The organism is Prescottella sp. GW823-FHT02E09, assembly GCF_058797375.1.
In genome coordinates this window covers 115,344-173,014 of sequence record NZ_JBXAJP010000004.1, presented here as the reverse complement: position 1 = coordinate 173,014, position 57,671 = coordinate 115,344, and the positions used below count along the sequence as shown (strand labels likewise).

General features: G+C 68.0%; 52 protein-coding genes (2 of these 52 cut by a window edge). 30 read left to right on the top strand and 22 right to left on the bottom strand.

What is annotated here, in order from left to right; translation table 11 throughout:
- On the bottom strand, positions 1-549 hold the 5' portion of the coding sequence (locus tag AC1RIF_RS11480) for a TetR/AcrR family transcriptional regulator (RefSeq protein ID WP_492601497.1). 132 nt of this gene lie to the left of the window's left edge; 549 of the gene's 681 nt are visible here — the first part of the coding sequence; its start codon is at positions 547-549; its stop codon lies off the left edge, out of view.
- A 123-nt stretch (positions 550-672) separates the two neighbouring features.
- Here AC1RIF_RS11480 and AC1RIF_RS11475 point away from each other — a divergent pair, with 123 nt between their 5' ends.
- Entirely contained in the window at positions 673-2,694 is a 2,022-nt protein-coding gene (locus AC1RIF_RS11475) for a CocE/NonD family hydrolase (RefSeq protein WP_492601496.1), read from the top strand.
- A 96-nt stretch (positions 2,695-2,790) separates the two neighbouring features.
- Here the strand turns inward: AC1RIF_RS11475 and AC1RIF_RS11470 are convergent, their stop codons facing one another.
- Both AC1RIF_RS11470 and lysX read right to left on the bottom strand, forming a co-directional pair.
- Positions 2,791-3,498 (bottom strand): DUF998 domain-containing protein, encoded by a 708-nt coding sequence (locus tag AC1RIF_RS11470; RefSeq protein WP_492601495.1) that lies wholly within the window; start codon positions 3,496-3,498, stop codon positions 2,791-2,793.
- 7 nt (positions 3,499-3,505) lie between these two features.
- Positions 3,506-6,868 (bottom strand): bifunctional lysylphosphatidylglycerol synthetase/lysine--tRNA ligase LysX, encoded by a 3,363-nt coding sequence (gene lysX, locus AC1RIF_RS11465; protein WP_492601494.1) that lies wholly within the window; start codon positions 6,866-6,868, stop codon positions 3,506-3,508.
- 85 nt (positions 6,869-6,953) lie between these two features.
- Between lysX and AC1RIF_RS11460 the strand changes: the two genes are divergently transcribed.
- Entirely contained in the window at positions 6,954-7,187 is a 234-nt protein-coding gene (locus AC1RIF_RS11460; protein WP_492601493.1) for an RNA-binding S4 domain-containing protein, read from the top strand.
- Positions 7,188-7,203: 16 nt separating this feature from the next.
- On the opposite strand, the gene AC1RIF_RS11455 is transcribed toward AC1RIF_RS11460, so the two are convergent.
- Positions 7,204-8,709: an adenylate/guanylate cyclase domain-containing protein gene (locus AC1RIF_RS11455; RefSeq protein ID WP_492601492.1), complete on the bottom strand. Its 1,506-nt coding sequence runs from the start codon at positions 8,707-8,709 to the stop codon at positions 7,204-7,206.
- Positions 8,710-8,743: 34 nt separating this feature from the next.
- Complete coding sequence (locus AC1RIF_RS11450; RefSeq protein ID WP_492601491.1) at positions 8,744-9,427, bottom strand: GntR family transcriptional regulator; 684 nt, start codon at positions 9,425-9,427, stop codon at positions 8,744-8,746.
- Between the two features lie 141 nt (positions 9,428-9,568).
- Here AC1RIF_RS11450 and AC1RIF_RS11445 point away from each other — a divergent pair, with 141 nt between their 5' ends.
- Both AC1RIF_RS11445 and AC1RIF_RS11440 read left to right on the top strand, forming a co-directional pair.
- The gene (locus AC1RIF_RS11445; protein ID WP_492601490.1) at positions 9,569-10,939 is read left to right on the top strand and encodes an FAD-binding oxidoreductase; all 1,371 of its coding nucleotides are present in this window, start codon (positions 9,569-9,571) and stop codon (positions 10,937-10,939) included.
- A 67-nt stretch (positions 10,940-11,006) separates the two neighbouring features.
- A complete protein-coding gene (locus AC1RIF_RS11440; protein WP_492601489.1) occupies positions 11,007-12,308 on the top strand; it encodes an alpha/beta hydrolase family protein in 1,302 nt (433 codons plus the stop codon).
- A gap of 62 nt (positions 12,309-12,370) precedes the next feature.
- Here the strand turns inward: AC1RIF_RS11440 and rraA are convergent, their stop codons facing one another.
- From rraA to AC1RIF_RS11420, 4 genes are all read right to left on the bottom strand, one after another.
- Complete coding sequence (gene rraA / locus AC1RIF_RS11435; RefSeq protein ID WP_492601488.1) at positions 12,371-12,841, bottom strand: ribonuclease E activity regulator RraA; 471 nt, start codon at positions 12,839-12,841, stop codon at positions 12,371-12,373.
- 62 nt (positions 12,842-12,903) lie between these two features.
- Complete coding sequence (locus AC1RIF_RS11430; protein WP_492601487.1) at positions 12,904-13,284, bottom strand: DUF5313 family protein; 381 nt, start codon at positions 13,282-13,284, stop codon at positions 12,904-12,906.
- Positions 13,285-13,380: 96 nt separating this feature from the next.
- Entirely contained in the window at positions 13,381-14,880 is a 1,500-nt protein-coding gene (locus AC1RIF_RS11425; protein ID WP_492601486.1) for an MFS transporter, read from the bottom strand.
- Positions 14,881-15,200: 320 nt separating this feature from the next.
- Entirely contained in the window at positions 15,201-15,812 is a 612-nt protein-coding gene (locus tag AC1RIF_RS11420) for a TetR/AcrR family transcriptional regulator (protein WP_492601485.1), read from the bottom strand.
- Between the two features lie 150 nt (positions 15,813-15,962).
- On the opposite strand from AC1RIF_RS11420, the gene AC1RIF_RS11415 reads away from it, so the two are divergent.
- Both AC1RIF_RS11415 and AC1RIF_RS11410 read left to right on the top strand, forming a co-directional pair.
- Entirely contained in the window at positions 15,963-16,598 is a 636-nt protein-coding gene (locus tag AC1RIF_RS11415; RefSeq protein ID WP_492601484.1) for a TetR family transcriptional regulator, read from the top strand.
- 282 nt (positions 16,599-16,880) lie between these two features.
- Positions 16,881-19,223, top strand: coding sequence for an arylsulfatase (locus AC1RIF_RS11410; RefSeq protein ID WP_492601483.1), 2,343 nt, complete (start codon positions 16,881-16,883; stop codon positions 19,221-19,223).
- A gap of 60 nt (positions 19,224-19,283) precedes the next feature.
- Here the strand turns inward: AC1RIF_RS11410 and AC1RIF_RS11405 are convergent, their stop codons facing one another.
- The 4 genes from AC1RIF_RS11405 to AC1RIF_RS11390 form a co-directional block, all read right to left on the bottom strand.
- On the bottom strand, positions 19,284-21,134 hold the full coding sequence (locus AC1RIF_RS11405) for an AMP-dependent synthetase/ligase (RefSeq protein ID WP_492601482.1): 1,851 nt from the start codon (positions 21,132-21,134) through the stop codon (positions 19,284-19,286).
- Positions 21,135-21,229: 95 nt separating this feature from the next.
- Positions 21,230-22,861 carry an ABC transporter permease gene (locus tag AC1RIF_RS11400; protein WP_492601481.1) on the bottom strand — a complete coding sequence of 544 codons (1,632 nt, stop codon included), beginning with the start codon at positions 22,859-22,861 and terminating at the stop codon, positions 21,230-21,232.
- The gene (locus tag AC1RIF_RS11395) at positions 22,858-23,757 is read right to left on the bottom strand and encodes an ABC transporter ATP-binding protein (RefSeq protein WP_492601480.1); all 900 of its coding nucleotides are present in this window, start codon (positions 23,755-23,757) and stop codon (positions 22,858-22,860) included. Before AC1RIF_RS11395 ends, AC1RIF_RS11400 begins: the two co-directional genes overlap by 4 nt.
- Before the next feature lie 75 nt (positions 23,758-23,832).
- A complete protein-coding gene (locus AC1RIF_RS11390; protein ID WP_492601872.1) occupies positions 23,833-24,501 on the bottom strand; it encodes a TetR/AcrR family transcriptional regulator in 669 nt (222 codons plus the stop codon).
- Between the two features lie 184 nt (positions 24,502-24,685).
- Here AC1RIF_RS11390 and AC1RIF_RS11385 point away from each other — a divergent pair, with 184 nt between their 5' ends.
- From AC1RIF_RS11385 to AC1RIF_RS11345, 9 genes are all read left to right on the top strand, one after another.
- Positions 24,686-26,284 carry an acyl-CoA synthetase gene (locus tag AC1RIF_RS11385; RefSeq protein ID WP_492601479.1) on the top strand — a complete coding sequence of 533 codons (1,599 nt, stop codon included), beginning with the start codon at positions 24,686-24,688 and terminating at the stop codon, positions 26,282-26,284.
- A gap of 141 nt (positions 26,285-26,425) precedes the next feature.
- A complete protein-coding gene (locus AC1RIF_RS11380; protein ID WP_492601478.1) occupies positions 26,426-26,953 on the top strand; it encodes a hypothetical protein in 528 nt (175 codons plus the stop codon).
- 41 nt (positions 26,954-26,994) lie between these two features.
- The gene (locus AC1RIF_RS11375) at positions 26,995-28,014 is read left to right on the top strand and encodes a COG1361 family protein (protein WP_492601477.1); all 1,020 of its coding nucleotides are present in this window, start codon (positions 26,995-26,997) and stop codon (positions 28,012-28,014) included.
- Between the two features lie 84 nt (positions 28,015-28,098).
- On the top strand, positions 28,099-29,652 hold the full coding sequence (locus tag AC1RIF_RS11370) for a succinic semialdehyde dehydrogenase (RefSeq protein ID WP_492601476.1): 1,554 nt from the start codon (positions 28,099-28,101) through the stop codon (positions 29,650-29,652).
- Positions 29,653-29,772: 120 nt separating this feature from the next.
- Positions 29,773-30,432: a response regulator gene (locus tag AC1RIF_RS11365; RefSeq protein WP_492601475.1), complete on the top strand. Its 660-nt coding sequence runs from the start codon at positions 29,773-29,775 to the stop codon at positions 30,430-30,432.
- Positions 30,429-32,168, top strand: a complete 1,740-nt coding sequence (locus AC1RIF_RS11360) for a sensor histidine kinase (protein ID WP_492601474.1) — start codon at positions 30,429-30,431, stop codon at positions 32,166-32,168. Before AC1RIF_RS11365 ends, AC1RIF_RS11360 begins: the two co-directional genes overlap by 4 nt.
- Before the next feature lie 184 nt (positions 32,169-32,352).
- Positions 32,353-33,018, top strand: a complete 666-nt coding sequence (locus AC1RIF_RS11355; protein WP_492601473.1) for a GAP family protein — start codon at positions 32,353-32,355, stop codon at positions 33,016-33,018.
- A 29-nt stretch (positions 33,019-33,047) separates the two neighbouring features.
- The gene (locus tag AC1RIF_RS11350; RefSeq protein ID WP_492601472.1) at positions 33,048-34,610 is read left to right on the top strand and encodes a carboxylesterase/lipase family protein; all 1,563 of its coding nucleotides are present in this window, start codon (positions 33,048-33,050) and stop codon (positions 34,608-34,610) included.
- 137 nt (positions 34,611-34,747) lie between these two features.
- Complete coding sequence (locus tag AC1RIF_RS11345) at positions 34,748-36,391, top strand: DHA2 family efflux MFS transporter permease subunit (protein ID WP_492601471.1); 1,644 nt, start codon at positions 34,748-34,750, stop codon at positions 36,389-36,391.
- Positions 36,392-36,414: 23 nt separating this feature from the next.
- On the opposite strand, the gene AC1RIF_RS11340 is transcribed toward AC1RIF_RS11345, so the two are convergent.
- Positions 36,415-36,612: a hypothetical protein gene (locus AC1RIF_RS11340; RefSeq protein ID WP_492601470.1), complete on the bottom strand. Its 198-nt coding sequence runs from the start codon at positions 36,610-36,612 to the stop codon at positions 36,415-36,417.
- Positions 36,612-37,025 carry an SPW repeat protein gene (locus tag AC1RIF_RS11335; protein ID WP_492601871.1) on the bottom strand — a complete coding sequence of 138 codons (414 nt, stop codon included), beginning with the start codon at positions 37,023-37,025 and terminating at the stop codon, positions 36,612-36,614. The genes AC1RIF_RS11340 and AC1RIF_RS11335 overlap by 1 nt, the downstream gene beginning before the upstream one ends.
- A 264-nt stretch (positions 37,026-37,289) precedes the next feature.
- Between AC1RIF_RS11335 and AC1RIF_RS11330 the strand changes: the two genes are divergently transcribed.
- Entirely contained in the window at positions 37,290-38,063 is a 774-nt protein-coding gene (locus AC1RIF_RS11330) for an SDR family NAD(P)-dependent oxidoreductase (RefSeq protein ID WP_492601469.1), read from the top strand.
- 31 nt (positions 38,064-38,094) lie between these two features.
- On the opposite strand, the gene AC1RIF_RS11325 is transcribed toward AC1RIF_RS11330, so the two are convergent.
- The gene (locus AC1RIF_RS11325; protein ID WP_492601468.1) at positions 38,095-39,084 is read right to left on the bottom strand and encodes a helix-turn-helix transcriptional regulator; all 990 of its coding nucleotides are present in this window, start codon (positions 39,082-39,084) and stop codon (positions 38,095-38,097) included.
- Between the two features lie 141 nt (positions 39,085-39,225).
- On the bottom strand, positions 39,226-40,758 hold the full coding sequence (locus AC1RIF_RS11320) for an APC family permease (RefSeq protein ID WP_492601467.1): 1,533 nt from the start codon (positions 40,756-40,758) through the stop codon (positions 39,226-39,228).
- Between the two features lie 223 nt (positions 40,759-40,981).
- Here AC1RIF_RS11320 and AC1RIF_RS11315 point away from each other — a divergent pair, with 223 nt between their 5' ends.
- The 10 genes from AC1RIF_RS11315 (at position 40,982) to AC1RIF_RS11270 (ending at position 49,010) form a co-directional block, all read left to right on the top strand.
- Positions 40,982-42,268 carry a class-III pyridoxal-phosphate-dependent aminotransferase gene (locus AC1RIF_RS11315; RefSeq protein ID WP_492601466.1) on the top strand — a complete coding sequence of 429 codons (1,287 nt, stop codon included), beginning with the start codon at positions 40,982-40,984 and terminating at the stop codon, positions 42,266-42,268.
- Complete coding sequence (locus AC1RIF_RS11310) at positions 42,268-43,851, top strand: aldehyde dehydrogenase family protein (protein WP_492601465.1); 1,584 nt, start codon at positions 42,268-42,270, stop codon at positions 43,849-43,851. Before AC1RIF_RS11315 ends, AC1RIF_RS11310 begins: the two co-directional genes overlap by 1 nt.
- 3 nt (positions 43,852-43,854) lie before the next feature.
- Positions 43,855-44,460: a BMC domain-containing protein gene (locus tag AC1RIF_RS11305; RefSeq protein ID WP_492601464.1), complete on the top strand. Its 606-nt coding sequence runs from the start codon at positions 43,855-43,857 to the stop codon at positions 44,458-44,460.
- Positions 44,457-44,954 (top strand): hypothetical protein, encoded by a 498-nt coding sequence (locus AC1RIF_RS11300; protein ID WP_492601463.1) that lies wholly within the window; start codon positions 44,457-44,459, stop codon positions 44,952-44,954. The genes AC1RIF_RS11305 and AC1RIF_RS11300 overlap by 4 nt, the downstream gene beginning before the upstream one ends.
- Positions 44,951-45,229, top strand: coding sequence for a EutN/CcmL family microcompartment protein (locus AC1RIF_RS11295; protein ID WP_492601462.1), 279 nt, complete (start codon positions 44,951-44,953; stop codon positions 45,227-45,229). The genes AC1RIF_RS11300 and AC1RIF_RS11295 overlap by 4 nt, the downstream gene beginning before the upstream one ends.
- A 69-nt stretch (positions 45,230-45,298) precedes the next feature.
- Positions 45,299-45,580, top strand: a complete 282-nt coding sequence (locus AC1RIF_RS11290; protein WP_492601461.1) for a BMC domain-containing protein — start codon at positions 45,299-45,301, stop codon at positions 45,578-45,580.
- A 37-nt stretch (positions 45,581-45,617) separates the two neighbouring features.
- Positions 45,618-46,274 carry a microcompartment protein gene (locus tag AC1RIF_RS11285; RefSeq protein WP_492601460.1) on the top strand — a complete coding sequence of 219 codons (657 nt, stop codon included), beginning with the start codon at positions 45,618-45,620 and terminating at the stop codon, positions 46,272-46,274.
- A gap of 30 nt (positions 46,275-46,304) precedes the next feature.
- Complete coding sequence (locus AC1RIF_RS11280; protein WP_492601459.1) at positions 46,305-47,303, top strand: phosphotransferase enzyme family protein; 999 nt, start codon at positions 46,305-46,307, stop codon at positions 47,301-47,303.
- A 32-nt stretch (positions 47,304-47,335) separates the two neighbouring features.
- Positions 47,336-48,115: a 3-oxoacyl-ACP reductase FabG gene (fabG, locus tag AC1RIF_RS11275; RefSeq protein ID WP_492601458.1), complete on the top strand. Its 780-nt coding sequence runs from the start codon at positions 47,336-47,338 to the stop codon at positions 48,113-48,115.
- A gap of 109 nt (positions 48,116-48,224) precedes the next feature.
- Entirely contained in the window at positions 48,225-49,010 is a 786-nt protein-coding gene (locus AC1RIF_RS11270; RefSeq protein WP_492601457.1) for a GntR family transcriptional regulator, read from the top strand.
- Between the two features lie 71 nt (positions 49,011-49,081).
- Here the strand turns inward: AC1RIF_RS11270 and AC1RIF_RS11265 are convergent, their stop codons facing one another.
- The 3 genes from AC1RIF_RS11265 to mmsB are packed head-to-tail and all read right to left on the bottom strand — an operon-like array spanning position 49,082 to position 52,877.
- Positions 49,082-50,560, bottom strand: coding sequence for a CoA-acylating methylmalonate-semialdehyde dehydrogenase (locus tag AC1RIF_RS11265; RefSeq protein WP_492601456.1), 1,479 nt, complete (start codon positions 50,558-50,560; stop codon positions 49,082-49,084).
- 32 nt (positions 50,561-50,592) lie between these two features.
- Positions 50,593-51,963 (bottom strand): MFS transporter, encoded by a 1,371-nt coding sequence (locus AC1RIF_RS11260; protein ID WP_492601455.1) that lies wholly within the window; start codon positions 51,961-51,963, stop codon positions 50,593-50,595.
- The gene (gene mmsB / locus AC1RIF_RS11255; RefSeq protein ID WP_492601454.1) at positions 51,960-52,877 is read right to left on the bottom strand and encodes a 3-hydroxyisobutyrate dehydrogenase; all 918 of its coding nucleotides are present in this window, start codon (positions 52,875-52,877) and stop codon (positions 51,960-51,962) included. Before mmsB ends, AC1RIF_RS11260 begins: the two co-directional genes overlap by 4 nt.
- A gap of 142 nt (positions 52,878-53,019) precedes the next feature.
- On the opposite strand from mmsB, the gene AC1RIF_RS11250 reads away from it, so the two are divergent.
- From AC1RIF_RS11250 to AC1RIF_RS11235, 4 genes are all read left to right on the top strand, one after another.
- Positions 53,020-53,916 (top strand): LysR family transcriptional regulator, encoded by an 897-nt coding sequence (locus tag AC1RIF_RS11250; RefSeq protein ID WP_492601453.1) that lies wholly within the window; start codon positions 53,020-53,022, stop codon positions 53,914-53,916.
- A 313-nt stretch (positions 53,917-54,229) separates the two neighbouring features.
- Positions 54,230-54,745, top strand: a complete 516-nt coding sequence (locus AC1RIF_RS11245; RefSeq protein WP_492601452.1) for a hypothetical protein — start codon at positions 54,230-54,232, stop codon at positions 54,743-54,745.
- Positions 54,746-54,811: 66 nt separating this feature from the next.
- Positions 54,812-55,831 (top strand): COG1361 family protein, encoded by a 1,020-nt coding sequence (locus AC1RIF_RS11240; protein ID WP_492601451.1) that lies wholly within the window; start codon positions 54,812-54,814, stop codon positions 55,829-55,831.
- Positions 55,832-55,833: 2 nt separating this feature from the next.
- On the top strand, positions 55,834-56,601 hold the full coding sequence (locus AC1RIF_RS11235; RefSeq protein ID WP_492601450.1) for a hypothetical protein: 768 nt from the start codon (positions 55,834-55,836) through the stop codon (positions 56,599-56,601).
- 60 nt (positions 56,602-56,661) lie between these two features.
- Here the strand turns inward: AC1RIF_RS11235 and AC1RIF_RS11230 are convergent, their stop codons facing one another.
- Positions 56,662-57,525, bottom strand: coding sequence for an SDR family NAD(P)-dependent oxidoreductase (locus AC1RIF_RS11230; protein WP_492601449.1), 864 nt, complete (start codon positions 57,523-57,525; stop codon positions 56,662-56,664).
- A gap of 9 nt (positions 57,526-57,534) precedes the next feature.
- Positions 57,535-57,671: the 3' portion of a hypothetical protein gene (locus AC1RIF_RS11225; RefSeq protein ID WP_492601448.1), read on the bottom strand. Its footprint extends 46 nt past the window's final position; the window shows 137 of its 183 coding nt (coding positions 47-183); its start codon lies off the right edge, out of view; its stop codon occupies positions 57,535-57,537.

Below are 57,671 nucleotides of genomic sequence, written 5' to 3'. Positions count from 1 at the left end.
GCCGATCAGCAGGTCGAAGACGGCGTCGGGCACATCCGGCAGCGGATCCCCCTGTTCCGTGGCCAGTCGGTGTGCCCGGCGCATACGGTCGGCGAACACCGATTGCATGTGAGCGCGTTGCCCTTCCAGTGCAGCACCGGCCGCGAGGGTTTCGATGTGCAGGGCGTGTGCTGCCGTCGGCACCGCGGCCAGGATCTTCAGGTACGTCTCCAGTGAGGTGCGGACCAGGTCCTGCCATCGAGGTTTCCGGGACTCGGTGAGTTCGTCGACGCGGGCGGTCAGCTGTTCCTCGACCGCGGCGATTGCGAAGCCGAAGGCTGCGGCGAAGCAGTCGTCCTTGTTGTCGAACACCTCGTAGAACGTGCGGCGGGACACCTGGGCGCGCTTGATGATGTCGGCGACCGTGGTTGGTCGGTATCCCCGTTCTGCTACCACCTCGACTGCGGCCCAACACAATCGGTGACGCTGCGACGTCGCGACGTCCTCGCGGGTGAGTTGGTGCCGCCCGCGAGGTAGCCGCGTGTCCTCGGCGTCGGCGCGTTCAGTCACCAGCACAGGATAGGCCCTTGCGCCGCCGTTGTGACTGCGGTTACATTGCTTTCGCTCAATTGGAAACATTGATGTTTCTCGACGTGGGTGCGGCGTCGTCGGGAGCGTGGGGGAGGGGCTCGGATGCGATGGATGTCGAGGGCGATGGCGTTGGCCGCAATCGCGGCGGTCTGCACCGTCGGGGCGGTGGCGCCGGTGAACGCGACCCCGGATGCGGGTGAGCTGGGGGCGCAATGGGCGGCCACGGCGGACGGTCCGGCGCAGTACCCGGGCATGCATATCGAATGGGACGTCCCGATCCGGATGAGCGACGGAGTTGTGCTGAAAGCCAACGTGTATCGGCCCGCAGGCCCGGACGGCCGTCCCATCGACACCCCGATGCCCACGATCGTGAGCATGACGCCGTACACGAAGCTGGTGTCCGCGCTCGCCGACGCGGCGGTGTCGGTGCCGGGAATCAGCGACGCGGTGCTCGACTTCGCCGGCGACATCAACTTCTCGGGAACGCCGTTCAGCGGCATCACAGATCTGACGCGGGCGCTGTCCGGTGGCGGGCTGCGGACGTTCACCGTCGACCGCGCCCTGATCCAGAGCGGGTACACCCAGGTGGTCGTCGATGTCCGCGGTACCGGCTTCTCGCAGGGCATCTGGCAGGTGTTCCAGGAACGGGAGCAGCAGGACACCGTCGAGACCATCGACTGGGCCGCGCAGCAGTCGTGGTCGAACGGCCGCGTCGGCATGAGTGGGGTGTCGTACTCGGCGATCAACCAGATCCAGGCGGCGTCGAAGCGTCCCGCGGCGCTGCAGGCGATCATGCCGATCGAGCCGGGCGGCGACCTGGTCCGAGACGTCGTGGCGCCGGGTGGCGGTGCGGGCGTGGGCTTCCTGCCGTTCTGGTTGGCCGCGGTCAACGGGCTCAAGCTGATCCCCGACGTCCAGGCGCTGATGCAGGGCAACTTCGACCAGACGTGGCTGAGCGACCGGATTGCCGACCCGGCGACGTTCTTCCAGTACCTCATCCAGGCGATCACCATCCCGGACGTCGACTCCATCCCGCCGGAGCTGCGGACGCTGCTCGAGCCGGACAGCTCGCTGCGTCAGGCGTGGCTGCCGCACGCGGAGAACATCACGGCGCCGACCATGCTCTACGGCGGCTGGCACGACATCTTCACCAACTCCGAACCCAAGCTGTACAACGCGATCCCGCTGGCGCCCGGGAAGAAGCAGCTCATCATGGGCGACACCTACCACCTCAATCCGGGAAGCGGCTTCGGCGACCCGGGGTATCCGCCGCGGCTCGACGTCCTGCAGCGGGCGTGGTTCGACCGGTGGCTCAAGGACATCGACAACGGCATCGAGACGTTCGGTCCGGTCACGTCGTACCAGCAGGGCAACGGATGGACCACCACCGATCAGTTCCCACGTGCGGGCGTCGAGCACCGTCGGATGTACCTGGCGGCGCAGCCGTCCGGCACCACCGCGACGTCCGTGCACGACGGCTCCCTGCTCGCGTCGGCTCCGTCCGGGACGGCGACGTTGACGGTGGCGCCGGGGCTTTCAAGTATGTGCTCGCGCGACGCCGCGCAGGAACTGGCGGGCATCCTCGCCGTGATCGACGGCTGCGCCAAGGACAACCGGATCGCGGAGCGGGACGCGCTCACGTTCACCAGCGCCCCGGTGTCGGCGCCCACTCAGATCTCGGGGCCGGTGAACGTGCACCTGAACACCGTCCTCGACACGACCGACGGCTACTGGACGGCGACACTCAACGACGTAGCGCCGGACGGTACCTCGACGGTCCTGACCTCGGGTCAGCTCACGTCGTCGCTGCGCGGCATCGACGAGGCCCGCAGCGAGCGCTCCGCGAACGGCGACCTCACGGACCCGTTCTACACGCTCACCCTCGCGGCGCGGCAGCCGATCGTGCCGGGTCGGCCCACCACGCTCGACGTCGGGCTCACCGCGACTGACGCGGTCCTGCAGCCGGGGCACCGCCTACGGGTGTCGGTGGCGGCGAGCAACTTCCCGAAGGGCATGCTGCTGCGTCCGCTGCTCAACGAGAGCCGGTTGGCGCCGCAGCACCTGGTGCTCGATCCGGCGTCGCCGAGCTTCGTCAACGTGCCGGTCGACATCCCGATCCCCTGATCCCGACCCCACGCTCCACCCCCGCGTTTCGCGCACTTATCGGTCATCTCCGGGCTCGCACGGCACCGGTAAGTACGCAAAACGGGGGAGCGGGTTTCACGTGGAACCGGCAGAACCGGCAGAACCGGACACGCCGTGCACGTCCCGCCACGCGCGATCGCTGAGCAGCGTGGCGGCCACGAGCACCATCCACCCGCTCATCGAGAGCAGTTCGACGCGCTGCGCAAAGCCGAGCCAGCTGTGGCTGCCCGACGGATCGTCGACGCCGACGAGCATCCACAGGGTGCCGACGAGGAACAGCACGACGACGGTGAGCCCGGCCCACCACATCGCCCGCGGCGCGCGGTAGACGAAGATCGCGATGATGAATGCGACCGCCGACACCACCGCGGCCGTCACCGACACCGTGCTCGTGACGGCGTGCCACTGGTGGGTCAGCGGCACCTGCTCCGCCTCGCACGCGGGTTCGGAACAGCGCAGCGGCAAACGGGAATCGGCGATGGTGCCCACCGCGAAGACGCCCAACGCCACCCAGCCGACGGTGGTGAGGAAGCGCCGCGGCGTGATCGTCAGACCCAGCACGGCCGCAACGGTGAGCACGATCCCGGTCAGCAGGTCACCGCTGCGGTAGAGGATCCCGTGCGGCTGATCGGTGGCGGCCAGCTGGCTCGCGAACCCCTCGAACGGGCCTTCCCCCGAGTTGAGGAAGAACGCCAGCACCCACGACGAGTACAGCACCGCGCCCGCGATCAGCAGGCCCGCGATCGTGTACCGGCGCACCGACTCTGTCTTCGGAACGGACACTGCGACCTCAGTTGCGTGGCTTGGCGAACGGGAACGCGAGGGACTCCCTGATGCTGCCGCCGGTGATGAGCATGACGATCCGGTCGACGCCCACGCCGAGGCCGCCGGTGGGCGGCATGGCGTGCTCGAGTGCCTGCAGGAAGTCCTCGTCGAGTTCCATCGCCTCGGCGTCACCGCCGGCCGCGAGCAGCGACTGCTCGGTGAGCCGCTGACGCTGGTCGATCGGATCGGTGAGTTCGCTGTAGGCGGTGCCGAGTTCGACACCCCATGCGACGAGGTCCCACTTCGCGGCCACGCCCGGGATGGTGGGGTGCGGGCGGGTCAGCGGCGACATCGACGTCGGGAAGTTGGTGTAGAAGGTGGGGAACTCGGTCTGCCCCTCCACCAGATGCTCGTACATCTCCTGCGCGACGGCGCCGGCGTCCCAGCTCTTCTGGTACTCGATCTCGTTCTCGTCGCACAGCTTCTGCAGGACCTCGAGCGGCGTCTCCGGGGTCACGTCCACGCCCAGCTTCTCGGCGACCGCGCCGTGCATCGTCTTCACCGGCCACTCGCCGGAGATGTCGACGGCCACGAGTTCGCCGTCCGGCCCGGGCCGCATGATCGTCTGGCTGCCGTGCGCGGCGACGGCGGCGGCCTGGATCAGTTCACGGCACAGCACCATCATGCGTTCGTAGTCGCTGTGCGCCTCGTACGCCTCGAGGATCGTGAACTCGGGGTTGTGCTTGAAGTCGACGCCCTCGTTGCGGAACACCCGGCCGATCTCGAACACCTTCTCCATCCCGGCGACGCACAACCGCTTGAGGAAAAGCTCCGGCGCGATCCGCAGGTACAGGTCCAGGTCGTACGCGTTGATGTGGGTGACGAACGGGGCCGCGTTGGCGCCGCCGTGGATGCGCTGCAGGATCGGCGTCTCCACCTCGAGGTAGTCGCGACCGGACAGCGTGTCGCGCAACGACTTCACGATCGCCGTGCGGGCGGCCAGCAGGCGACGCGACTCGGGGTTGATCGCGAGGTCGACGTAGCGCTGCCGCACCCGGGTCTCGGCGTCCGTCAGGCCCTTCCACTTGTCGGGCAGCGGGTGCAGGCACTTGCCGTTCATCCGCCACTCCGTCGCCAGCAGCGACAGCTCACCCTTGCGGCTGCGGCCGATGGTGCCGCTCACCTCCATGAGGTCGCCGAGGTCGAAGTCGGAGGAGAACTCGTCGAGACGGTCGCCGACGGTGGTCCGTTCGATCAGCACCTGGATGTCGCCGGACCAGTCCCGCAGCACGGCGAATGCGACACCGCCGTACGTGCGGATCCGCAGCAGCCGTCCCGCGATCCGCACCCGCGTGCCCTCGGGCGACGCGGCCGCGGCGGCGACCGTGTGGGTCGGGGGATATGCGACGGGGTAGGGGTCGATGCCCTCGTCGGCCAGACGCTCGAGCTTGTCCATCCGGACCCGCACCTGTTCGGGCCGACGCGGTCCCACCGATTCCGGCGTGGCCGAAGCGGTCTCGCCCGGGGCGGCGTCGGGTGCCGGAGCGGCATCCGGGGCACTGCCGTCGGCGTGCAGGACGCCGGAGACCGCGAGCGCCGCCGGTACCGCGGCGTGCCGTCCGGTGTGGGTGATCGCGTTGGCGCGATGTCCGAACGTGGGCAGGGTCAGGAAGCCCTCGGCGACGGCGGAGGCGATGCCGACGCGCGGCAGCTGCCGGTTGTCGTCGAAGCACAGGTAGCGCGGCGCCCACTCGGGTTGGTACTTCACGTTGGAGCGGTACAGCGCCTCGAGCTGCCACCAGCGGGAGAAGAACAGCAGCAGCGAACGCCACACCCGCAGGATCGGACCGGCGCCGATGCGGGCGCCCTCCTCGAACGTGGACCGGAACACCGCGAAGTTCAGCGACACCCGGACGATCCCGAACTCGTCGGACCGGGTCGCCAGCTCGGTGACCATCAGTTCGACGACGCCGTTGGGAGCGTGCGGGTTGCGGCGCATCAGATCCAGCGACACCCCGTTCGTGCCCCACGGCACCAGCGAGAGCATGCCCAGCACGGCGCCGTCTTCACCGAGTGCCTCGACCAGCAGGCAATTGCCGTCGAGGGGGTCCCCGAGTCGTCCGAGCGCCATCGAGAAGCCGCGCTCGGTCTCGGTGTCGCGCCAGTTGTCGGCGCGGGCGATCACGTCGGCCATCTCCGCGGCGGGGATGTCGCGGTGGCGTCGGATCCGGACGGTGACGTCCTGTTTGCGGACGCGGTGCACGGCCTGGCGCACCTGCCGCATCTCGCGGCCGTTCAGGTTGAAGTCCCGGGTCTCGAGGATCGCCTCGTCGCCCAGTTGCAGCACCGACAGCCCGGCGCGGTTGTAGGCGGTGGCACCGGCCTCGCTCGCCCCCATCACCGCGGGCGCCCAGCCGTACTTCGAGCACAGGTCGAGCCACGCGTCGATCGCGTGCGGCCACGCCTCCGGATTGCCGATCGGATCGCCGCTCGCGAGGCACACCCCGATCTCGACGCGGTACGTCACCGCGGCCTTGCCACTGGGCGCGAACACGACGGCCTTGTCGCGGCGGGTCGCGAAGTAGCCGAGGGAGTCGCCCCCGCCGAAGTCGTCGAGCAGGCCACGCAGCGCGGATTCGTCGTCGCCGGTCAACGCGTTCGACGCCCGCTGCGAGCGGAACAGCGTGACCACCGCCGCGAGCAGCGCGAGGGCCCCGAACAGGCCGAGCATCGTGTTGACGAAGGCGTGTGGCTTGCCGTCGAACTGTTCGTTCTCGATGACGGCGAGCGCCGTGACGCGGTTGAGTGCCCACAGGAATCGCTGGCCCGACGGCAGCGTGCCGGGGAACACCTCCACCAGACCCCAGCCCACCAGCGTGCCCACCGCGAGCCCGGACACCAGCACGCCGAGGGCCTTCCAGCCGGCGCCGCGGCGTACCCGGGTGTAGAACTCCTTGCGCGACGCGATGAGCAGACCGACGACGGCAACCTGGACGACGCAGGCGACGGCGGCGTTGAGGTCCCGGTCCGCCACCGCCACCACGGCGTTGAGGACGGCGAACAACGTCAGGTAGATCGTGAGCATCCACCACGCGATCCGTTTACGGCTGGCCAACGCGGCCGCGACGAGACCGACGACCAGTGCCCACGCAAGGCTGGTGTCGGGGGCGTCGAAGTAGTAGTCGTCGACATACACGCGCGGTGTGTGGACGAGATAGCGGAGCGTGGGAGACAGGCTCCACAGGAACACGAGGACGGAGAACACCCCGAGGACCAGTCCCGCGATGTGCGGAACCTCGCTCAGCCGTCCGCGTTTCGGCGCGAGGGACGGCCGTCGGCGTCCCTTGCCCTCCGTTGCATCGGCGGGTGCGCCAGTGCTCGTCGCCATCGAAATCCTCCCCGTCGCCGTTGCCGTTCCGCCTCCAGTGTGAGGCGTCGAAGGCCCGTTCGGGGGGAAGGAGGATGATGGAGTCATGTCTGACGCTGTGGACGCTGTGCCGATCCGTGACGAGTCGATCCGCTTGGGTCAGTTCCTCAAGCTCGCCAACCTCATCGATTCGGGTGCCGAGGCGAAGGGCGTGATCGCCGACGGGCTCGTGAGCGTCAACGGTGAGGTCGAGATCCGTCGCGGTCGTCAGTTGCACGACGGCGACGTCGTCGAGATCGGTGGGATGTCGGCGCGGGTGAGCGGTCCCGAGGCGCAGTGACATGTGACCCGCGGCGCTAGCGGGCCCGCCGGTGCTGGCGTGAGACGGCGACCCGTCCGGCCGCGCGCAGGAGGTTCGGCGCCCGGCGTGCCGTGCTCAGGATCAGCCGGTCGATCATGTTCAGGTTCAACGGGTTCCGGTCCATCGCCCGGGAGTTGTCGCAGGTGTCGGTGAGTGCGTACAACCGCCAGTGCCCGGGGACGCCCTTGAGGTCGTGCGTTCCGCGGTCGGTGAAGGTGAGCCCGGAACCGACGACGAGGTCGCGTACCGTCCGGGAGACCAGCACCTCGCCGGGACCCGCAGCCGTCCCGATGCGCGCGCCGACGTGCACGGTCATCCCGGTCATCTCGATCCCGATTCCCTCGATCTCGCCGGTGTGTACACCCGCTCGCACGCCCAGGCCCAGGTCCGCGGCCTGGCGGCACACGGTGCGCGCACACCGCACCGCGGCGGCCGGACCGTCGAACACGCTCAGCGTGCCGTCGCCGGCGACGTTCACGAGGCGCCCGCCGGCCTCCTCGACCTCGTTGCGCACCTGTCGTTCGTGCGTGTCGCGCAGGTCGCGGTATCGGCTGTCGCCGATCCGCGCGAGGGTCTCGGTGGACCCGGCTACGTCGGTGAACAGCACCGTGGCGAGGTAGCGATCGGCATCCACGGGCCGACGGATCCCGGTTGCGACCTCCTGGATGTGGTCGAGGACCGGAATCCAGGCCTCGCCCATCGAGGTCCCGGGTGGCAGCGGGGGCAGCACGTGCAGTGCGCCGTGCGGAATTGCGGCCGCGATCTGCCGTGACGTCTCCAGGGGGACCGCGCTGCGCGCGGAATGCAGGATGCGGGTGGGGCACTGAATCGAGGCCAGCGCGTCGAAGTAGTCGATGCGGAACAACCATTCGAGGTGCGCGCGGGCCGTGGCGGGGGTCGCGGAGCAGCGCTCGAGCAGCGCCATGAGCCGCCTGTTGTACGACGAGTCCTGGGTCGGGTCCCACATCGCGATGACCTGCCCGGAACCCCAGTCGTCGTAGACGGCCCGCCACCCGTCGACGAAGCGATCCCGGGAGTCCTCGGTCCACCCCCGCGGCAGGTCCACGCCCTCGCGGAGGGCGCCCTCGACGAACGGTTGCTGGAGCACCAACCCGGAGACCCGGTCGGGCTCGCGGGCCGCGATCAGCGCGAGTGCCCCGCAGGTGCTGCCGATGCCGACCAGGGTGGCGTGGTGCATCCGGACCGCGTCCATGATCGCCAGCACGTCGTCGGCCTGCTGTTCGAGGGTGGGGACGTGGTCGACCGGGTCGGACAGGCCGAAGCCGCGGCGCTGGAAGTACACCATGCGGCAGAAGGTGGCGGCACGTTCGAACACGCAGTGGATGTGCGGATCGGTCCACATGAGGTCGGGATGGAGGCCGATCTCGAGGAACAGGACCACGTCGGTGCTGTCCTTGCAGTCCTTGCCGTCCTCGCCCACGACCTGATAGGCCAGAGCGTGCCTGTCACGCTCGACGTACCTCGTTCCGGGCGGGTACATGTCCCCAGCGTAGGCCGCGGGACCGGGATCCGAACTACTCGAGTTCGGACAATTCGGCCTCGGGTCCGGACACCCCACCGAGCACGGCGGCGAGGCGTTCGCGGGCGCGGCCGAGATGGTCGTTCAGGACCTGCACTGCCCGTTCGCCGTCGCCGTCGCCGATCGCGTCGAGGATCTGTTGGTGCTCGGCCGCGATGCTCGACGTGGTGAGCAGGTGTTTGCCCTGCACCTGGACCATGCACAGCCGCACCTCGGAGACGAGGGTTCGGAAGATCCGGCCGGTTCGCGGGCTCCCGACAGCGTCCACGAGCGCGGTGTGGAACCGCATGTCGGGGTCGACCACCGACAGCGGTGCGCCGTCGGTGAGCGCCGCGATCTCGGCGTTCGCGGCGACGGCCGGCCCGGGCACGGTCCGGGATGCCGCGAGTTCACGCAGCACCTGGGACTCGACCCGGGCGCGGGTGCGGTAGACGTCGCGCACGTCGTCCGGGCTCAGGTACAGCACCCGGGCGGTCTTGTGGGCACCTCGCTGGAGCAGGCCCTCGCCGACGAGTTTCTCGATCGCGGCCTTCGCGGTGGGGCGTGCCACCTCGTAGCTGCGGGCGATCTCGGCCTCGGTGAGGGCGTCCGCGTGCGTCAGGTCGCCGGCGAAGACGCGCTGTCGGAGCTCCGCTGCGAGCGCGTCGACGATCGACAACGCCGAGACTCTGCCGGCCAATCGGGGTCCTCCACTCGCTCGGTTTGCGGTCGATCCTCCCACGGGTCGTCGGTCATGCATCCCTGTCCGGTCCGATTCCTTGACTCTCATGTGTACTTGTCTGACAATCGAACGGTCTTGTTCTCGGATGGACGGTTCCTCATGACCCTCGATGTCGCCTCACCCGTCGCGGAGCTGACCGCGCTGCTCGGAAACGCGGTCGTCACCGACCTGGACGCGATGCTCGCGTACCGCCGCGACCAGTCCCTGCTCACGCCGGACGGCGAACCGCTCGCGGTCGTGCGGGCCCGCAGCGCCGACGACGTGGTCGTGACGCTCCGGGTGGCGCACCGGCACGGCATTCCGGTCGTCACCCGCGGCGCCGGCACCGGGCTGGCGGGCGGCGCGAACGCGATGGACGGCTGCATCGTCCTGAGCCTCGACCGGATGGATGCGATCATCGAGATCGATGACGAAGCACGCACTGCCACAGTGGAACCCGGGGTCATCAACGGCGACCTCGCCGCGGCCGCCGCGGAACGCGGCCTGTGGTACGTGCCCGATCCGGGCAGCCGGGCCATCTCGTCGATCGGCGGCAACCTCGCTACCAATGCGGGTGGGACGTGCTGCGCCAAGTACGGCGTCACCGCCGACCACGTCGCCCGGATCAAGGCCGTGCTGCCCGACGGCCGGGTGATCCACACCGGCGCGAACACCCGCAAGAACGTCGCCGGACTGAACCTCACGCAGCTGCTCGTCGGATCCGAGGGCACCCTCGCGGTGATCGTCGAGGCCACGATGCGGCTGCGGACCCAGCCGTCGGCGGCGTCCACCGTCGTCGCGAGCTTCCCCGAGACCGCGCAGGCGATCTCCGCCGTCCTCGCGATCCGGCAGGTCGCGGATCCGTGCCTGCTCGAGCTGATGGACCGCACCACCATCGCGGCCGTCAACGACATGACCCGGATGGGCCTCGACCACACGGCGGGCGCGCTGCTGCTGATCCAGTGCGACGGCGGCGACTCGGTCGCCGAGGCCGCCCGTTGCGCGGCCGCCTGCACCGCGGCCGACGCCACCGAGGTGTACGACACGGCCGACCCCGCCGAGGGTGAGGAGTTCATGCAGGCCCGGCGCGTCGCGCTCACCGCGCTCGAGCGTCGAGGCAGCACGCTCCTCGACGATCTCGCCGTACCCGTCCCGCAGCTGCCGGCGATGCTCGCCGCGATCGAGGAGATCGCCGCCCGCCACGACGTGCTCATCGGCACCTTCGGGCACGCCGCCGACGGAAACCTGCACCCCACCATCGTGTTCGACGCCGCGGACGCCGCCGTGACCGCGCGGGCCCGGGCCGCCTTCGACGACCTCGTCGCCGCCTGCCTGGATCTCGGCGGCTCGATCACCGGAGAGCACGGCGTAGGCGTCCTCAAGGAGCCCTACATGGAGTCCATGGTGGGTGCCACCGAGCGCGAACTGATGGCGGGCATCAAGAACGTCTTCGACCCCACCGGGATCCTCAACCCGGGCCGCGGTTTCTGAGGGAAGACCCGCGGTTCGTGCGCAGACCTGACTGTGCGCGGGATACTCGGTCCTGGGAGGTGCTGCCGTGGCCGAGTTCAGGGTGCAGGATGACCGGATCGTCCTGAGGCTGTCACGTTTCGAACGGATCGCGGGGCTGCACGGCGATGTCACCGTTCCGGTCGAGCAGATCCGCGACGCGGACGTGGTCGCCGATGCGTTCGCCAACATCCGCGGCATGCGTGCTCCGGGTCTCGGTGTTCCCCGCCGTCTGCGCATCGGGACCTGGCGGGGCGGGGGCGCAAGTATGTTCGTCGTCGCGCGCGCCGGCGTTCCTGCCGTCCGGTTGCACACCGTCGGTCGTGCGGCGGGTGCGGAGTTCGACCGACTGATCGTGACCGCGGACGACGCGACGGACGTCGTGGCGCGGATCCGCGACATCCTCGAGGCCGACCGGCCGGGGGTGGCCGAGCGGGACGTCACGTTCCGGTCGGCGGACGGCACGCGACTCGCCGGCACCCTCACGGTTCCGGCGGGCGCCGAGGCAGGGCCGGTGGCGGTGATCCTGACCGGCTCAGGTGAGATGAACCGCGACGGCGACCACGCGACGCTGCCGATCGGCGTGAGTCGCGCTCTTTCGGAAGCCTTGGCCCGCAACGGGATCGCAACGCTGCGTTACGACAAGCGCGGTGTCGCGAAATCGGGTGGCGACTACTACGCGACGGGGCTGACCGACAACATCGACGACGCCGCAGCGGCGGTCGAATGGTTGCGCAGCTCAGCGGGTTTCGGTCGCGATGCGGTCGCGGTGATCGGGCACAGCGAGGGTGCGTGCCTGGCGATGGCGCTCGGTGCGGACCGCACGGTGGATCCGTCGGCGGTGGTGCTGCTCGCGGGGCCGGCGGTCACCGGCCGGGAAGTGCTGCTGTGGCAGTCGGGGAAGGCCGTCGACGGGTTGCCGGCACCCACTCGGGCGATACTGCGACTGTTGCGGGTGGACGTGAAGGCCAAGCAGCGCAAGGCGCTCGACAAGATCCACCGGACCACCGGCGACGTCGCGCGGATGGGTGGCCGCAAGGTCAATGCGCGCTGGCTCCGGGAGTTCCTCGACTTCGATCCGAAACCGCTACTGCAGAAGAACCGTTCGCCGGTGCTCGCGATCACCGGTGCGAAGGACCTGCAGGTGGATCCCGACGATCTGGCCGCGATCGCGGCACTGGTGCCGGACGAGGTCGACACCGTCCGGGTGCCGGATCTCACGCACCTGCTACGTCGCGATCCGGCGCCGCCGTCGCTGCGGGTCTATCGGAAGCTGGTGCGGCAACCGGTGGATCCCGAGGTGCTGTCGCTGGTGGCCGACTGGACCGCCGGTCACCTGCCCAGGCGCTGACGCGCCCGTGCGCCTTTTTGGTAGTCCTGGCTACCAAAAAGGCGCATGGGCGGCGAAGCCGCCTATCGCACGACGACGCCGTCGTCGTCGCTGTAGACCGTCTCGCCCGGGTTGAAGGTGACTCCACCGAAGGAGACGGGCACGTTCTTCTCGCCGGAGCCGGTCTGGGTGCTCTTGCGCGGGTTGGTCCCGAGCGCCTTGATGCCGATGTCGAGGGTGCGCAGGATCGCGGAGTCGCGGACGGCGCCGTTGACGATGACGCCCGCCCACCCGTTGGAGACACCGCGCCCGGCGATGATGTCGCCGACGAGGGCGGTGTGCACGCTCGCGTCGCCGTCGACCACGAGGACGCCGCCGTTGCCCGGCTCGCTCAGGGTCTGCTTCACCAGCAGGTTGTCCTGGAAGCACCTGATGGTGGTGATCGGGCCGGAGAACACGGCCCGGGCACCGAACTGGATGAACTGGGTGTCGCAGCTGCGAATGTCCGGTCCGATCTCATCGGCCAGATCGGCGGTCGCTACCTGCTCACTCATGGTTTCTTCCCTTCGTCGGTTCGCGTGTCCACCCTAAATGACCGGTCGGTAACCAGTGGGGGTCAGCCGCGCCCGTGGCGGCGCTCGTAGTCGTCGCGGACCCGGTCGGCGCGGCGCTGCGCCTTCTCGGCGACCAGATCGGTGTCCAGGCCGTGGCTGTGCAGACGGTGCCGGCGGTACACCTGCATCAACGCGATCGCGAAGTAGACGAGTGGCACGAACAGCAGCGCCATCATCGCCAGCGGTACCCACACGGGTCCGGGGATGAGCAGGAACAGTGCGAGGATCGGCAGGATCGGAAGCGTGAACCGGATCAGGTAACGCACCGACGCGCCCGGCCCCACCAGGTCCTGGCGGACCCAGTCTTGCAACTCGTCCGGCAGCGTCCGGCCGAGGAGGTACCCGACGTACTGCCCGAACGTGGGGCGCTGTGGTGCAGACATGGGTCCAGGGTAGAGCCGCGGGTGCACGGACCGACACGGACGGCCTCGACATCGAGGCCGTCCGCGTCCGATCCCCCTGGCTCGGGTAGCGCCCGGTCAGTGCATTGTCACGGCCGGGGTGCCGGGTTCGTCGAGGCTCTGCCCGGAGGCGAGTCCACCGGTGGCCGGCGTCCGGCCGTGCTTCATCGCGAGCGTGACGCCGATCGCGACGACGGACGCGACCGCACAGACCAGGTATGCGTAGTGGAATCCCTCCATCGACGGAATCGGCTGGCCGGTCTTCGGATTGAGCATCAGGATGTAGTTGCCGACGATGACGCCGAGGAAGGCGCTGGAGAGTGCGCTGACGACCTGTTCGGACGTGAACTTCATCGAACCGGTGACCGCCTGGGTGTTGGCGGGCACGGCTTCGATCAGCAGGTTGGTCGACGACGAGTAGAAGAAGCCGTTCGCGACACCCATGAAGAATCCGAGCAGAATCGTCATGGCGCCGGTGCTGACCAGACCGAAGCCCACGAGCAGCGAACCGGCCAGTGCGCCGACCATGCCGAGAAGCATCGCGAGGCGTGGCGAGTGCTTGCGCGCGATCCACCCGGCGAGCAGGCCGCATCCGGCAGCGGCCAGGCCCTGGGGCAGCCCGTAGTGAAGGGCGTATCCGAGAGCGGAGAGTCCGAGTCCGGAGTCGTCGTTGCCCGGGATGGACGGTGCCCGCAGCATCTGGGGCAGCAGTGCACCGTTGGCGCCGTTGACGACCCCGTAGGCGCCGGCGATGGCCAGCGTCATCCACACCCCGGGGCGGGTGAGGAGGGACATCGAGATCAGCGGTTGTTCGATGCGGCGCTCGGCCAGGACGAAGACCACCAGGAGGACCGCACCGACGATGAACGAGACGGTGCGCAGGTCCTCGTTGTTGGCGCCCAGGATCAGGGAGCTGGCGCCGAGGCCGAGGAGCGCGGCGCCGAGATAGTCGACGCGGTGGGCGATCCGAACGGTGGTCTCCGGCACGAGAATCGCGATGGCGACGATGACGACAGCCGCGTACGCGAGCAGGAACCAGAAGGCGCTCCGGAACCCGTAGGAGTCGATGAGCCAGCCGCCGAGGAGCGGGCCGATCAGTGCCGACGCGCCGATGCCCACTCCGATGCCGCCGACGCCGAGCGGAACCCAGCGCGACGGAATCAGATCCCGGACCATTCCGTAGCAGACGACCGACGACGCGAGACCGCACGCTTGCAGCCCGCGACCGACGAGGAACAGTGGGTAGGACGTGACCGTCGCGCACACGAGGGTGCCGATCAGGAACGTTGCCCCGGCGGACAACAGGATCTTCTTCTTGCCGTACACGTCGGCGAGCTTGCCGATGATCGGGACGACCACGCCGCCCACCAGCAGCGGGATGGTCATCACCAACGTGATCTTGGTAGTGCCGAAGTCGACGGCCATGTCGGTCAGGCCGGGACTGATGAGAGTGAACTCGAAGGCGACGATCTCGGTCATCAACGCGATCAACACGATGATCAGGATCGATTGTCCCTTGGACCGGTTCTCGGTCTCAGCGGACTTCTGACTTGGTTGCGACTGCGCGAAACCGGCCATGGCAGAACGGCTCCAATCTGTGCGAAGGCGGTCGAGCTGCCTTGTCGTGGGCGATACGAGGGGAGATCCGCCGTGTCGGCGAAGTGGTCGCACGTGAGAGGCTCGTCTACCTGTCCGCCTGACACGCGAGCGGGAGAGAGCCACCGAAAAGCGTTGAAGAACACGGCTATTGAATGCGTCATTGATCTACCAAACACTTGATGCAATGGTGGATCGACCGATGCGGGGGAGAGTATCAAGCAGCCACTACGCGGGGAAGAGTTTCGGGGCATCGGCCCGCTGAGTGGGACGCATCGACGAGCGGAGCTCTGCGCCGCGCCTCAGTCGTGGACGGTGGTCGGTGCCTCGAGAAGTGCGGAAACGGCTTCGACCAGAGTGGCGACGGTCAGGTCGGCGGCAGCGGCGTCCGCCTGCCCCGTGTCCAGTCGGTACTCGAGGTCGGCGAGCGTGCGAATCGTGAGCACCTGAACCATGCGCAGCCGCTCCTCGCGGACACTCGGGTCCATGTCGATGAGGAGCAGCGACATCTGTCGCACCACTTCCTTCGAGCCACTTCCGTGCCGGTCGTCGAACGGTTCGAAGTCACGGCCACGCCCCAGGTACCGATCCAGGAACCGGGCGTAACAAGACTTTCCGTTCGAGGAGATGACCGCTCCGGCCAGCGGGAGCACGTATGCGCCGGCCAACTGCAGCGCGTCGGGGCTGTCCAACTGCTCGAGCATCCGGTGCCGCTCCGCATTGAGGGGTAGTAACCGCAGGTCGTACAGGGCCTGGATGAGCCCACTCTTGTCGCCGAAGTGGTACTGGACGGCGGAGTTGTTCCGCTGCTGGGCGCGTTCACCGATCTGACGCATCGACACGTGCTCGACGCCGCGCTCGGCGAACAGCCGTTCCGCGGCGAGCAGGATCTTCGTGCGGGCATCGTCGGTCATGTGACCCATTGTGCCCGAGGAGGTCTCAACTGTTCACGGCTCGGTGCACGGCTCCCACTGCCCGCCTCACGATGCGGGCCTGGAATCGGAAGCGAGGCACGAAATGGCAGTCTATTGACAGTTGGCAGTCCAGTGCCTAAATTCTCCTCCATGGCTTACGATGTGGCGGAAGAACCTCAGGTCTTGTCGCAGAGGGAGCGGAACAAGCAGCGCACGCGGCGTGCGTTGGAGGATGCCGCGTTGGAGCTGTTCGCCACGAACGGATTCGACCGCACGACGATCGAGGACATTTGCGAACGCGCGGATGTGTCACCACGCACGTTCTTCCGGTACTTCTCCGCCAAAGAGGCCGTGATCCTCGACCAATGGACTGATCGCCCGGACGTCTACCGAACAGCAGTCATGTCGCGACCTGCCGGTGAACCGTTGCTGGTTGCGCTGCGAGAGGCCTACGCGAGCTTCGTCTCTCGAGAGGATGACGGTGCCCGCCACCGAATGTTCCTGCGCAACCGGGCGATACATCTAACCCCGTTCTTGCGAGGGCTGGTAATACAGCGAGTCGGCGCGCAGTGGCGCACAGCGGTTGCGGACGCCATCGCTGCACGGCTCGGTGCGCCCAGTTCGAGCCCGGACCACGAGCTCATGGCCGACGTGGTGATGTCCATCATCGGCCACGCCACGGCCGCGTGGGTCATGCATGGGGAGAACGAGCCACCAGAGGGCCTGGGACGGCGGGAGTTCGATCGCTACACCGTGGCCCTTCGTCTCCTGCTTGCCGATTCCTGACCAAGCCCAGACCGAACACTCTCTGCAACAGCAACATTCCCACACTCAAATGGCATCGTGATGGAAAGGAAGCCCGCCTCAGCCTGGGTGACCTCGGATGGACGCCCCGGGGTCGATGGTGGGGACCCGGATCGATCGCCCTGTGGGACAACAGATGCACGCAGCACTACGCGGTAGGGGACTGCGCGCATCGTCGTCGTATGCACCGGTTCGTCATCGACGGTGACGCTCCGGTGTGACGGCCCGGCACCTTTCTGTCACTCGTGAAAGGATCTTCCCGCAATGAGTCTCAACCGCTACTCGATTCCCGTCGTCCGCGAGGTCGATCAACCCTCGCCGGCTGTGTTCATCGAGAACCAGGCCGCGAAGTTCCGTCAGGTGGATCCGATCCGGCCTCCCGTGGGAGCGCCGAACGTTCTCCTGGTGATGCTGGACGACGTGGGTTTCGGTGCGGCCTCCACGTTCGGTGGGCCGTGCCGGACGTCGACCGCGGACCGATTGGCGTCGAACGGCCTGAAATACAGTCGATTCCACACCACCGCCTTGTGTTCGCCGACGCGTGCCGCCACGTTGACCGGCCGCAATCATCACAGCGTCGGGATGGGGAACATCGCGGAGATCTCGACATCGTCGCCGGGATACAACGGCATGCGCCCTGCGAGTGCGGCCACCGTCGCGCGGGTTCTCCAGGGCAACGGATATGCCACAGCAGCTTTCGGGAAGATGCACCAGACACCGCCGTGGGAGAGTACGGCGGCCGGCCCGTTCGATCATTGGCCACTGCGGGAGGGATTCGACAAGTTCTACGGATTCCTCGGCGCGGAGGCGGACCAGTTCGCGCCGGTGCTCCACGACGGCTTCACGATGGTCGACCCGCCCCGGACGGCAGAGGAGGGTTACCACCTCTCCGAGGACCTCGTGGACCAGGCGATCCAGTGGATCGAGGGCGTCGATGCGATGGGCCCGGACAAACCCTGGTTCTGCTACCTGCCGTTCGGCGCGGTCCATGCGCCGCTGCAGATCCCGGATTCGTACCAGGGCAGGTACCGGGGCGAGTTCGATCAGGGTTGGGACGCGCTGCGCGAGAGCACGCTGGCTCGACAGAAGGACCTCGGTGTGGTCGGTCCCGACACCAGGTTGGCGCCGTGGACTCCCGGCGTCCCGCACTGGGACGAGCTGACGGACGTCCAGCGGGCGGTGGCGGCGCGGTTGATGGAGACCTACGCGGCGTTCCTGGAACACACCGACGATCAGGTCGGACGCGTGATCAGCTACCTCGAAGACCGTGACATGCTCGATGACACGCTGGTCATCTACATGGTCGGTGACAACGGCGCCTCGACGGAGGGCGGTCTCGACGGATCCTTCAACTACCTCGCCACGCTCAACGGCTTTCCGCAGTCCCCGGAGGAGATCTTCGAGCGTCTCGACGAGATCGGGACCGAGCGCAGCTACGCGCACTATCCGGCGGGATGGGCGGTCGCACTGGACACGCCGTACCAGTGGGCCAAGCAGGTCGCCTCGCACTACGGCGGAACACGGAACGGTCTGGTGATCCACTGGCCCAACGGGATCGAGGCTCGGGGCGAGGTGCGGAACCAGTGGCACCACTGCGTCGACATCACCCCCACCATCCTCGAGGCGGCGGGCATTCCCAGCCCGACGACGGTCGACGGGGTGCACCAGCAGCCGGTGGAGGGGGTCGCGATGAACTACTCGTTCGACGCCGCGGGTGCACCGGACCGGCACGTCACCCAGTACTTCGAGATCTTCGGCAACCGCGGCATCTACGACCACGGTTGGACCGCGGTGGCGATGCATCGGACGCCGTGGGAGCTGATGGCGCCGCCGCCGGACTACTCGGACGACGTGTGGGAGCTGTACGACACTTCGGTCGACTGGTCTCAGTCGCAGGACCTTTCGGCGCAGTACCCGGAGAAGCTCGTCGAACTGCAGGAGAAGTTCCTGCTCGAGGGCAGCCGCTTCCAGGTGTTCCCCCTGGACGACCGCACGAACACCCGCAATCTGGACCCGGAGACCCGGGCGCCCCACGTGCTCCGCGGACGCACCGGACTGACGTTGTACCCGCACATGGACGGGATCGGTGAGAAGGCCGCGCCCCGGGTGTTCAGCAGTTCGTACACGATCACCGCGAAGGTCGAGATCGGCGACGACCTCGTGAACGGTGTGTTGATGAGTATCGGTGGGCGCTTCGGCGGATTCGCACTGTACGTCGTCGACTCGGTTCCGGTGTTCTGCTACAACCTTTCCGGTCGATCCTCGACGTACGTCCGGTCGCCTCAGGCGCTCGCGAGCGGAGTGCAGGACGTCACCGTCGACTTCGCGTACGACGGGGGCCGGCCGGGCAGCGGCGGCGTCTTCACCCTGTCGGTCGACGGCGCTCCGGTGGCCGAGCAGCGGATGTCGGCGACCACACCGTTCCAGTTCAGCCTCAACGAATGTCTCGACATCGGAGTCAGCAGGGGCACGCCGGTCACCGACGAGATCCCGGTCGGGGGTTTCGCTTTCGACGGCAAGCTCCACCATGTCCGGCTGGACGTCGAGGCGGCGCGCCCGCGCGAGGAGTCGAGCGAGCTGGAGCGCATCGCCCGCGCCACGCAGTGACCGCGTCCCGGTGCGGCGGGGTGTCGTAGCCCCCGTCCCACCGGGACGTGATCGGTCGGCTCAGGCGTACAGGTCGGTGATCCGGTCGGCGAAGTTGTCGACGACCTTCTTGCGCTTGAGTTTCATGCTGGGCGTGATCTCTCCGTTCTCGACGGTCAGCTCGCGTTCGAGGATGGTGAACCGTTTGATCTGCTCCCACCGGTTGAGTCCGGCGTTGAGCTGGTCGACGTATCCACTCATCATCGTGACCGTCGTTGGGGCCGAGGCGACTTCACGCATCGGCCGATCGCCCATCCCGTTCTCCTGCGCCCATTCGGCGATTGCCTCGCCGTCCAGACTGATCAGCGCGACACAGTACGACTTGCCCTCCCCGTGCACGATGATCTCCCCGACGTACGGGCAGATGCCCTTGAACGTGGCCGCGATCGCGGACGGCGCGACGTACTTGCCGTTGGACGTCTTGAACATGTCCTTCTTGCGGTCGGTGATCCGTAGGAACCCGTCGGCGTCGATCGTGCCGATGTCGCCGGTGTGGAACCATCCGTCGGCGCCGAGGGACTCGGCGGTGGCCTCGGGGTTGTCGTGGTAGCCGCTCATCACTCCCGGTCCCTTGATCAGGATCTCGCCGTCGTCCGCGATCTTCACCTCGGTGCCCGGGATGGGCCAGCCGACGGTGCCGAAGCGGTATGCCGACGGTCGGTTCACGAGTGACGCCGCGCTGGTCTCGGACAGCCCGTACCCCTCGAGGACGACGATGCCGGCCGCGTCGAACCATTGCGCCACATCACGATCCAGCGCGGCCGACCCGGAGATGAAGAACTTCAACCGTCCGCCGAACCGGTCCCGGATCTTCTGGAACACCAGCCGGTCGGCGAGGGCGTACTGCGCCTTCTGGATCGCCGACGGCGTCCTGCCGGTCTGCCGGGTCTTCGACATCGCGAGTCCGACGCCGATGGCCCAGTCGAAGATCTTCTCCTTCATGCCGCCTTCGGATTTCACGGTACCGACGATGCGGGCGTACGCCTTCTCGAAGATGCGTGGCGCGGCGCCCATGAACGTCGGCCGGACCACGGCGAGGTTGTCGACGATCCTGTCGACCCGACCGTCGACGGCGGTCGCGAACCCGATCTGCAGCGGAAGTGTCAGCAGGATCTTGCCGAACACGTGCGACAGCGGCAGCCACAGGTACTGCAGGTCGCCGGCATCGAGGATGCCGACGGCGTCGATCGCCGCGGCCTCGTACGTCCAGGCCGAGTGCGGCAGTCGCACACCCTTCGGCCGGCCGGTGGTGCCCGACGTGTAGATCAGCGTCGCCAGGCTGTCCGGCGAGATCCCGGCGATCCGCTCGTCGAGGGCGTCGGGCCGCTCCGCCAGCAGGCGCTCGCCGAGGGCGGCGAGATCGTCGAACCCGATCACCCACTCGTCGTCCGCGGGTGCGGTGCCGTCGACGAGTACGACACGCTGGACGTCGGGGATCTCGTCGCGGTGCTCGCGCAGCTTCGCGAGTTGGGCCTCGTCCTCGGCGAGCACGACCCGGCTGCCGGAGTTCGCGATGATGTAGGCGACATCGGACGCCGTGGTGCTGGGGTACACGGTGGTGGTCGCGGCGCCCGCGCACATCACCGCCAGATCGGCGAGCACCCACTCGTACCGGGTCATCGAGGCCAGCGCGACCCGCTGCTCCGGCTCGACCCCCAGCGCGATCAGCCCGGCGGCGAGCGTGCGCACCCGTGTGCCGACGTCGGCCCACGTCACGCTGCTCCATTCGCCATCGCCCGGACCGGGGAATCGGAAGGCCTCCGATTGCGGTGATGCCGCCACCCGATCGGTGAACATCCGGGCGACCGACGGCGCCCGCTCCTCGATCTTGGACCAGTCCACGACCTCGTCTGACGCGCGCGAAGCTGTCATGACCCGAGTCTAGGAACCTGCCGCGAACCCCTGAACGGGAATTCACGGCACGGTTCGGTCTCGAAAATGCACCGTGAACTCCCGTTCAGGGTCGATCAGCGGAGGTCGCGGCGGCGGAGAGCGGCCAGACCGGTGCCCAGGAGCGCGACGGCGACCAGCAACAACCACACGATCGGCGCCGCATGGAACTCGCCGCCGGGCAGCCGGGGGAGGTGCAGGAACGGGACGAGGTCGAGCAGCGGCTGGGGGAGATCGGCGACCATGCCGAACACGTACAGCGCCATCATCGCCGCGAACACCGCCCACGCCGCGGACGCCAGGCGGGGCACCACCCCGAACAGCGCGACGGCGATGCCCGTGACCAGCCACACCCCTGGCAACTGCACCAGGGCGGCGGCGAGGATGCGCGGCACCTGTCCGCCCACGTCGTCGACCGTCACCCCGTACGCGATTCCGGCGGCGAGACCGGCGACGGTGAGTGCGACGGCGGGGCCGACGAGCGCGAACAGGATGTGGCTCATGGCCCACTGCTGCCGCCCGACCGACGCGGCCAGTACCGACTCGGCCCGCCCCGATTCCTCCTCGTCGTGCAGTTGCAGCACCGCTGAGACGGAGTACGCGGCGGCGACGAGCCCGAAGATCGTGAAGCCCAGCGCAATGAACGAGTCCTCGATCGCCTGCGCTCCGCCGAGACGGGTCAGGGCCGCGGTGACGACCTCGCTGTTCCCCAACTGGTCGCTGACACCGTGTGCGGCGCTGCCGATCACGAGCGCGAACACCGTGAGCCCCACTGTCCATGCGGCCAGCGGTCCGCGCTGCGAGTGCCACGCCAGTCCGACGGGGCCCGACAGTGACGGCGGTGACACTTCGGGACCGGGTCGTTCGGCGATGAGGCCCGCGCCGAGGTCCCGTCGGGACAGAAGGCGGTACGCGACGGCGACCAGTACGGCGGTCGTGACCGCCGGCAGCAGCAGCACCCACCAGCGTTCGTCCGCGTAGGGCCGGACCTGCTGCGCCCAGCCGATCGGTGACAGCCACGACAGTGTTCCCGATCCGGCGTCGCCGACGGCGCGGAGCAGGAACGCGACCGCGAGCACCCCGAACGAGATGCCGCGGGCGAGGCGGGCGCCGGTGCTGACCTGTGCGGCGATCGCCGCGACGCCGGCGAACACGGCGCCCGTCCCGAACACGGCCGTCCCGAAGGCGATCGCGCCGATTCCGCCGATCCCGATCGAGATCAGCCCGAGGGTTCCGACGACGGTAGCGACGGCCGCGCCCACCGCCGCGACCAGCAGTGCCGCGGTCAGGCCCGCGTACCGGCCCACGGAGGTCGAATCGAGCAGTTCGGTACGGCCCGTCTCCTCCTCGGTCCGGGTGTGCCGGACGACAGTGAGGATCACCGCGACTGCCACGAACGTGAACAGGTAGCCGGCACGCCATGCTGTCAGTGCGCCCACGCTGGAGCCGAAGATCGGTCCCACCAAGGCGATTTCGGACTTGATCGCCGCGGTCGAGGACGCGAACGCGGCCCGTTGGGCGTCGGAGCTGTACAGGCCGAGGATCGCCGTTCCGTAGACGACCGGCAGCAGACCGATGGCGATGGACCACAGCGGCAGGATCACCCGGTCGCGTCGTAGCGCCAGGCGCAGCAGCGCCGTCGTGCCCGTGAACGGTGACTGTGCGCGAGTCGCCGAGTCGACGACCACCGGTGTCGCGGTGGCGGTCATACCGGCACCTCCTCCGAGAGTTCGTAGTGCCGCAGGAACAGTTCCTCGAGCGTCGGCGGTGTGCTGATCAGGCTGCGCACCCCGGTGTCGCCGAGCGTGCGAATCAGCGCACCGAGGCTCTCGGCGTCGACTTGGCAGTGCAGTGTCCGGCCGTCGATCCGGACGTCCTCGACGCCGGGGATGCTGCCGAGATCGCCAGGGTCGCCGGTGAGTTCGGCGGTGATCGAGGTGCGGCTGAGATGACGCATCGATGCGATCGAGCCGCTCTCGACCGCCCTTCCCCCACGGATGATCGTGACCTTCTCGCACAGGGCGTCCACCTCCGACAGGATGTGGCTCGACAGCAGCACCGTCACGCCGCGCCGCCCGGCCTCCGTGACGCAGTCACGGAACACCTTCTCCATCAAGGGATCCAGACCGGATGTGGGCTCGTCGAGCAGAAGTATGCGGGCACGCGACGATAGGGCCGAGACCACCGCGACCTTCTGGCGGTTGCCCTTCGAATAGGAGCGCGCCTTCTTGCGCGGGTCGAGGTCGAATCGTTCGATCAGGTCGGCCCGCCGTGCGGTGTCCAGCCCGCCGCGCATCCGGGCCAGCAGATCGATGATCTCGCCGCCGGTCAACGACGGCCACAACGTGACATCGCCCGGTACGTAGGCGATCTCGCGGTGCAATTCCACCGCGTCCCGCCACGGGTCGCGGCCCAGCAGCCTCGCGGTTCCGCCGTCGGAGCGCAGCAGCCCCAGCAGGACCCGGATGGTGGTGGACTTCCCGGCGCCGTTGGGGCCGAGGAAACCGTGCACCTCGCCCTCGCCGACCTCGAGATCGAGCCCATCGAGGGCCCGGGTGGGACCGAACGTCTTCACGAGCTTGTCGGTTTCGATGATGGTGGTCATGCCTTCTCCTCTGGAGACGGGACATCGGATCGGCTGAAGGGTCCCTTCACGCGCTGTCGGCGCACAGGGGACCCTTCAGCTGGGGCTGGGGCTGGGGCTGGGCTGCGGATCGGTATGGGCGCCGGTGTAGGCCTCGAGCATCGACGCGTCGACGAACAGGCCCTCGGTGTAGACCTCGAGGCCCGGCAGCATGATCTCGTCGGTCATGTCGCGGATCGCGCGGGCGTAGTCGGTGGACCGGCCGCGTTCGGAGCGCATCTGCAGGTAGAGCAGTGTCGACCCGAGACTGTTCATCGTGAGGTACCGGGCGCGGGCGGCGGGGTCACGACTGGCACGTACCCGCCCCTCGGCGACCGCCGCCTCGAGGTAGGACTCGACACCGGCAACCATGTGCTCGAAGAGGGACCGCGCGAGCGGTCCGCCGGCCTGGAAGCTGCGCACGAGGTATGCGACGAGTGGGGCGTACCGGTCGATCTCGGCGAGCGAGGTGAGCATGCGGGCGGGACTGTTCGCGGTCAGCACGTCGCGCTTCTCCGACAGGATGACGGCCAGGACCTGCTCGTCGCACACCGCGCGCAGGCCCTGTTTCGAGCCGAAGTGGTGGTTGACCAGGCCGGGCGAGACCCCAGCGGCGGTCGCGACGGCGCGGACCCCGGCGTCGAACCCGTGCTCCCCGAACACGCGGATCGCGGCTTCCCGGATCCGTGCCTGGGTGTTGAGGTCCTTGTCGGTCGGAACCGCCATGGCTGAACACATGTTCAAAGCGTTGCTCGTCTGTTCAATCTCTGCAAGGGTGCGGCGGCCGTCCTGACGAAATCTTGACGGGGGAACCGGCGCAACGATTTCGGTCCCTCGAGCGTTCGATTGTGTTAGCTTCGCGAACGAATGGGCCCGTGATCCGGGTCGCTGGACGACGAGGGTGGATTACGTGACGTTGAACATCGCCGACCTGTACGAAGCGGTCGCGGATGCGATTCCCGACCGGGTGCCGGTGGTGTGCGGCGACGAACGTCGCAGCTACGCCGAGCTCGACGGTCGGGCCAACCGACTCGCGCATCATCTCGAGTCCGTCGGCGTGCAGCCCGGGCAGCACGTGGCGATCCACATGCGTAACCGGATGGAGTACGTGGAGGCCCTGCTCGCCTGCATGAAGATCCGCGCAGTTCCGATCAACGTCAATTTCCGGTACACCGACGCGGAGCTGGTGTACCTGTACAGCAACTCCGAGAGCGTCGCCCTGATCGTCGAGGACGAGTACCTGGCGACGGCGGGTGTGGCCCTGTCGCAGTGGGCCGGCATCGGCCACGTGCTGGTGGTGGGTGAGCACGACGGTATGCCGACCGGTTTCGACGCCGTCACGGTGGCCGACTACGAGGACGCCCTCGCTGCGCAGCCCGACACCCGGGGCTTCGGGCCGCGCAGTTCGGACGACCACTTCGTCATCTACACCGGCGGCACCACGGGTATGCCCAAGGGTGTGGTGTGGCGGCACGAGGACTTCTACTACGCCGCGCTGTCGGGCGGGAACATCGGCGGTGCCCCCAGGCGCTCGGTCGAGGAGGTGGTGGCAGGCGCGGTAGCCAACACCGAACCTGCTGTGTACCTACTGATTCCGCCGCTGATGCACGGCGCCGCCATCTACTCGCTGCTCACCGCCTTCCTCATGGGCGCGCCGAGGGTGTTGACCCGCACGTTCGATCCGGTGGAGGTGCTGCGCCTGATCGAGGCCGAGCAGATCACCGGGGTCACCGTCGTCGGCGACGCCATCGCCCGGCCCATCGCCGATGCCATCCGTGAGCACGGCGACCGCTACGACCTGAGCTCGCTGAAGTTGATGGGATCCGGTGGCGCACTGTTCTCGCCCAAGCTCAAGGACGAGCTACGCGAGATGATCCCGGGCATGGTGATCAAGGACGCCTTCGGTGCGTCCGAGACCGGGAACGACGGCATCGTCGAGTTCGGTGACGACGGAACCAAGCGAATCCGCTCGAACCCCAACATGATTCTCGTCGACGAGAAGTTCCGGCCGATCGCGCCCGGCACCGACGAGGTCGGCTACCTCGCCCGCAAGGGGCACGTGCCGGTGGCGTACTACAACGACGAGGCCAAGACCGCCGCCACGTTCCCCGTGGTCGACGGGGTGCGGATGGCGGTCCTCGGCGACATGGGACGCATGGAGGAGGACGGCACCATCCTGCTGCTCGGTCGCGGATCGACGTGCATCAACACCGGTGGCGAGAAGGTGTACCCCGAAGAGGTGGAGCAGGCACTCAAGACCCACCCGGCGGTGCTGGACGCGCTGGTGGCGGGCGCTCCCGACACCCGATTCGGCGAGAAGGTCGCGGCGGTGGTGCAGTTGCGGCCCGGATTCGACGACGCCGATGCCGATCAGATCGCCGAGCACTGCCGCGTTCACGTTGCGGGCTACAAGATTCCGCGTTCGGTGGTCGTGGTTCCGTCGATCCGGCGGTCGCCCAGCGGGAAGGCCGACTACCGGTGGGCGAAAGAGGTCGTGTCGGCCGGGTGAGCCGGAAGGGCCCGCTGCCCGCCGGGGGATCTGCGCGGTTCTGGACAAGCGTCCGAATGTTTGTTGAAATAGGGCGCTTCGCACGCATCGTGACCGCGGTCTCGCATGCCCGGAGTCGGCAAACCTGATCGAAGGGCGAACATGCGTAAGGCGACAGCGGCGTTCGGCACCGGAGCCATGATGGTCGCGGCGGCGGTCGTTGCCGGATCGGTCGCCGGCACGGCCTCGGCCGAGACCAGCGGTGTCACCGACGTGACGTTCACCGTCGGCGGTCAGGAAGGCCCGCTCGAATTGGTCGTTCCCAGAACAGCTCCCATGATCTGGGTGGAAGGACAGCATGATGTCGGCGGTGCGGTGGCCGTCTCCGGTGTCCGCGACCGTCGTAGCGGAAGCGGCCGATCGGTGACCGTGTCCGCCTCGATATCGGACGTCACCAACGGCGCCACCACGATCCCCAAGACGAAGGTCACCTATACGGCGAGTGGCGAGACGATGGGTTTCCGGAGCACCGGCCCTCAGGCCCTGGGTTCGACCAAGGCCGTGGTCGGGATCGCGCGGCACAACTGGCCGGACGTGACGTTCCTCTGGACCCCGATGCTCTCCATCGATGTATCCGACGGTGTGACCCTCGGGAACTACAGCGCGACCCTGACCCACTCCGCGGTGTAGGTCGGCATCCGTCTCCATCGGTCTCTCACGAAAGCGTCTACATGCGTCTCCTGCTTCGGAACCTGCTCGCACTCCTCGCCCTGCTCGCGTCGTTCGTCGCGGCAGCTACGACGGTCGTCCATGCCGCCCCCGTCGTGGGTGGGATCGGTATCAAGATCGTGGATCCGCAGCGCGATCCGACCTTTCCGAGTTGGGAGACCGAGATCAGCGGCACCCGCGCGCCCGGTGGCACGGTCCAGCAAACCGTGCGGGTCTCGAACAACGGGCTCACGACCAGGACGGTCGACCTCGCTGCCGGTGCGGCATCGATGAGGAGTGGGCAGTTCACGCTCGGCGGGCCCGGCAGTACCAACCGGCTGACGTCGTGGACGAGCCTGGACAGGCAGCGGATCTCTCTGGCGCCCGGGGCGAGCGCCGACGTGAAGGTGACCGTTCGGGTCCCGGCGGACGCGCCGACCGGCGACCGGCACGCGGTGGTCTGGGCGCAGCCGGCCGCTGGTGCCGGTGGCGGGGTGGCGACCGCGACCCGCGTCGGCGTTCGCATGAATCTCCGGGTGGAGCCCGGCGCCAACGCGATCGCGGACTTCGCGATCGACCGGTTGACGGCCGAACGTGACGCCGACGGTCAGGCCGTCGTCGTCGCCGACATCCGCAACACCGGTGGCTGGGCCGTCGAGGTCGGTGGCGAACTCACACTGTCCGACGGGCCCGGCGGCAGGGCTGTCGGCCCGGTGTACGCCGAGGAGGCGGTCGTCGCCGCCGGCGCCGCCGGGACGGTTCGGTTCCGGATCGCGGACAGCGCCGATCTCCCGAACGGCCCCTGGCAGGCGAGCGTCGCGCTCGCGAGCGGCCCGGTCGCGCGCGCACAGACCGCGTCGGTCACCTTCCCGACGGCGGACGATGGCGGCGGTGGCGGCTCGCTCGGCAGCCTCGGATCGGCGGACCTGGGATCGTCGAACTCTCCGCTGACGTGGGTCGCAGGCGTCGGCGCGGCCGCTGCGGCCGTCGGCGCGATCGGGTGGACGGTGTGGCAGCAGCAGGGCGCCCCGGCAGCCCGCTAGTGGACGGGCCGGATCCTGTGACGACGGCCACCGACGGGGTACGTTGTGTGTAACTCGAAATCTACTCACCAGTAGGGGTGCGAAATGCCTGCTCCGTCAGCGGCAACGTTTGCTCGTCTTGCCGATCTCATCGCGATCCCGGACGCGGCGAGCCGTCCGACGAAGCCGATCGTCGAGGCCTTCACCGGGCGCGAACTCGCGACCGTGCCGGTCGGTACCGCGGAGGACGCACTCGCCGCGATCGAGAAGGCGCGGGTCGCGCAGAAGGCGTGGGAGAAGCGATCCCCCACCTCGCGCGCGCAGATCTTCCTCCGCTACCGCGACCTGGTGCTCGAGCACAAGGACGCGCTCATGGACATGGCGCAGGCCGAGACCGGCAAGTCGCGGGCGTCGGCGCAGGAGGAGGTGCTCGACATCGCCATGACGTCGCGGTTCTATGCGCGTCTGGCGCCGAAGCTGCTGCGTCCCAAGCGTGTCCAGGGCATGCTGCCGGGCCTGACCAAGACGGTGGTTCGGCACCACGCCAAGGGCGTCGTCGGTGTGATCTCACCGTGGAACTACCCGATGACCCTCGCGGTGTCCGATGCGATCGCCGCGCTGCTCGCCGGCAACGCCGTCGTCATCAAGCCCGACAGCCAGACGCCGTACTGCGCGCTCGCGTGCGCCGAGCTGCTGTACCAGGCCGGTCTGCCGCGTGAACTGTTCGCCGTGGTGCCGGGTCCGGGATCGGTGGTGGGTACCGCGCTGGTGGAGAACAGCGACTACCTCATGTTCACCGGCTCCACCGCCACCGGTCAGCTGCTCGCCGAGCAGGCCGGACGTCGGCTCATCGGGTTCTCCGCCGAACTCGGTGGCAAGAACCCGATGGTCGTCACGGCCGGTGCGAACCTGCGCCAGGTGTGCGACGCGGCGGTGCGCGCGTGCTTCTCCAACTCGGGCCAGTTGTGCATCTCGATCGAGCGCATCTACGTCGAGGAGACCATCGCGCCCGAGTTCATCCGCCTCTTCGGGGAGCGGGTCCGCAACATGAGTCTCGCGCCCGGCTACGAATTCGGCATCGAGATGGGCAGTCTCGTCTCCGAAGCACAGGTCAAGACCGTCTCCGGCCACGTCGACGACGCCGTCGCGAAGGGCGCCACGGTCGTCGCGGGCGGCAAGGCCCGCCCCGATCTGGGTCCGCTGTTCTACGAGCCGACCGTGCTCACCGGCGTCACCGACGAGATGGAGTGCTACGCGAACGAGACGTTCGGACCGCTCGTGTCGATCTACCCGGTCGCGGACGTCGAGGAGGCGATCCGTCGCGCCAACGACACCGAGTACGGGCTCAACGCGAGCGTGTGGGCCGGCAGCCACGCCGAGGGCGAGGCCATCGCGTCCCGCGTCATGGCCGGCACCGTCAACGTGGACGAGGGCTACGGTCCGACATGGGGCAGCACCGCCGCCCCGATGGGCGGTATGGGCGTGTCCGGCGTCGGCCGTCGGCACGGACCCGACGGCCTGCTCAAGTACACCGAGGCGCAGACGGTCGCCACCACCCGGATCGTCAATCTCGGTGGTCCCCGGTGGCTTCCGGCCAAGGTGTGGGCCAAGCTGCTGCCGCCGTTCATCAAGGCGATGAAGTACGTCCCGGGACGCTGATCCCGAACGCTGGATTCGACGGGCGCCGTACCACATCCGCGGTCCGGCGCCCGTTCCGTCGCATCCGTTAGACACGCTCACTACCCGGTCGAATCGGATTCCTCCCGCTAATCTCATCCCGTGGACGAAACGGCGTGGGTGCGAAGAGCGCTGGTCGTCGAGGATCAGCCGCTGATGCGCTCGCTGGTTGCCGACGCGCTCCGCCACGCGGGCTTCGACGTGCAGGAGCGGTCCTCCTCGGCGGCCGCGCTCGCGGACTTCGACGAGATCGATCCCGATGTCCTCGTCACCGACATCGACCTCGGGGCACGCCCCAACGGCATGGAGATGGCGATGATCGTCCGTGCCCGGACGCCGGCCTGCGCGGTGGTGTTCCTGACGAACTATCCGCGTGCGGGGATCGCGCCGGGCCAGGGCGTCCCCGCAGGTTCGGTGTTCCTCGACAAGGCAGCCCTGGAATCGGTCGAGGATCTGGTGGCGGCGGTCGAGTCGGCGCTCGCGGAGAAGCCGGTCCCGACCGGACCCGTACGCGAGGACAGCCCGGACGCGGTGCTCGACCGTCTCACCCGGACGCAGCTCGACGTGCTGCGCTGCATCGCGCTCGGCTGGTCCAATGCCGAGATCGCGCGCCGACGCGAGTCGAGTGTGCGCAGCGTCGAGAAGATGGTGACGCGCACCTTCGACGCCCTCGGTGTCGGACACAGCCCCGAACTGAACCCACGGGTCGCCGCCGCCCAGCTGTACGTGCGCCGCTTCGGAATGCCGGCGGAGATCGGTTGAGCAGTCGGTTCTCCTGGCTGACACGGATCGGCGGCAGTTCGGCCGTCACGGTCTGGTCGTGGATCCTGACCGCCCCCTTCGCCGTCACGGTGATGGGAAGCTACATCGCGGCGCGCAGCCCTCAGGACTGGCCGGCGTACTTCGGTACCGCGGTGATGGTGCATCTGGTGATGGGTGCGGCCATGCTGATCGCCTGGCTCACGGTCCTGCGCGCCAACCGGATCCGTTCACGACCATTGGTGTCGCTGTCGGTCTTCGCCGCACTGGGCGTGTGCCGTCCGATCCTGCTCGACGCTCTCGTCGGGTTCCAGGGTCTACCGACCGATCCGCGCAGCGTCGGGGTGCGGATGGCGATCAACGTGACGACGGCGGTGGTCGCACTGTCCCTCATCGCGATCCTCGTCGACTCGGTTCGCGAACACAACGCGGTGATGCAGCGCCTGCGCGGTGCCCGCACGGCGCTGGACGAGCAACGCCGGATCGACGAGGAGTACCTGGCCGGGATCCGTCTCCGGTGCGCCGAGGACCTGGCGGACCGGATCGACGCGGCGTTGTCGCGGACCGATCGGGCGAACATCGATCCGGAGCGGGCGGCGCGACTACTCAGGGCGATCTCGGAGGACGTGGTCCGGCCCATGAGCCATGCCCTGTTCCGGGACGTCACACCGCTTCCGAAGCCGCCGGTCGACCCCCCTCCGTTGACCCGCCGGGAGTGGCTCGCGAACGTGTTGCGGGCCGTGCAACCGGCACCCCTGGTGCTGCCGCCGGTGCTGTACACGTCGGTGATACTGACGTTCCTGCTGACGAGCTACGGGCTCCGGACGACGATGCTCCAGGTGGTGCTGGGGCTCGCGCTGTGCGTGACGGGCAACTGGGCGGTGCAGCGCGTCGTCCCCCGCGCGCGCCGTACTACCGTCCGGCTGACCGTCATGGTGACGGCCTACGTGCTGGTCGCCGTGGCCACCGCCCTCACGTTCTACGTCATCCTCGGCGGCACCGGGTTCCCGCCGGCGTTCCTCGTCCCCGGGATCGCCTTCTACCCGTTCGCCGCCCTCGCGGTGTGCCTCATCCGGGCCGCGAACGTGCAACGCGCGGTGGAGGAACAGCAGCTCGCGTCGGCGCTCGGTGAGCAGAGCCGCCTCGCCGCCGAGGTGCACGGGCAGGTGCTGTCCGCACGCCGGCGCCTCGCTCACGTACTGCACTCGTCGGTGCAGGGCGAGTTGGTGGCGGCGGCGCTCGTCATGCACGGTGCCGCGACGGGTGCTCCGGTGGCGGACTCGCCGACCGCGGTGGACGCGAGGGTCGACGAGATCATCGACCGCCTGCTGCGCGAGGTGGCGCGGGAGGAGGCGCTGCCGACGGTTCCGCGGGCCGATGCCGAGCAGCAGATCACGGAATTGATCGGCATGTGGTCGGCCGCGGTTCCGATACAGGCCCACATCGATCCGGCGGTGTGGCCGCTGTTGTCGGGCAGTCCTGTTCGACTCGAGCACGCGATCGATGTGCTGTCCGAGGGATTCACCAACGCCATTCGGCACGGAACGGGCGGGCCGCTACAGCTGACGATGTCGGTGGAGCAGCGAACATCGTTGATCTGCATCGGGATTCGATCTCCCGGACGGATCACCCGCGACCGCGGGGACGGGCTGGGGCTGGCGTCGCTGTCGAGCAAGGTCGACGCCGCCGAACTGGTGGAGGAGTCCGGGTCCGTGCTGCTCTCCGTCCGTCTCGACTGACCGACGCGTGCCGGTCCGTGGCGGCCCGCCCGGGTCGGTGTCGCAATACCCGAACATCGGCCGATGACCGTCTCCCACGGTTCCTATCGTTGCTGTCGGATGTCGGCGACGACACCGTCGAGCTGACGATCGACCCCGGCATCCCGCACGATTCGAAGGGATGTGAGCGGCCATGGGGCACACAGTGACGCAACTGATTCCACTCGGCGTCGGCGTCATGATCAGCCCGATCCCGGTGGCCGCCCTGACTGCGATACTCCTGTCCGCCCGAGCCCGGACCAACGCCATGGTGTTCACCGCGACGGCGATGGCCGCTACAGCCCTCGTCGTGGGCGCGACCGTGCTCACGAGCAAGGGCGACACCGCCGACGCCGCACGGGCCGCCCACCCGAGTCAGATCGTGTTCGCCTCGGTGTTCGGGGTCGCCTTCCTGGTACTGGCCGCACTCAGTTGGAGGAGCCGGCCGAGGAACGGCGCCGTGGCCGCGATGCCGTCGTGGATGGCGCAGATCGACACGATGAACGCCGGCAAGACCGCGGCCCTGAGCCTGCTCCTGACCGTCCCCAATGCCAAGAACCTGCCGCTCGAACTGAAGGCGGGCGCCCTCATCGCCGAGGCGCATCTGCCGAGCGCCCAGGCGGCGCTGCTGACCGTCGGTTTCACGGCACTGGCCGGTCTCGGACTGATCGTTCTCACCGTCCTCGCCGCGGTGCCGTCGAAGCGGATCACCGCCGCTCTCGGCGTGATCAAGGAGGAACTGATCCTGCACAACGCGGCCATCATGACCGTCCTGTTCCTGCTGTCGGCCGGCCTGCAGGCCTCGCATCTCGCCACCGCGCTCACCGCGTGAGTCATCGCCGATCCGAAGGAGTACACGACATGACCCTCATCGCTCCCGACAAGACCACCGTCGTCCGCACCACCTACGGACCCGTGCGCGGCACCACCGACGGACCCGTCAACGTGTGGAAGGGAATCCGCTACGCGGCCGCACCCACCGGGGACCGCCGATTCCGGGCACCGGTGCCGCCCGAGCCGTGGACGGAGGTGTTCGAGGCGGACCGGTTCGGCGCCGTCGAACCGCAGAGCCGGCTCGCCGCCATCCCGCTCGGCGACGACATCGAGATGGACGAGGACTGCCTCTCACTCAACGTCTGGGCCCCGGGAGCCGGGGCGTCAGGTGCGTCCGGCAAGCCGGTGATGGTGTGGATCCACGGCGGCGCCTATTTCCGGGGCGCCTCGAGCCAGCCGGTCTACGACGGTCGTGCGCTGGCGGAGAACGGCGACGTCGTGGTGGTGACGCTGAACTACCGGCTGGGGGCGTTCGGGTTCGTCGACTTCTCATCGCTGAGCACCGACGAGCACCGCTTCGACACCAATGTTGCGTTGCAGGACATGATCGCAGCGCTGCGGTGGGTGCAGGCGAACATCACCGCGTTCGGCGGCGATCCGAACGCGGTGACGCTCTTCGGTGAATCGGCCGGTGGCGGTGCGGTCACGACGCTGATGACGATGCCGTCCGCACACGGGCTGTTCCACCGGGCGATCGCCGAGAGCTCGCCGGCCACCTCCGTCTACAACCAGGATCGGGCGGCGCAGGTCGCGCACACGTTCCTCGAAATTCTCGGTGGCGCAGGCGATGCCGCGGATCGGTTGATGTCGGCGACCGCCGACGAACTGCTCGCCGCATCGGAGGAACTGTTCGCCCGGATTCCGCGCGAGACCCCGGGAACGCTCGCCTACGTGCCGATCGTCGACGGTGAACTCGTGCCCGACTATCCGGTCAACGCGTTCTGGAACGGCACCGCCGAGCGGATCCCGCTGCTGATCGGCACCAACAAGGACGAGTCGTCGCTGTTCAAGCTGATGAAGTCGCCACTGATGCCGATCGAGCCCGACGTGATCCGTGCGATGTTCGCGGAGATCGCGGCCGATCACCCGGACGTCGAACTGCCCGACCAGGCGCGGATCGAGGCGGCCTACTCGGGGCTGGCCACCGAGAACGACGCGTTGGGGCTGACCCGGGACTTCGGGTTTCGGCTGCCGACGCTGTGGATCGTGGAGGCGCACAGCAGGTATGCGCCCACCTGGCTGTACCGCTTCGACTACGCCACCCCGATGCTCAGGGCGCTGAAGATCGGCGCCACCCACGCGACCGAACTGCCGTACGTGTTCGGCAACATCGCGCACGGCCCCAAGGAGGTCACGTATCTGCTCGGTGGCCTGTCGGCCGGTCGCAAGGTGTCGGCGCGGATGCAGCACCGGTGGATCGAGTTCGCGAGAACCGGTGCGCCGGTTGGCCTCGACGGTGAGCCGCGGTGGGATGCGTACGACCGCTTCGGCCGGGCCACACTGGTGATCGACAAGCACGACCGAGTGGTGCGTGACCTCGACGGCCCGCTCCGCGAGGCGTGGGGCGAACAGGTCATCGCCTTCACCTGAGTTCCGGCCGGGTTCAATCGAAAGATTGAAATGCCCGAATTGTGGCCGTCATTCGCCGGTGCAGCCCCGTCTTTCCTGCTGGAATCGCGGTAGCGTCGACGGATGGCGTGCCACATCGTCGGAGGAGGGGCACCGCAATGACCATGGACTCGGCTGACGTCGAACCCCGTGTGGGACGGCGAGACTGGATCGGTCTGGGGGTTCTCGCTGCCGGGCTGTCGCTGATCGTCGTCGACGGCACCATCGTCAACGTCTCGTTGCCGGTGATCATCGACGAACTGGGTCTGGACCTCACCGACGCGCAGTGGATCAACAGCATCTATTCGGTGGTGTTCGCGGCGCTGCTGCTCACCGCCGGACGGCTCGGCGACCGGCTGGGCCGACGGATGCTGTTCATCGTCGGTGTGGTCGTGTTCATCGTAGGCAGCCTGATGGCTGCGGCGTCGGACAGTTCCACCGCGCTGATCGTGGCCCGTGTCGTGCAGGGCGTCGGTGGCGCCCTGGTGCTGCCGTGCACGCTGTCCACCGTCAACGCGACGTTCCGGGGCAGGGACCGGGCCATCGCGTTCGGTGTGTGGGGCGCGGTGATCTCGGGTATGGCGGCCGTCGGCCCGCTGCTCGGCGGCTGGCTGACGACGTCGTTCACGTGGCCGTGGATCTTCCTGGTCAACGTCCCGATCGGCATCCTCGTCATCATCGGCGCCTTCCTCGCCGTCCCCGAGACCCGGGCGAAGATCACCGTCCCGGGGCTGGACGTGGTGGGCCTGCTGCTGAGCGCGCTCGGGTTCGGCGCGTTGATCTTCGCCCTCATCGAGGGTCAGACCCTCGGCTGGTGGAAGCCGATCGCCGACCTCGACGTGTTCGGGATGACCTGGCCGGAGACCGCGCCGATCTCCGCGACACCCGTGATGGCAGCGGTCGGTGTCGTGGCGCTCGTCGGGTTCGTGGTGTGGGAGCGGCACCGCGCGCGGATCGCACATTCGGCGATCCTGGACCTCGCGCTGTTCCGGTTCCGGACGTTCAGTTGGGGCAACTTCACCGCGATGGCCGTCGCGATCGGCGAGTTCGGTCTGCTGCTGGTGTTGCCGCTGTTCCTGGTCAATGCGTTCGGACTCAGCACCCTCGGCGCCGGCTACGTGCTCGCCGTGATGGCACTCGGCGCGTTCGCCTCCGGCGCCGCCGCCCGGCACGTGACCGCGAAGTTCGGTGCCCCGCGCACCGTGATGCTCGGTCTGGCACTCGAGGTGATCGGCGTGCTCGTGTTCGCGCTGTACCTGCGTCCGACGTCGGCGGCGTGGCTGCTGGCGCTGCTGCTGGCGATCTACGGGCTCGGCCTGGGCCTGGCCTCGGCGCAGCTCACCGGCACCGTGCTGATCGACATCCCCACCGAGGAATCCGGTCAGGGGTCGGCGACGCAGAGCACGGTTCGCCAGTTGGGTGCCGCGCTCGGCACCGCGATCCTCGGCACCGTCCTGTCGCTGGGGCTGGCGCACAGCCTCACCGACCGGCTAGAGCCGGTAGCGTTGCCGCCGCAGGTGGAGTCGCAGTTGGTCGACAGCACCCGCGACTCGGCCGGCGGCACCATCCCGCCGATCCGCGAGCAGGGCGACCACGGCAAGCTCGGCCCGGCCGGCCCGGAGACCGCCGACGCGCTGTCGGACGGGTTCGCCGACGCCACCCGGTGGGCGCTGTTCGTCGCCGCCGGATTCCTCGCCGCGGGCCTGGTCTCGGCCACACAGCTGCAGCCGCGGCGGCCTGAGGACGCCGCAGCTACGGCGTAGGCGGCGGCTCGGTCATCGGGGCCTCACTCGTCGGTGGGCGGCAGGAGCTGCCACAGCAGTAGGACCGCGGCGACGCCGATTGCGCATGCGATCCCGAACGCCGCCGCCAGCAGGAACGATCCCGTCAACGACAGCGTCACCGCGGCGATCAGCACCGACAGCACCGCGACTCCGACACTCTGGATCGTCCGCACCGGTCGGCCGTCGGGGTGTTCGGGCACTACCTGCGGGCGCCGCGCCGGGTCATCGCCATCGCCATCCCCGCCGCGCCCAGCACGACGACCACAGCGCCGACGATGACGTTCGACAGGATCATCCCTGTGCTCGTACTCACCCCGGAGACCAGCCACGGCGACACGATCAGCCACACCCCCAGAAGCGGTGCGACGAAGGCGATCCCGTGCGTGCGTCCGTAAGTGGTCGCGTACCCGGCGGCCAGCAACGCCACCGCGAGACCACAGATGAGGTTGCTCATCATCAGCGATGTCTGCCCGCTGAATCCGACTATCCACGACGACGCCGCCGCGTAGAGACCGGCCAGTACCATCAACCCCTCCGCAACCTGGAGGGCCGGACCGCCGCCGAGTTCGTCGTAGCTGTTGCGGAGCGCAACGATGTCCGGGTGGGTTTCCATCGACATGTTCGGTGTGATCGACACGGCGAATCATCTCCTCGGCCTGTTCGACCCCTGTCTCGACAGTAACCCCGGCCCTCGCGTGAGTACAGGAGCGGTTTCCGCGGTAGCGGCTGGTTCGGGAGACGGGTCCGTCAACTGACGGATGTCCGGTTCGGTGTCCCGTCGAACTGTGGGTCGACCGGCCTATTGTCGCTGCTCATCGGGGCTCTTAGCGTTGGAAACCAGTACAGGGCACAGACTTCGAGGACTTCGAGGAGCATCATGATCGATCTGGCAGGCAAGGTCGCGTTCGTCACCGGTGGGTCTTCCGGGATCGGGCGGTCCATCGCGCAGACCCTGGCTCGCGTCGGCGCGCACATCGTGATCGCGGACCTCACCGAGACCGCGCGGGAGGGCGGTCCCACCACCGCCGAGCTGATCATCGCCGACGGTGGAACGGCCGAGCACGTACTCCTGGACGTGTCGGACAGCCGACAGGTCGCGCAGGTCGTCGCCGAGGTCTCGGCACGCCTCGACGGCATCGACATCCTGGTCAACAACGCCGGGGTGCTGGTCTCCGGTTCCGTCGTCGAGACCGACGACGAGACCTGGCGGCGGCAGATGTCGGTGAACGTCGACGGCACGTTCCACTGCACCCGCGAGGTCATCCGCCAGTTGCTGTCGCTGGAGCGGCCGGGCAAGGTCGTCAACATCAGCTCGATCAGTGGCTTTCGCGGCAATCCCGGGTTCGCGGCCTACTGCGCGTCCAAGGGCGCGATCGTGAACTTCACGCGGCAGGTGGCGCTCGACTACGCCGCCGCGGGAATCAACGTCAACGCGGTGGCGCCGGGCTTCGTGACGACGGAGATGACCGCGTTGTACGACGACCGGACCCGCGACGCGCTCTCGGGCCAGACCCCGCGCGGCCGATGGGCTACCGCACAGGACATCGCCAACGCGGTGCTGTTCCTCGCGTCCCCTCTCGCCGACCACGTCGTGGGCGAGAACCTGTTGGTGGACGGTGGCTGGACGATCGGTACCCCGGTCCAGTTGTGATCCGATTTCCCGGCGGCCGGGCGAGCGGTGCTCACCCGGCCGCCGGCGGCGCGACGATCCCTTCCGCCGTGGCGATGCCGGCGGCAGCGACTCGGGACCGGCACTGCAACTTCTCGAGGATGTGTTCGACATGGGTTGCGACCGTGCGGTGGCTCAGGTGCAGTTCGGCACCGATCTCGGTATTGCTCAGGCCGTGGGTGAGCAGCGCGAGGACCTCGAGTTCACGAGTGGTCAGCCCACGCGGGGGCCGCGCCTCCCGCAGCGTCACGACCGACCCGGCCGAGACCGGGGTGAGCTGGACGAGGAATGTCCGGCCGTCACCACCGGTCCAGTACAGGCTCCGTCGTCCCGGCAGAGCGGCCGCCACCCGGATCCGCTGCATGATGGGGCTGTCCGGCATCAGGATCGGTCCGCTCGGCAGGCCCGGCAATGGCACCAGTTCCTTCTTGTGGGTGAGCAGAACGGATTCGTCGGCACCGTCGACCAGCACGGTCCACGAAGGCCCCGAGTCGACCCGCAGCGAGTCCATCAGCGTGCCGAGAACCGGGCGCATCGCCGCGAGGCAGTCGATCGCGGTGTCGCTCAGGGGTACCGCGAATGTCGTGCTGAGGTGGAGCGAACCGGTGTACCGACCGTCCCGGGTGAACAGGCACGTCGTGACGCCCTCGCGAAAGCCGGACGGCTGGAAGATCTCTCGCGCACTGAAGGTCTCGTTGTAGCGCGGGATGTCGCACCAGCGCAGCGGCCGCGAATGTCGGAAGCGCATCGCGAGGAAGGCCGGGTCGTCGACCGTGAAGCCGTCGTTGAGGTAGCCCACGACCGCACTCGGGTAGTCGGCGTCGGCGACGGTCGTGTGGGCACCACCGGCCGGGTCGTAGGTCGACAGCGCCACGGCCTCGAACGGTATGTCACCGCGGAGGCGTTCGATGACGGCGGTCGCGCGGTCCGCGGCGGGCGTCGACTCGGTACAGATCGCCGCGATGTCGGAGATCATCGAGAGGGTGTCGTGAGAGTTCGTCATGGCGTTTCCTCGTGCACCTGGGGGACGGACAACGTGCATCTTGCGCTCTCCTTGCCCACGGTGGGGGCTTTCGGCGCGATCTCGGGGCCGGATCCCATCTTTCGGGATCCGGCCCCAAACGTTTGTTCGGTAAATCCGCGATCACTCTCGTTCGTGAGCCTCTTCGAGCACGATCCGACCGATCAGTTCGTAGCGCTGCGGATCGCGAATGCGGAAGTACACGGCGATCGCGCCACCGGCCACGAACATACCGACCACGATCCATGGTGTGAGCGTGAACAGCAGAGTGCCCGAGGCGGATCCCGCCGCGTCCTCCTTGTGCTCCCACAGCAGGTAGACGACGTACAGCATCCCGATGCCGCCGAGCAGTGGCGCGGTGAAGGTCTTGAACCAGTGCGCCGACTCCGGATGATTCCTGCCGACGTGAAAGTACGCGATCACCGCGAACGCGCACAGCGCCTGCACGATCAGGATCGCCATCGTTCCGAGAATGGCGAGGACGACGTACATCTCGCCGTACGGGTCCATGCCGGCCGCCACGAACAGCAGCACGATCGTGGTGGCGATTGCCGTCTGTGCGAACGACGCGATGTGCGGGGACCCGTGCTTGGGGTGAGTCGCGCCGAGCGTCCGTTGCAGCCGGAGCGAGAGTCCCTCCCTGCCGAGGGCGTACAGGTAGCGAGACGCGCAGTTGTGGAATGCCATGCCACACGCGAAGGATCCCGTCACCAACAGGATGTTGAACGCGGTGACCGACCAGCTGCCCAGGTACTCGCGTGCCGGACCGAAGAAGATCTCCGATGCGGTGCCGGAATCCTGAGCGAGGGCAATCGATTCGCTGGGACCCGTACCCGCGATCGCCATCCAGGAGACAAAGACGTAGAAGACGCCCACACCGAGAACCGCGAACATGGTCGCCCGCGGAATGATCTTCTTCGGATCCTTGGACTCCTCGCCGTACATCGCGGTCGACTCGAATCCGACCCACGACCAGAACGCGAAGAACAGTCCGAGTCCCGCACTGGCGACCGCCACGCCCTTCGCCGGTTCGAATGCGTTGAGAGGGTTGATGGATTCGGGAACGAACCCGTCCGGGCCGCCACCGTGCAGCAGCACCGCGACTGCGCCCAGTGCCAGAATTGCGATCTCGGCGACGAGGAAGACTCCGAGCACCTTCGCGGTGAGGTTGACGTCGAAGTACGTCAGAATCGCGTTGAGTGCGAGCATGCCGAGCGCGAAGACGATCCAGTGGATCGTGATGCCGAGCTCGGTCTGGATCAGGTTCGCCGCGAAGAACGAGAAGATCCCCACCAGCGCGGCCTCGAAGACGACGTAGGCCATCGTGATTATGAATCCACTTGCCATGCCGACGATTCGGCCGAGTCCGTGCGAGATGAAGCCGTAGAAGGCTCCGGTAGCGGTGATGTGCTTGGCCATCGTGGCGTAGCCGAGCGCGAACAGCCCGAGCACGATCGTCGCGACGAGATAGCCGGCGGGCGCGGCAGAGCCGTTCCCGAAGCCGACCGCGATGGGAACGTTGCCGACCATTGCGGTGATCGGTGCGGACGTCGCGACGGCCATGAAGATGACGCCGATCGTGCCGACGGCGTTGCGTTTGAGCCGCTGAACGGACCGACCAGTAGGGGCGAGCTCGGGCTTTTCGGTCTGGGTCATGCGGGGAGACCTCCCGGAATCGTCGGGCTGGCATAGTGTGTGTGGTCTGGGCCACACACGATGGCCGAAATAATGGCACTACCAAATCGGTACCGCAAGGGGTTCCGCCCTGAAAGATTGGTTCTTGGAAGACCATTGACTTTTATGGTCCGACCATTAGTATCGATCCTGACAGTGGCTGACCGCCCGATCTGCATCGGGCCCGACCGACGATGGGTAGGCCATGTACGACTACGGCTCATTCACTTTCGAGTCCAAGAGTGACGTCCTCGAGAAGTCAGTGAAGTACTGGAATCCGGACAAGACCAAGTTCTGGACCAATTCCGGGGTGGATTTGGTCATCGATCGCCGCGAGGGCTACTTCCTCTGGGACATGAGCGGGCGACGCCTGATCGACCTGCACCTGAACGGCGGTACCTACAACCTCGGCCACCGCAATCCGGAGGTCGTGGCAGCGGTGACCGATGCGCTGCAACGCTTCGACGTCGGCAACCACCATTTCCCGTCGGTGGCACGGACGGCGCTCGCCGAAGCGCTGATCGCCACTGCGCCTGAAGGTCTGACCAAGGTGGCGTACGGCTCGGGCGGCGGCGAGGCGATCGACATCGCGCTCAAGAGCGCCCGCCACGCGACCGGGAAGCGGAAGATCGTCTCGATCGTGAAGGCTTATCACGGGCACACCGGACTGGCGTTGGCCACCGGTGACGACAGGTTCGCGAAGATCTTCCTGTCGGATCAGCCGGAGGACTTCGTTCAGGTTCCGTTCGGCGACCTGGGCGCGATGGAGAAGGCCCTCGCGGGACGGGACATCGCAGCGGTGATCATGGAGACCATTCCGGCCACCTACGGATTCCCGTTGCCGCCCCCGGGGTACCTCGAGGCGGTCAAGGCGCTCACCGAGAAGTACGACGCGCTGTACATCGCCGACGAGGTGCAGACCGGGCTCATGCGGACCGGGGAACTGTGGGCAATCACCAAGCACGGCATCCGGCCCGACATCCTGGTCACCGGCAAGGGCATCTCCGGCGGCATCTACCCGATCACGGCGGCGCTGCTGAGCGACCGGGCCGCGCAGTGGCTGGACCAGGACGGGTTCGCGCACATCTCGACCTTCGGCGGTGCCGAGATCGGTTGTGTCGCAGCGCTCAAGACCCTCGAGATCACCACTCGGCCCGAGGTTCGCTCGATGGTGCACTACATCTCCGAGCTGATGCGTGACGGCCTGGAGCGGATCCAGGAGTTGTACCCGGACTGGATGGTGGGCATCCGGCAGAACGGCGTCGTGGTCGGGCTCGAGTTCGACCACCCGGAGGGCGCCAAGTATGTGATGCGCCATCTCTACGAGCTCGGTGTGTGGGCGATCTTCTCGACGCTCGATCCCCGAGTCCTCCAGTTCAAGCCCGGAATCCTCATGCCCCGCGACCTTTGCGAGGACGTGCTCGATCGACTCGAAGTCGCGGTCGGCCGGGCGCGCGCCGAGGTGCGCAGAACTGATCGGAGAGCAAGCTGATGAGTACGGCACGTGCCGGACACATTCTCGAACGGGCCCGCTGGGCCGCGGCGTCCTACGCCACCTACGACCGTGCCGGTGTCGACGCGATCGTCTCCGCGGTCGCCGAAGCCGGGCACCGGAACGCCGAGAAGTACGCGGAGTGGGCGGTCACCGAGACCGGGATGGGTGTGGTCGCGGACAAGATTCGCAAGAACCAGGCGTGCTCGCGAGGACTGGTGGAGCACTACCGCGGGCAGGATTTCGTATCGCCCCGCATCGACTCCGAACGCAAGATAGCGGAGCTTCCGCGTCCGGCCGGTGTCGTACTGGGCCTGACACCGACCACCAATCCCGTTGCGACGGTCTACTTCAAGATCATCCTGAGTCTGATGACCCGCAACGCCGTGATAATCGCACCCCATCCCCGTGCCAAGGAATGCTGCGTGGACGCGGCGCGGGTGCTCGCCGAGGCGGCGACAGCTGCCGGCGCCCCGGACGGCATCGTGCAGGTGATCGACGAGCCGTCGATTCCTCTGGTGGAGGCGCTCATGGCCGACGATCGCACCGATGTCATCGTCGCTACCGGCGGAACCGGTGTGGTGCGGGCGGCGTACTCCTCCGGAAATCCGGCGCTGGGCGTCGGGCCCGGCAACGTGCCGGTCCTGGTGGACGCGACCGCGGACATCCGAGCTGCGGCAAAGCGGATCGTCGAGAGCAAGGCATTCGACAACTCGGTGCTGTGCACCAACGAGTCCGTCCTGATCGTGGAGGACTCGGTCGCCGATGAACTCGCCCGTGAGATGACGCGTGCCGGCGCACACATCCTCGACGGAGATTCCGTGGATCGACTGCGCGACTACATGTTCCCCGATGGTCTCCTCAACACCGAGGTCGTGGGTAAGGACGCGACGTGGATCGCGTCCGAGGCCGGTATCAAGGTGAACCCGAAGACCAAGGTGCTGGTGGCCCCCTTCGATGTCGTCGTGTCGGAGGAGTCGTTCACCCACGAGAAGCTCTCGCCGGTCATCGGTATGACGCGGGTCGCCGATGCCCGGCGAGGTATCACGGCTGCCCGGGCGGTGGTGCGCATCGCCGGTGCCGGACACTCCGGCGCGATTCACAGCTCCGACCCGGCGACCATCGTCGAGTTCGGTGCCCGCGTCCCGGTGCTCCGAGTGTCTGTCAATGTCGGAAACAGCACGGGCAGCTCGGGACTCGACACCAACCTGGCTCCGTCGATGACGATCGGGACCGGATTCGTCGGACGCAGTTCGATCGGTGAGAACCTCGAACCCAAGCACCTGCTCGACTGGACCCGGATCGCGTTCCACAGCGATCCGTCGGTGCCGATGGGATCGTTCGTCGGCATCGAGCCGTGGGAGGGCCGAACCGGCCCGGTGCCCGCGTACCCGACACCGTCCAACGATCGCGGAGCGAGTGTGGTGACGACACCGCGCGCAAAGGCGTCCTCGCCGCCCCCACGGACGGCGTCCCGGACCACGTCGCGTTCCACCGCACCCGGGGCGCCCGGCACAGACCAACTCAGGGCCGAACTGCGACGCATCGTCGTCGAAGAGCTCTCTCAACTCATCAAGGGGTGAACCGTGGCGGAGCTGCGTTCCTTCATATTCATCGATCGACTACAGCCCCAGACGATGTCCTATCTGGGTAGCTGGATCCGAGGTGCCCTTCCGCGAGCCGACATGGCCGCCCAGATCATCGAGGTCGCACCGGGACTCGACATCGAGGGCATCACAGATGTCGCCCTCAAGCACGCCGAGGTGCAGGCTGGGGTCCTGGTGGTCGAGCGGCAGTTCGGCTACCTCGAGTTCCACGGCGAGACCGGCGCTGTGACCGCTGCGGCCGAGGCCGCACTGGATGCGCTGGACGCGACGACGGGTTCGGCGATGTCACCGACGATCCTCGCCTCGAAGATCATCTCCAGCGTCGAGCACCAGCACGCATTCCTGATCAACCGCAACAAGATCGGTTCGATGGTGCTGGCCGGTGAGTCGTTGTTCGTCCTCGAGGTGCAGCCTGCCTCGTACGCGATCCTCGCGACGAACGAGGCGGAGAAGGCTGCCGACATCAAGGTCGTCGACTTCAGAATGATCGGCGCGACGGGCCGGGTCTACCTGTCCGGTACCGAGGCGGACGTCCGGCAGGCCGCCGCGGCTGCCCAGGACGCGTTGGCGGGGGGTGCACGATGAGCGATCTGCTCCCTGCCGAGATCCGCGCCATGGTCCGTGAGGTCGTACGGGAAGTGGTCGGCGACATGAAATCCAAGCCCGCGGCAGCGACTGCGCCGGCTCCGCGTCCCGAACCATCCACGTTCGCGGAGCAGATCGGCGCCTCGCCGACGGGCCCGCGCACGGCCGCCGGTCGCAAGCGCGTCGAGACCGTGCGCATCGGCGACGACGGCGAGCTGTCGTCGTTCGTGCGGTCCCTGCTCGCGCTGTTCGAGAACCCGAAGTCTCGTGCCGACCTGAGGGCCGGCCGGCTCGAGTTCAGGCTCGCCGGTGGGTCGACCCACGGCGCCGGTGCCGTGACGCGCATCGACAAGGGCGCGGTGACCGAGCGGCACATCGTAGCCGTGGCCGAATCCGGCGGCCGGCTCGTCCTCGCGCCGGGTGCAGTCCTCACCCCGCTCGCCCGCGAGAAGGCGCGGGCGATGGGCGTCGATATCGAGAAGGAGCGCAGATGATTCTCGCAACAGTCACCGGCAGTGTGTGGGCCACCCGTCGTGTGGAGGGACTGCCGCACGGCGCCTTCCTCGAGGTCGAGGTCGACGGCACCGCATCCCACTTGATCGCGTTCGACGTGCTCGGCTCCGGCGTCGGGGAACGAGTACTCGTCGTGCAGGGCTCGGTGGCGGCCTCGTGGTTCCCCGGCACGGCCCCGCCGGTGGACGCATTGATCATCGGCTCGGTCGATGCCGACTCCGGGACGACCACGGCGCTTGCCGCCACACCGATCTAGCCGGCCTTCCTGCCTGGTCCAATCACACCGCTCACGCACACTGCGTGGGCATCACCCCAAGGAGATGCAATGTCCAGCAACGCTATCGGAATGATCGAGACCAAGGGTTACGTCGCTGCTCTGGCCGCCGCGGACGCCATGGTCAAGGCCGCCAACGTCACCATCACCGACCGTCAGGACGTCGGCGACGGCTTGGTGTCGGTGATCGTCACCGGTGAGGTCGGTGCGGTGAAGGCGGCCACCGAGGCCGGCGCCGAGACAGCCTCGCAGGTAGGCGAGCTCGTCAGCGTCCACGTCATTCCGCGCCCGCATGCCGAACTCGGAGCACACTTCTCGGTCTCGTCCAAGTAGACGGACCCACCCGACACATCGACAGGAGGTGAGCGCAGTGGGCGAGAAGTCAGCAGGCACCCGAACCGACATTCGGGTCTACCTCATGGTGCACGATCTGCAGCGCCAGTTCGCGGCATACATGGGTACGCCCACCCGGGCTCGAGGGTACCCGCCGTACGAGGGCGATCACGCACTGATCGTGGAGGTGTCGCCGGCGCTCGCGATCGAGCGGGTGATCGACCTTGCCTTGCGGGCGGTGCCGTCGGTAGAGCCCGGAATCTTGTACGTGGAGCGCCAGTTCGGTGTCCTGGAGATCCATGCGCGGTCACTGGACGATGTCGTCCGGGCGGGCGAGGCGATCCTCGAGGGCACCGGCAACAAAGCCAGCGATCAGCTGCGGCCGAAGGTGTTGTACCACGACATCATCGAGGGCATCACCGACCAGCACGCGGTGATCCTCAACCGGAATCGGCAGGCCTCGATGGTGATGCCGGGGGAATCCCTGCTCGTGTACGAGATGACCCCGGCACTGTTCGCGGCCGTCGCCGCGAACGAGGCCGAACGGGTCGCACCCGGGATCACGCTGGTCGACGTCCAGATGATCGGCGCGGCCGGCCGGCTCTACATCAGCGGTTCCACCGAGGACGTGACGGTGGCCCGTGACCAGATCACCAAGGTCCTCGAGGGTATCGAGGGACGAGAGCACGGCTGACGGCGTCGGCCTGGGAACGAGGGTGGTGTTATGCATGCGAACGGAGTTCGCTCACTCGATGATGCCGTCGCCGAGAGGGCGCTCACCGAGTACACCTTCTCGGCAGCGGCGCGCTGCCGGATGATCAACCTTTCCGAGAACGCGACGTACCTGGTCGAGGATCCCGCCTCCGGCGGCGGCGGGATCCTCCGGGTGCATCGGGAGGGGTACCACAGTGTGGATGCCATCGAGTCGGAGCTCGCGTGGCTCGACGCGCTGCGCGCCGACGGCGCGGTGGACGCGCCCGCGGTGATCCCGACAGCCGACGGTCGTCGCGTCGTCACGACCGACCTGGAGGGTCGGACCCGGCACGCCGTGCTCTTCGAGACCATGGGCGGCCTCGAGCCCGACGAGACCGGCATCACTCCAGCTGATTTCGAGACGCTGGGCGCGGTCACGGCGCGTTTGCACCGCCACTCGAGGCAGTGGACTCCGCCGCGAGATTTCACGCGCTTCGCGTGGGACTGGGATCACTGTCTGGGAGCCGATCCACGCTGGGGTCGATGGGAGGACGGGGGCGGAGTCGGCGTAGCCGAGATCGCTCAGTTGCGTCCCGCCGTCGAGTTGCTGCGCGAGCGGCTCGCCGGATACGGGCAGGCGCCCGACCGGTTCGGGCTGATCCACGCCGATCTACGGTTGGCCAATCTCCTGATGGAACCGAAGCGTGTCAACGTCATCGATTTCGACGACTGTGGATTCGGCTGGTTTCTCTACGATTTCGGCACCGCAGTGTCGTTCATCGAACACGATCCGGCACTCGGCGAGTGGCAGGAGGCGTGGCTTGCCGGCTACCGGTCCCAGTCGGAGTTGTCGGCCGAGGACGAGGCCATGCTGCCGTCGTTCGTGATGCTGCGGCGGCTGTTGCTGCTGGCGTGGATGGGATCGCACGCACACTCACGCGAATCACGCACCAAGAGTGCCAGTTTCGCTGCCGGGACGTGTGATCTCGCCGAGCGCTATCTGCGCTCGGGTGGGCGGTCGGTCCTGTAGTACCTCTCCCTACGAGCGATTCGAGGAAGTCAATGTTCACATCCATTGCGGGACGCTCCGTCATCGTGACCGGAGGCAGCAAGGGCATCGGGCGTGGAATCGCCCGAGTGTTCGCGACGGCGGGTGCCGATGTCCTCATCACCGCACGTGACGCGGAGGCGCTCGATAAGGCGTCCGCCGAACTGGGCGACCTGCCGGGGCGTGTCACCCCGATGCAGGTCGATGTCACGGATCCCGACTCGTGTCGCGAGATGGTGGAGACGGCGGTCGAACGGCACGGTGGCCTGGACGTGTTGTGCGCGAATGCCGGGATCTTTCCGTCCTGCCGTCTCGAGGACCTGACCCCGCAGGACCTGGACGAGGTTCTCGGCGTGAACTTCAAGGGCACGGTCTTCGCGGTGCAGGCCGCGGTGGCCGCGCTCGAGGCGTCCGGCCGGGGCCGGGTGGTGGTGACGTCGTCCATCACGGGGCCGATGACCGGCTATCCGGGCTGGTCGCACTACGGCGCGAGCAAGGCGGCGCAGCTCGGATTCCTGCGCACCGCGGCCATGGAGTTGGCGCGCCGGAACATCACCGTCAACGCCGTCCTGCCCGGCAACATCAGAACCGAGGGACTCGACGGCATGGGCGACGAGTACCTCGCGGCGATGGCCGCCGCGGTTCCACAGGGGCGCCTCGGTGAGGTCGAGGACATCGGCAACGCCGCGCTCTACTTCGCGTCGGACGAGGCCCGGTACGTGACGGGTCAGACCCTCGTGGTGGACGGCGGGCAGGTTCTGCCGGAGAGCCTGCAGGCGCTGAGCGAGATCTGACATCCTCGCGCCGGCGCCGTGTGCGCCGGCGCGAGACCCTCGCCGGCGTAATGGTCCCGTGCGCTAGAATTTGGTCCTACCACAACTGGTGGGGTTTGGGGAGGGCGTTTTGGGCAATCAGACCGACGAACTGCGACGCCGAATTGTGGCCGACATCAGCTCCGGAGAGCTGCCGCCTGGCTCGAAGCTCGGCAGCGAGCGGGAGCTCGCGGAGCACTACGGTGTGAGCCGATCGAGTCTGCGCCAGGTCCTGGCGGCACTCGAGGAAGCCGGAATGGTCAACCGATCCATCGGGCGGTCCGGCGGCACGTTCATCAGCGACACCAAGGTCGAACGCAACCTGTCCGGCGTCGTCGGGGTGCCCGCGTACCTCGCGAGCCAGGGCTACACGGCGGGCTCACGGATTCTCTCCACTCGGATCACCGAGCCTGATGCGCACTCTGCGAAGGCGCTCGGAACAGAGGACGGCGACTTCGTCGTCGACATCCGCCGCATTCGGCTCGCGGACGGTGAACCCATCTCACTCGAACAGGTGCAGTTTCCCGCCGACCGGTTCCCCGGCCTCCTCGAGCTGCCACTCGGCGGGTCGCTGTACGAGCTCCTGGAGCAGAACTACGGACTGGTTCCGGGCGAGGCCGACGAACGCATCGAGGCGGTCAATGCGAGCGACGACGAGGCGTCGATGCTCTCGGTCAAGCCGAAGGCGGCGCTTCTCCTGATCACTCGGACCACACGGGACGAGGACGGTGTGCCGTTCGAGTTCTCGCGCGATCTCTTCCGTGGCGACCGCACCCGCATCGCGGTGACCGCGCCGGGCCCCGGCATCCGGGGACAGGCACGGCGGGACGGCGCGGTCGTCGAGCTGCGCGCCCAACCCGGTGCGGAGTCGGCCTGACGCTCGCCGGACGCGTCGAGCGGGCGATGCCCCGACGGTCACCGCCCGCTCCGTACCGCTGTCCGCGTCCGTCAGTTGGGGCGGAACCCGAAGTCGGTCCCCGAGACGCTGTCCCAGCGTGAGGTGACGTACTTGGGTCGGGTGTAGAAGCTCCACGACGCGTTGTTCAGCCCGGTGTCGCCGTATGCGGAGTCCTTCCACCCCTGTACCGCGTACGCGGCGACGGGAACCGGGATCGCGACGTTGACGCCGATCATTCCCGCCGATGCCCGCCGTTCGAACTCGTTGGCCGCAGCGCCGTCCCTCGTGAAGATGGACGCGCCGTTGCCGTAGCGGTGGTTCTCGATGAGGGCGAGGCCGTCGTTCAGGGAGTCGACGCGCAACACCACCAGGATCGGTCCGAACAGTTCCTCCTGGTAGGCGGGTGAGGACACGTCGACATCGGCGAGGACGGTCGGCCCGATGAAGTAGCCGCTCTCGTGACCGGGCACCTCCTCGGTGCTGCGGTCGACCACGGCGCGGGCGCCACCGGCGATCGCGTCCTCGACCGCGGCCCGAATGCGCTCCTGCGACTGCCGGTTGATCACCGGCCCGACCTCCGTGCCGGGGGCGCCGCCCGCGCCGAGACGCACCTGCTCGGCGCGCACTTTCAGCTTCTCCAACAGCGGCTCGGCGGTGTCGCCCACGACCACCGCGACGGAGATCGCCATGCAGCGCTGACCGGCGGCGCCGAAACTCGCGGAGGTGAGCTGGTCGGCGACGACGTCCATGTCGGCGTCGGGCATCACGATCATGTGGTTCTTCGCACCACCGAAGGCCTGCACGCGCTTGCCTGCCGCCGCCGCCCGCGAGTACACGATGTGCGCGATCTTGCTCGAGCCGACGAAGGCGACCGCCTCGGTGTCGGGCGAGTCGATCAGCTGCTCCACGGCGTCCTGACGACCGTGCACGATGTTGAGCACGCCGTCGGGCAGGCCGGCCTCCTTGAACAGTTCGGCGATACGCAGGCACACGCCGGGATCCTGCTCACTCGGCTTCCAGACGAAGGTGTTGCCCGAGGCCAGGGCCACCGACACCATCATCATGCCCATCATCGCGGGGAAGTTGAACGGTGTGATGCCCACGCAGACGCCCAGCGGGTGCAGCACCGACTTGGTGTCGATGTTCGGCCCGGTCTGCAGCGACGTGCCGCCACGAACCAGTCCCGGTCCACCACAGGCGAGTTCGACGGAGTCGGCGGCTCGGGAGATCTCCCCGGCGGCGTCGTCGAGGGTCTTGCCGTGCTCCTCGGTGATCATCGCCGCGAGTTCGGAGCGGTTGGTCAGCAACAGTTCCCGGAAGCGGTACAGCACCTGGGCCCGCTTGGAGAGTGGGGTGGCGGCCCAGCCGTCGAAGGCGGCCAGACCGGCGGCGATCGCGGAGTCCACGGTGCCGCGATCCGCCATCGGCACGGTGGCGACCGGCCGATCGGTGGCCGGGTCGACCACGTCGATGGTGTCGGCGCCGCCGGCTACGGGGGCTCCGTTGATCCAGTGGGGGATGGTGCGCATGAGCGATGAACCTTTCAGGGGTGGAGCGGAATTCACAAGGAGGTGCCGAAGCGGGCGCGGTGTTCGTCGTCCAGTGCCGCCAGGGACGTGCCCTTGGTCTCACGCATGAACAGGACCGCGACGATCGAGATCAGCCCGGCGATCGCGACGTAGATCGCGATCGGGATCCAGCTGTCGAAAGTGCGCAGCAGCATGGTCGCGATCACCGGAGCGAGCGAGCCGGCGAAGATCGCCGTGACCTGGGCTCCGAGGGAGACGCCGATGTAGCGCATGTGCGTCGGGAACATCTCCGAGAGCAATGCCGGCTGCGGTGCGTACATGATGGCGTGGATGATCAGTCCGACCGTGATGGCACACAGGATGAGTGCGTCGGACTTGGTGTCCATCAACGGGAACGCGACGAAGCAGTAGACGGAGGCGAGCGTGGCGCCGACGAGGTAGACGGGGCGCCGACCGACCTTGTCGGACATCCATCCGAACACCAGGATCATGCCGGCATGGACGATGTGCGAGACCAGCATCAGGGTCAGGATGGTCGAGGTGTCGACGTCGAGCTGGACCTTGAGGTACGTCAGCGAGAACGTGACGACCATGTAGTAGAGGATGTTCTCGATCACGCGTGCACCCATTGCCGTGAGCACCTCGCGGGGCCGGGCCTGGAAGACGCGCTTGATCGCCTTCCACGTGCTCTCGGCCTGCGGCTGTTCCTGGTTGGCGTCCTTGAAGATCGGTGAGTCCTCGACCTTGGTGCGGATGAACCAGCCGATCAGCACGATGAACGCGGAGAAGAAGAACGCCACGCGCCAACCCCAGGACAGGAATGCGGCCTCGGGGAGGGCGAAGGACAGCACCAGCAGCACGATGGTGGCCAGCACATTGCCCAACGGTGCTCCGACCTGCGGGAAGCTGGACCAGAATCCGCGCTTGTCGTCGGGGCTCTGCTCGGCGACCAGGAGCACCGCGCCGCCCCACTCACCGCCGATCGCGATGCCCTGCATGAAGCGCAACAGGACGAGGATGATCGGTGCTGCATAGCCGATCTGGTCGAAGCTCGGGATGGCGCCGATCAGGAAGGTGGACACACCGATGACCAGAAGCGAGACCTGCAACAGCTTCTTGCGGCCGAACTTGTCGCCGTAGTGTCCGAAGATGATGCCGCCGATCGGGCGGGCCACGAAGCCGATGGCGTAGGTGAGCAACGCCGCGATCACGCCGTCGAGGGGATTGCCGGTCGCCTTGAAGAACACGTCACCGAATACCAGGGCGGCGGCCATGCCGTAGAGGAAGAACTCGTACCACTCGGCGACCGTTCCGGCCATGGAGGCTGCGACGATCCGATGGAACCCGGCCGGGACCTGCTGCTTCGGCGCGTCGGGAACCGGGGCTGTCACCTGCGCGGTCACCGGACCCCCTCCGGGGCAGGATCGGTGACGCTGATGGTGCCGTCGACGAGACGGATCAGGGCCGAGAAGTCGAGTCCAGCCAAACCGCTGTCGGCGAGCAGTTCCAGCCGCCGGGCAACCTCGGCGGTCGCGGATACGTCGACCCCGTGGGCGGCCGCCGCGTCGAGCGCGAGGCCGAGATCCTTGCGCATCAGCGTGACCGCGAAGCCGCCCGCGAACTCCCGACTGGACGGCGCCGACTCGACGGCTCCGCCGACGGGGTAGTAGTTGCGCAGCGCCCAGCTGTCGCCGGTGGAGACACCGGTGATCTCGATGACCGTCTTCGGTGCGATGCCGAGACGCTGGGCGAGCACCGCGGCCTCACATGTGCTCTGCATGTTCATCGCGAGCATCATGTTGTTGAGCATCTTCGCGCTCTGTCCGGCGCCGAGATCCCCGGCATGGAAGATGCGCGCACCCATCGCGTCCAGCAGGGGGCGGGCGTCGTCGAGGTCGGCCTCGGCGCCGCCGACCATGAAGGTCAGGGTCGCGTTCTGGGCGCCGGCCGTGCCGCCCGACACCGGTGCGTCGAGGAACCGACGGCCGGTCGAGGCGACGGCCGCCGCGATGTCGACGGCCTGGGCGGTGGCGATCGTGGAGGAATCGATCACCAGTGCGTCGGGCGCGGTGACCGCCAGTGCGCCGGAGTCGAGCAGGGCCGCCCGCACGTGATCGCCCTTGGGCAGCATGGTGACGAGCACGTCGACCCCGTCCGCCGCGGAAGCGGAGGAATCGGCTGTCGGAACGCCCAGCGCGGCCGCGGCCTCACGCGCGTCGGGCGACAGGTCGAACCCGACCAGTCCGTACCCTGCGCTGTGCAGATTTGCGGCCATCGGCAACCCCATGTTGCCCAGGCCGATCCAACCGATCTTCATGCTGGTGCCCTTCCCGTCCGGTGCCGAGCTGTGTAAATCTGCGTCGGCCGTGCGGACAAGAGTGAGCTAGATTACAGCTTTGGGAAAGGCCCTCTTCGACACACATGCTGTGCAGGAACGCACAGTCGAGCTGGGAGATACTGTGCGCGCGGACGACCTCGTGGTGCTGCTGGAGATCGCTCGATGCGGGTCCCTCGTCGGGGCGGCCTCGGCACTCGGTCTCAACCATGCGACGGTCTCGCGGCGGATGTCGGCGCTCGAGGCGGAACTGCACGCGCCGGTACTGGTCAGGGGCGTCCAGGGGTGCGAGCTCACCGATCTCGGCCACCGGCTGCTGAGGTCGTGCGAGCAGATCGAATCGGCGTTGACCGATGTGCGCGACCTGGTGAGCATCACTCCCCGCGAGCGCGAACTCTCCGGGCTCGTGCGGATCGCCACGACCGAAGCCTTCGGTTCTCACTTCATCGCGCCTCTGCTGGCGGATCTGCACCGGATCAATTCGGACCTACTGGTGGAGATCGTCACGCAGACACGGCTGAGCGCGTTCGGGGCGGGCGCCGACATCGAGATCGGGGTCGGCGAGCCGGTGCTCGGTCGGCCAGGTGCCGAGAAGCTGACCGACTATCGGCTCGGCCTGTACGCGTCCGACGCGTACCGGGCCGAACGCGGCCTGCCGACCTCGCTCGAGGAGTTGGAGGGCCACTCCCTCGTCTACTACATCGAGGGCCTGCTCCGGGTGGAGGATCTCGACGTACTCGCCAAGCTCACCGGCAGTCACAAGGTCACCTTCGGCTCGACCAGCGTGCAGGCGCAGACCGCCGCGACCCTCGCCGGTGCCGGTATCGGTCTGCTGCCGGCATTCGTGGCCGAGCGCGAGCCGACCCTCCATCGCGTGCTGCAGTCGGACGTCGCCATCACCCTCGAGTTCACGGCGTGCCTGGCGCCGCGGCGGCTCCGCAGACCTGCGGCCACCACGGTGCTGCAGGCGATCCGAGAGATGGTCGCCGAGCGGCAGTCCGAGCTGATGCCGCAGTGGTGAGGCGGCGGACCACGGTCAGCGGCGAGGTCGCGATGGCCGATATCGATGCGTCGGGTGGGCAGCGACTGCGAAAGCGATCAGAGTCGGTGCCCGACAACGGCATCGCCCGATCCGGGCGGGATGGCTACCGAAAACGGCACCGCAAACAAACGCTTAGGGGTAGCGTCCGTGCCGATCTTGAAAATATTTCCCCGTCCCTACTGGACACTTGACCAACTGTCGAGTATCAATAGGCGACCCCCGAATCGGGCCGTTTGGTTCTATTCGGTACGGGCAGCTGTCTGTTCGACCCGAACGCCCCCGAAGAGGAATCATGCGCAAAGTAACGCTTCTCGCCGCCGGATTAGTTGCCGCCGCCGGTCTTCTCGTCCCTGCCACCGCCGCGAATGCCGCCACCGCGGCCGACACCGACGTCACGTTCGCCATCGTCGGTGAAGGCGGCAACCTGTCGCTCATCACCGGCGGGCCGGTCGGCACCATCGTCCCCGTCTCAGGCAAGGCGAGCGGAACCCTCCCCACCGTCACGGTGACCGACAACCGCAACGGTGCGCCCCGCGGGTGGGTCGCCAGCGCCACCTCGACGGACTTCGGGTCGATCCCGAAGAGCGCGGTCGTCTACCAGGCGACGGTAGTCGCCGGCAAGGTCGGCCCGGGCACCCTCGAGTCGACCGGTCCGCAGACCCTGGACTCGTCGAAGACGGTCGTCAACCGCACCGGGCTCACCTGGCCGCTCGAGATGATCACCTGGACCCCGGCGCTCACCGTGAACTTCCCCGACGGCGCTGCCATCGGAAACTACTCCGGCACCATCACCGTCTCGGTCGCCTAGAGCGGTCGGCACCCACCGGCCGGGGACGCTGCACGCGTCCCCGGCCGTTCTGCCAGAAAGTGATCCATGCGTTCTCTCCCCGCGCTGCGTAGCCTCCTCGCGTTCCTCGCTGCACTTCTCGTCGCGGTCGGCGTTCCGGCGTCCGCCCTCGCTGCGCCGGACCAGCCTGCGGGCGATCCCGGCGGCTCGATCGGCATCCGCCTGCTCGACGCGCCGGTCGCACTCAAGGACGATCCCCGGGCCATGCGATACATCGTCGACAACCTTCCGCCCGGGACCACCATCACCCGGCGCGTGATGGTGTCCAACGACACCGGCGAGCCCGCGAAGATCGACGTCTACGGCGGTGCGGCCCGTGTCGCCGACGGTGTGTTCGCGCTGGGAGAGCCCGGCGAGAAGAACGCCCTCACGTCGTGGATCACCGTCGACCGCCCGACGGTGGAACTCGCCGACGGTGAACAGGCCGAGGTGGCGGTGACGATCACCGTGCCGAATGATGCGCCAGAGGTCGAGCAGTACGCGGTGATCTGGGCGTCGCACAAGGCGCCGGCCTCCAACGGCATCACCAACGAATCGCGGGTCGGGGTTCGCGTCTACCTTTCGGTGGGACCGGGCAACGGGCCGCCCGCCGACTTCACCATCTCCAGCCTCACCCCGCGGCGCGGGCCCGACGGTCTCGCGTCCGTCGTCGCAACCGTCACCAACACCGGCGGTCGCGCGGTCGATCTCTCCGGCGCACTCAACCTCTCGGGCGGACCCGGAGGCCTGTCGGCCGGTCCCATCGACAGTGCGGTCGCGACCATCGCACCCGGCGAGGCCGGCGAGGTCGTCATCTCCGTGCCCGACAGCACCACGCTGCCCGCCGGTCCGTGGAAGGCCGACGTCACGCTCGAGAGCGGAATCATCAAGCACGACACGTCGGCGACGCTCACATTCCCCGACAAGGGGGACGGCGACTCCGTGGGCGCGTCCGATTCGACGTCGTGGCCGCTGATCGCCGGGATCGTGGTGGCGGTGCTCGCTGTCGCCGGAGGCGGTGCCTATCTGGTGGTTCGGAAGCGTCGTCCCTCGGGAACGGAGCAGTAGTCATGTGGCACAGCAGGATGCCCCGCGCCTTCCGTCTCGCTCTCGCTGCCGCCGGCGTGCTGGTCCTCGCCGGTGCGCCGACAGCCACGGCCGCACCTTCCGACGGGGTGGACGAGGTGACGACGGAATCGACGACGACCGCGGTGCCGACGACCACGACCGCGGCGCCGACCACGACCCCTCGCCGGTACGTCTCCCGGAACGACACCGAGGAAGTCACGCCCACGCCGTCCACGACGGCGGGCGCGACCACCACCACCACCACCACGACGACTTCATCGACCGCGGCGCCGACCACGTCGAGTGCGGTGCCGACGACTACCACCGGGCCGATCCGGAACGGCGCACCTGCGGCCGCCGCGGGCCGAGCTGGTCTGTCGATCACCGTCGCAGGGAGGTGGGGCACGATCATCCCCGGAGCGGAGGGGGCGAGCGGAACCCTGACGCTCATCTCCGTGACCTCGACCGGTGGTGTGATCGGCTCGCCGGTCGATTGGACCGCCACAGCGTCGTCCACCGACTTCGTCGGCCCCAACGGCACGATCCCGAAGAGCGCCGTCACCTATTCCGCGACCGCCATCGCCGGCAATGTCGGCGGCTCGACCTCGACGCCGACGCAGACGCTCGAAACTCCGAAGACCGTTGTCGCGCGCACGGGCAGCATCTGGCCGTCGGAGACGGTCACATGGACCCCGCGGCTCCGGGTCGACTACCCCGGCGGAGCCGCCGTCGGGACGTACTCGGGCACCGTCACGGTCTCTGTCGCCTGACCCCGGATCAGGCGGTGGTCGCCACCGCCGCCGCGAGTCCGAACGCCGCTGCCGCGTGGCTCAGATACCGGACGCGAATCGCCGGTGACGCGCGGCGTCGGCGCGTTCGGTGCTGATCGCATCGACGAGTCGCGTGAGGCGTCCGAAGGTGGGTCCGATGCGTCGGGGGCGGTCGACGATCGCGTCGCAGATCACCCGACCACCCTCCTCGGCGGTGAGGGCCGGCGTGTTGCGGTACTGCGAATTGGGGGCGACCATGTCGGTGCGCACGAGTGGCATGTAAATGGACGTGAACGTGATGTTCTCGCTGAGGGTTTCGGCCTGGAAGCTGGTGGAGACCTCGTCGAGTGCGGCCTTCGACGCCACGTATGCGCCGTAACCCGGACCGCCGAACAGGTTCGCGGCGGACAGCACGTTGATCACCTGTCCGTACCGTCGTTCCCGCATCCCCGGCAGCACGCCCAGCATCACCCGCACGGCGGCCAGGTAGTTCAGCTTCATGGTGCGCTCGAAGTCGTGTGCGCGGTCGTAGGACTGGGCAAGCGTGCGCCGGATCGAGCGGCCCGCGTTGTTGACCAGGATGTCGACGTGGTGGTCGGCGAGGACCTTCGCGATCATCGTCACCGTCGCGTCGGCGTCATTGAGGTCGCACGGGTAGGCCGTCGCCTTCCCGCCGCGGGAACGGACCGCCTCTGCGGTCTCGTCGAGTTCGGCTGCGCGTCGGGCGACGAGAAGTACGACGGCACCGGCGGCGCCGAGTTCGATCGCTGCGGCCCTACCGATCCCGGAGGATGCGCCGGTGACGAGGACGGTTCGCCCCGCCACGGCGTCGGACAGCGACCGTCGGCCGCGCACGGCGCTCAGTGGGCTGCGGGTATCCAACGCGTGTCGCGCCTGGAACCACCAGGCCTTCGCCGAGATCATGCTGAGGGATCATAGGGGATTGGCGGCGCGAGAAAGCCGTTCCGACCGAATACGAGCCGCGGCCTCCTGTACGCGGATCCGGAAGCGCGGCAACGTGATGCCGAACTTCACGAACACTTCGTCGGCGGGTGGGCCCCCGAACGGCG

Coding starts and splice junctions, on each gene's coding strand:
- AC1RIF_RS11375 (WP_492601477.1), top strand. CDS start 26,995: ATGCGTCTCCTGCTTCGGAACCTGCTCGCACTCCTCGCCCTGCTCGCG.
- AC1RIF_RS11460 (WP_492601493.1), top strand. CDS start 6,954: ATGTCTGACGCTGTGGACGCTGTGCCGATCCGTGACGAGTCGATCCGC.
- rraA (WP_492601488.1), bottom strand. CDS start 12,841: ATGAGTGAGCAGGTAGCGACCGCCGATCTGGCCGATGAGATCGGACCG.
- AC1RIF_RS11415 (WP_492601484.1), top strand. CDS start 15,963: ATGGCTTACGATGTGGCGGAAGAACCTCAGGTCTTGTCGCAGAGGGAG.
- lysX (WP_492601494.1), bottom strand. CDS start 6,868: ATGGCGACGAGCACTGGCGCACCCGCCGATGCAACGGAGGGCAAGGGA.
- AC1RIF_RS11300 (WP_492601463.1), top strand. CDS start 44,457: ATGAGCGATCTGCTCCCTGCCGAGATCCGCGCCATGGTCCGTGAGGTC.
- AC1RIF_RS11315 (WP_492601466.1), top strand. CDS start 40,982: ATGTACGACTACGGCTCATTCACTTTCGAGTCCAAGAGTGACGTCCTC.
- AC1RIF_RS11380 (WP_492601478.1), top strand. CDS start 26,426: ATGCGTAAGGCGACAGCGGCGTTCGGCACCGGAGCCATGATGGTCGCG.
- AC1RIF_RS11410 (WP_492601483.1), top strand. CDS start 16,881: ATGAGTCTCAACCGCTACTCGATTCCCGTCGTCCGCGAGGTCGATCAA.
- AC1RIF_RS11350 (WP_492601472.1), top strand. CDS start 33,048: ATGACCCTCATCGCTCCCGACAAGACCACCGTCGTCCGCACCACCTAC.
- AC1RIF_RS11420 (WP_492601485.1), bottom strand. CDS start 15,812: ATGACCGACGATGCCCGCACGAAGATCCTGCTCGCCGCGGAACGGCTG.
- AC1RIF_RS11345 (WP_492601471.1), top strand. CDS start 34,748: ATGACCATGGACTCGGCTGACGTCGAACCCCGTGTGGGACGGCGAGAC.
- AC1RIF_RS11430 (WP_492601487.1), bottom strand. CDS start 13,284: ATGTCTGCACCACAGCGCCCCACGTTCGGGCAGTACGTCGGGTACCTC.
- AC1RIF_RS11310 (WP_492601465.1), top strand. CDS start 42,268: ATGAGTACGGCACGTGCCGGACACATTCTCGAACGGGCCCGCTGGGCC.
- AC1RIF_RS11245 (WP_492601452.1), top strand. CDS start 54,230: ATGCGCAAAGTAACGCTTCTCGCCGCCGGATTAGTTGCCGCCGCCGGT.
- AC1RIF_RS11400 (WP_492601481.1), bottom strand. CDS start 22,861: ATGACCGCCACCGCGACACCGGTGGTCGTCGACTCGGCGACTCGCGCA.
- AC1RIF_RS11325 (WP_492601468.1), bottom strand. CDS start 39,084: ATGACGAACTCTCACGACACCCTCTCGATGATCTCCGACATCGCGGCG.
- AC1RIF_RS11425 (WP_492601486.1), bottom strand. CDS start 14,880: ATGGCCGGTTTCGCGCAGTCGCAACCAAGTCAGAAGTCCGCTGAGACC.
- AC1RIF_RS11240 (WP_492601451.1), top strand. CDS start 54,812: ATGCGTTCTCTCCCCGCGCTGCGTAGCCTCCTCGCGTTCCTCGCTGCA.
- AC1RIF_RS11295 (WP_492601462.1), top strand. CDS start 44,951: ATGATTCTCGCAACAGTCACCGGCAGTGTGTGGGCCACCCGTCGTGTG.
- AC1RIF_RS11330 (WP_492601469.1), top strand. CDS start 37,290: ATGATCGATCTGGCAGGCAAGGTCGCGTTCGTCACCGGTGGGTCTTCC.
- AC1RIF_RS11395 (WP_492601480.1), bottom strand. CDS start 23,757: ATGACCACCATCATCGAAACCGACAAGCTCGTGAAGACGTTCGGTCCC.
- AC1RIF_RS11475 (WP_492601496.1), top strand. CDS start 673: ATGCGATGGATGTCGAGGGCGATGGCGTTGGCCGCAATCGCGGCGGTC.
- fabG (WP_492601458.1), top strand. CDS start 47,336: ATGTTCACATCCATTGCGGGACGCTCCGTCATCGTGACCGGAGGCAGC.
- AC1RIF_RS11235 (WP_492601450.1), top strand. CDS start 55,834: ATGTGGCACAGCAGGATGCCCCGCGCCTTCCGTCTCGCTCTCGCTGCC.
- AC1RIF_RS11265 (WP_492601456.1), bottom strand. CDS start 50,560: ATGCGCACCATCCCCCACTGGATCAACGGAGCCCCCGTAGCCGGCGGC.
- AC1RIF_RS11405 (WP_492601482.1), bottom strand. CDS start 21,134: ATGACAGCTTCGCGCGCGTCAGACGAGGTCGTGGACTGGTCCAAGATC.
- AC1RIF_RS11390 (WP_492601872.1), bottom strand. CDS start 24,501: ATGGCGGTTCCGACCGACAAGGACCTCAACACCCAGGCACGGATCCGG.
- AC1RIF_RS11320 (WP_492601467.1), bottom strand. CDS start 40,758: ATGACCCAGACCGAAAAGCCCGAGCTCGCCCCTACTGGTCGGTCCGTT.
- AC1RIF_RS11290 (WP_492601461.1), top strand. CDS start 45,299: ATGTCCAGCAACGCTATCGGAATGATCGAGACCAAGGGTTACGTCGCT.
- AC1RIF_RS11455 (WP_492601492.1), bottom strand. CDS start 8,709: ATGTACCCGCCCGGAACGAGGTACGTCGAGCGTGACAGGCACGCTCTG.
- AC1RIF_RS11230 (WP_492601449.1), bottom strand. CDS start 57,525: ATGATCTCGGCGAAGGCCTGGTGGTTCCAGGCGCGACACGCGTTGGAT.
- AC1RIF_RS11280 (WP_492601459.1), top strand. CDS start 46,305: ATGCATGCGAACGGAGTTCGCTCACTCGATGATGCCGTCGCCGAGAGG.
- AC1RIF_RS11370 (WP_492601476.1), top strand. CDS start 28,099: ATGCCTGCTCCGTCAGCGGCAACGTTTGCTCGTCTTGCCGATCTCATC.
- AC1RIF_RS11445 (WP_492601490.1), top strand. CDS start 9,569: ATGACCCTCGATGTCGCCTCACCCGTCGCGGAGCTGACCGCGCTGCTC.
- AC1RIF_RS11335 (WP_492601871.1), bottom strand. CDS start 37,025: ATGGAAACCCACCCGGACATCGTTGCGCTCCGCAACAGCTACGACGAA.
- mmsB (WP_492601454.1), bottom strand. CDS start 52,877: ATGAAGATCGGTTGGATCGGCCTGGGCAACATGGGGTTGCCGATGGCC.